We start from the raw sequence: 57,345 nt of genomic DNA on the forward strand, positions 1-57,345 counted from the left end.
GACCGAGGCGAGGCCGCTGGCCGCGAGATAGCCGCCGACCGTCGTCAGGCCGGCGGTCAGGACCATCAGCCCGTGGCGGCCCGGCAGCACCTCGGACATGAGCGCGTACACGATGGGCAGCATGCCGCCCGCCGACATGCCCATGAGCAGGCACATCAGCACGCTCGCCTCGAAGCTCGGCATCGCCCCGCACACGGTGGTCGCCACGAACAGCAGCGCTGCCAGGAGCACGGCCGCGCGCCGCCCGATGCGGTCCGCGAGATGGCCCCAGAGCAGGGACCCGAGGACCGTCCCGGTCAGCCCGCCCATCGGGAGCAGCGCGACCTCGGTCGAGGTCAGGCCGAACTCGGCGCGGGCGCCCGGCATGATGAAGGCGAGCGTGGCCGGTTTCAGCTGGTCCACCACGAGGGCGAAGGAGAGCACGGCGATCAGCCTGCGGCGCAGGGTGGCACGCCGGGCGGGGGAGACGGCGGCAGCGGGGGCGGGCAGGGAATCGGCCGCCGGCCCCACAGCGGCCGGCTCGGCAGGTGTCCCCACGGTGGCAGGCTCGGCCGGTGTCTCCCCGGCGGTCGGCCGCCGGGGCACCAGGCCGAAGCCCGCGAGGACCAGGCCGGCCACGATGGCGGCCATCGCCACCCACATTCCCGCGCCCATGCCCATATGGGCCATGTGGAAGTCCATCTCGGCGGCGTGGACGAACATCCGGAGGTGTTCGACCACGCCGCCCGAGCAGATCACGACACCCGACCAGAAGAGCAGGGGCCGCGGGATCAGCCCCCGGCTCCGGGCGGGCCTCATCGCCGCACCTTCGCGGGACCGGTGGGTGAGGGGCGTCGGGAAACGCCGAATGTGTCGCGCCCCGCAAGGAGCGCGTCCGTGCCGGCTGCCATGTGCGAACCTCCAGGGTCGTAAATCCTGGCGTTCATCTCAGCAGCCGCCCGCCCGGGCGCACTTCTCCAGGCTTGCGCACTCGGCGGTGGCGATGCGGCCAACGCCGTTGTGCTGGGTATGCCGGTGGTGCGGAGGAACAGCGTTACGAGGAGGGATGGTCCCCGGTGAGTACGGAGGTCAATTCAGCCCTGCATTCGTCGCGGACCAGACCCGGCAGAAGGGCGAGCCACAGCCCGGTCATGTCGTCGGCCAGTTCCGTGAGTTCGGCGAGTTCGGCGAGTTCTGTGACGTCGGCGCGTTCCGTGACATCGGTGCGTTCGGCGGGAACGAGAGGGTCCGGCGCGTCGGCGGATGGGGCGGGTTCGTTTCCGCGCCCCGGAATCCGGGGCAGTCCGGTGAATCCGGCGAGAATCAGCCGGGCCGTGCGCCGGACGTCGGTGCCGGGCAGCAGATCGCCCTGCTCCGCCGCCTCGGCCAACAGCCCTTCGACGGCGGCGAGTCCGTCGACGAGGGGGCGTGCCAGGGCCGGTGTCGCGGAGCTGACCTCGGTCATCAGCCGCAGGCCCGCCCGCATGCCCGCATCGCTCCGGTAGGCGTCGATGATCTGCCGGCCCAGCGCCACCAGCCGGGCCATCGCCCGTGGATACGCGGGCCGCAGCAGCTCCAGACGTTCCGGCCAGGGCCCGTAGGCCGCGTCGATGACGGCGGCGGCGAGTGCTTCCTTGGAGGGGAAGTGGAAGTAGAGGGCGCCTTTGCTCACATCGTGGCCGGCGACGACGTCCTCCAGACGGGTTTCGCCGAAGCCGCTTTGCTCGAACGCCTCGGCGGCCGCGCTGAGAAGGACTTCCCGTGTTGCCGCTGATCGCTTTCGCATGCCGTCCGTGATGGTCGTCGGGTGAAGGACACGAGGGGTTCGCGCCGCGGCCGGACGGTACCGGTGCGGGACGGCGGGGGCTGTCAGGTTTCCCATCGGTTCGTTCAAGCAACTCACTCCGGGTTAGCATAGCCCAATGCTCAGGCGTATCTATGAGGGGCAGGATTGCTCTCTCGCCCACGCACTGGAAGTGGTGGGTGAGAGATGGTCGTTGCTCATCGTTCGCAACGTGCTGCTCGGTATCAAGCGGTTCGACGGTCACCTCGGAGATCTGGGCATTGCCCGGAACGTCCTGACCGACCGGCTGAATCGCCTTGTCGAATACGGGATTTTGGAGCGCGTACGGTACCAGGACCGGCCTACGCGGTATGAGTACCACATCACACAGATGGGCCGCGACCTCACCCCTGCCGTGGTGGCGCTTATGCAGTGGGGTGACCGATATCTTTCGGGTGAGGCAGGGCCGCCCCGGCGCATTGAGCACATTGGATGCGAAGGCGACGTGCGGGTGGATCTGGCCTGTGAGCGCTGTGCGCGACCGGTGGCGAACGAGGAGGTCACGGCACGTCCCGTGACCTGACCCCACCCCTGGGGCGGGGTTGCTCCGAAGCGCCGGCGAGTTTCTGACATTTCGTCAAAACGGAGTGGGATCAAGAGAGCCGGCGTCGTGCGCGACGGCTCTCGGAAATGTCCGGAGCGGCGCTCTTGCGCGCGGGTGTTCATCCGTACCCCCGGTGTGCCGGGCCCGCCGGGCGGATTCCCTCCGGCCGTTTCCGGTGGACCATCCGGGCGCTTCGGAAAGAGGTATGTCCATGCGTATGTCCGAACTCAGTGCCGCGTCAGGGATTCCCGCGACGGCGCTCCGGCGCTATGCGCGGGAAGGGCTGCTCGTCCCGAGGGGCGGGGAGGACGGCCGAAGGAGCGGGCGGGGGAGCGGGCGGGGCGAGCAGGGCGGGCTCGGCCGGCTGGTGCTGATCCGGGCGCTGATCGAGGTCGGCGGGCACTCCCTGGGCGAGGTGCGGGAAATCCTCGACGCGATCGATGGCGCGATCGGCGGCACGGTCGACGGCGCAGTCGTCGCCTCGGCGGCCGGTGAGCCGCCCGCCGCCCTGCCGCACCCCGCCGGGGCCGAGGCCGGACCCGAGGCCGGACCCGTACCCGCGCCCGCACTCGACGCCGGACCCGTACCCGAAGCCGTACCCCCGCCCCCTGTCTCCGGTGCGCGGCCCCCGTCCCCCGGCGGTGCCCTGACCGGCGGCCTGACCGGCGGCCTGACCGGCGTCCGGGGCGGCTTCGGCGCCGGTGAACTCGTCGCGGACGCGCTGGACATCGCCCTGCGGCGGCTCGCCCGGCTGGCGACCACGCCCGCCCCGCGCCCTTCCCCCGCCGCCGGGCAGCCCGGTGGCGCGGTGGCACGCCAGTAGCGCACGCGCGGAGATGCCGGTCGTCCGCACCGGGTTCGACCATGGTGCTCCCGGCCACATCCGCGTGGCAGGTACACATCCGGAGGCACCGACCATGCCGACCGTCCTTGGCTCACTGCGCCGACTCCTGATGGCCCCGTCGCCGCTCGACGTGGACTTCGCGGCCCGCGGCTTCCCGGTGCCGCCCTCGCCCGCCACCCGCCGCCTGGAGGCCATCCCCCAGGCGGTCGTCTGCGGCTTCGAGTGGGCCATCGACGACCCCGGCCACCGGGAGACCGAGGCCCGGATCCGCCTGGTCGACGCCGAGTTGCGCGGCTTCGCGTACGAGGGCGCCACCATGGCCCTCACCCTCCGGGACGCCATGGCCCCCACCGGCGGCGGCCGGGCCCGCCGGCTGCTGCTCGGCCCGGCCGGGCCGCATGTCTTCCTCGCCTACATCGGGATCGGCTTCGCCCTGGCCCGCCTGCCCCGGCGGCTGTGGAAGAAGGCCGTCCCCGATCTGACCGGGGCCGCCTACCCGCAGATGAGCTGGCTGGCCGTGGACGGCTACGGCTTCGACCTCGCCTACTTCCACACCGGCCGGTACGTGGACGAGCAGCGCGTGCCCGCCCCGTACGACTGGGAGGGCCACCCCGGCTACTTCGCCCGCGCGGTGGACCAGGGCATCGGCCGCGCGCTCTGGTTCATCCACGGCGCACGGGCCGACCGGGTCGCCGCCGCCGTGGACGGCTTCGACGAGGCCCGCCGGCCGGACCTGTGGAGCGGCGTCGGGCTGGCCGCCACCTTCGCCGGCTCCTTCACCGAAAGCGATCTGGCCCTGCTGCGCCGGGCGGCGGACGGCCACCGGGGCGAGCTGGGCCAGGGCGCCGTCTTCGCCGCCAAGGCCCGTGCGTACGCCGGTACGGTGCCGGAGCACACCCACACGGCCCTCGGCGCCCTCGCCGGGCTGACCCTGGCCGGGGCGGTCGCCCTGGCCGACGACTGCGCCGTGGAGCCGGGCACAGCCCCGGGCGGCGGCGCGGTACGGCCCGGCGATATCGACGGCGTACCCGCCTATGAACAGTGGCGTCTAAACATCCGTGACCGGATCTCCACAACCGCTGGTTGAGCATTATTGAAGTAGCCGCCTCTTCGGTGGTGCTGTGTAGATTCACTGACAGTTCCCCCACGTATGCGAGGCCGAATTCGGCGAGGGGCGGTAGAGCACCATGTCGGCTCTTTTGCGTGCGCTGAGGCGCCGCATTCTCACACCCAGCATTTCCGAGACCAGTCTCGACAAGCGGGGCTTCCACAGGAAAAGCCCGGAAGCCCAGGAGCTTTTGGAGACCGTCGGTCGCAGCTTTCTCGAAGGATATGGCCACGCGGTCGGGACGCGTACCGTCGCGGAGTTGGAGCACTGTCTCGCCGGTGTGCCGGAGCGCTTTCGCGGGTTCGCCTACGAGGGGGCGGCGATGGGCGCCACCGTCCTCGACGCGATCCCCGGCACCGGCGGGCGGCGCCTGGCCGCCCTCCTGTCGGGCCAGGGCCGCCACCACGTCTACATGGCCTATGTCGGCATCGGCTGGGCGCTGGCCCGGCTGCCCCGCCCGCTCTGGCCCGACATCGGCCGTACCGATCCGCTGATCCGGTGGCTGATCCTCGACGGGTACGGCTTCCACCAGGCGTACTTCCACACCGACCGCTATGTGCGCGACCAGCGCCCGAGCACCGGCCTCGGCTGGCCCTGGGGGCCCGCCGGCTATCTACAGAACGCCGTTGACCAGGGCATCGGCCGGGCGGTGTGGTTCGTCGCCGGTACCGACCCGGATCTGGCCGCGACCCTGATCGAGAAGTTCCCCCACCAGCGGCGGCCCGACCTCTTCAGCGGTACGGGGCTGGCCGCGGCCTACGCCTGCGGGGCGCGCGCGGACGAGCTGGAGCAGCTGGCCCACCGCGCCGGACCGTACCGCCCCCAGCTGCTCCAGGGAGTGGCGTTCGCCGCCGAGGCCCGGGAGCTGGCCGGGCTGACCGTGGAGCAGAACCGGCTCGCCGTCAGGACCCTGACGGGCCTGGAGCCGAAGGAGGCGGCGCTCGTGTGCCGGCGGACCAGGCCCCAGGGCCCCGCGACCGGTGACGACTACGAGCGGTGGCGCCGCGCAATAGCCGATGAGATCACCTCACGAGGGGAGCGCCAGAACCCATGAACCTGCGAACCCGAATGCGTAATCAGCTTCCAGGAATCATCGCACTCACTCTCATGGTGAGCGTTTTCTATGCGGTCCGGCTGCCCAGTGTGTCGGAGGCCGAGGCCAATCGGATGGCCGAGGACTATTCCTTCACACCCATGTCGATAGCGCTGCCGGAAGGATTTGACCAGCAGACGATCCGCAAGGTGAACAAGAAATACCGCAACATCGAGGCATGGATTTCCTCGGTCGGTGCCGGTGTCTCGATGAACGACGTGGACGGCGACGGCCTCGCCAACGACCTGTGCGTCACGGACCCGAGGATCGACCAGGTCGTCGTCACCCCGACGCCGGGGAAGGGCTCCGGGCGCTACCGGCCCTTCGCGCTGGATCCCGCGCCGCTGCCGATGAGTTCCACCATGGCACCGATGGGCTGCGCCGCCGGCGACTTCAACGAGGACGGCGCCACCGACCTGCTCGTCTACTACTGGGGCCGCACGCCCGTCGTCTTCCAGGCCCGTCCCGCCGCCGAGGGCCTGGCCCCGGCCTCCTTCACCCCGGTGGAGCTGATCCGGGGCGTGGGCGACACCATCTACACCGGCCCGCAGTGGAACAGCAACGCCGTCACGATCGCCGACTTCGACGGCGACGGCCACGACGACATCCTGATCGGGAACTACTTCCCCGACAGTCCGGTCCTCGACCCGTCCAAGGACGGCGGGGTGGAGATGAACCACTCCCTGTCGCACGCCCAGAACGGCGGCGAGGACATCGTCCTGCGCTGGACCGCGAAGGGCTTCGAGGAGACCGAGAACGCGCTGCCCGAGGACACCCGCAACGGCTGGACCCTCGGCGCGTCCGCCGCCGACCTCGATGGCGACCTGCTGCCCGAGTTGTATCTCGCCCACGACTTCGGCACCTCGCGGCTGCTGCACAACCGCTCCCGCCCCGGGAAGATCAAGTTCATGGCGGTGGACGGCCCGCGCGACCCGATGGTGCCCCGTTCCAAGCAGCTGGGCCGCAGCTCCTTCAAGGGCATGGGCGTCGACTTCGGCGACCTCGACAACGACGGCCTTCACGACATGTTCGTCAGCAACATCACCACCTCCTTCGGCATCCAGGAGTCCAACTTCACCTTCATCAACCAGGCGAAGGACCAGAGCGCCCTGCGCGAGCGGTTCTCCGAGGGCGTCGCCCCGTACGAGGACAGGAGCGTCCCCCTGGGGACGGCCTGGTCCGGCTGGGGCTGGGATGTGAAGACCGGCGACTTCGACAACGACGGCACCCTGGAGATCGCCCAGACCACCGGCTTCGTCAAGGGCAAGACCAACCGCTGGCCCCAGCTCCAGGAGCTGGCCACCGCGAACGACGCCCTCACCTCCAACCCGCTGTGGTGGCCCCATGTGAAGGAGGGCGACGACATCGGCGGCGACCAGACCCTGCGGTTCTTCGCCAAGAGCGGCGGCGGCCGGTACGCCAACCTCGCGAGCCGCCTCGGCATGGACGTGCCGATCCCGACCCGGGGCATCGCCACCGGTGACGCCGACGGCGACGGCCGTCTCGACATGGCCGTGGCCCGCCAGTGGGGCGAGCCCGTCTTCTACAGCAACCGGAGCAAGGCCCCCGGCGACCACCTGGGGCTCACCCTCACCCACCCCTCGGGCTCGCCGGTGATCGACGCCCAGGCCGTGGTGACCCTCCCCGACGGCTCCCGCCGGGTCGGCCGCGTCGACGGCGGCGGCGGCCACTCCGGCAAGCGCAGCCACGAGATCCACCTCGGTCTCGGCGACGACGTGCGCGGACCGCTCCCGGTGGAGCTGCGCTGGCGGGACCGGAACGGTGAGATCCGTCAGGCGGAACTCCGCCTGGACAGCGGCCGGCACACGATCCGGCTGGACGAGGGGGCGACCCGGCTGTCCGGGAAGACGGACGCGGGCAAGGAGCCCCAGCTCGCCCGGACGACGGAGACAGCCGGGACAGCCACGGCGACGACAGCGACGACAGCCACGGCGAAGACAGCCACGACGACGAAGACAGCCACGACCACGACAGCAGCCACGAAGGCAACAGCAGCCACCACGACCCAGGCCGGCCAGGCGAAGGAGAAGTGACGGACATGACCGGACAGGCCACCGCCGTACCGCGCCACGATCCGAAGGTCGTCACGGCGCTGCGCCGGTTCGCGATCTCGATGAGCGTCTTCAACATCCTCGGCTACACGGTCCTCGGCTTCGAACAGCCCTGGACCTGGCCCTTCATCGCGCTCGCCACCGCCTACACCACCGAGATCGGCCTGGAGCTGGTCGCCGCCCGGGTGGAGAACCGGCCCCCGCGCTTCCGTGGCGCCGGACCGCGCGGCCTCATCGAATTCCTCCTCCCCGCCCATATCACCGGCCTCGCGCTGAACATGCTCACCTATGTCAACGACCGGGTGTGGGTGATGGTCTTCGGCGTCATCGTCGCCGTCGGCACCAAGTGGGTCCTGCGCGCCCCGGTCCGGGGCCGGCTCCGCCACTACATGAACCCGTCCAACTTCGGCATCGCCGTGATCCTGCTGCTCTTCCCCTGGGCGAGCATCGCGCCGCCGTACCACTTCACCGAGTACGTCGACGGGCCCATCGACTGGATCATCCCCGTGGCGATCATCGTCCTGGGCACCATGCTGAACGCCAAGCTCACCGGCCGGATGTGGTTGATCGGCGCCTGGGTGATCGGCTTCGCCCTCCAGGCGATCGTCCGCGGACTCCTCTTCGGCACCTCGATCCCCGGCGCGCTCGCCATGATGACCGGCGTCGCCTTCGTCCTCTTCACCAACTACATGATCACCGACCCCGGGACCACCCCCTCCCTGCCCGTCGCCCAGGTCGCCTTCGGCGGCGGCGTGGCCGCGATGTACGGGGTCCTCACCGCCGTGGGCATCGCGTACGGCATCTTCTTCGCCACCGCCGCCGTCTGCCTGATCCGGGGCGGCTACCACTGGTGGCTGCACCTCTCCGACCAGCGCCGCCCCACCACGGCGGAGCCCCCGAAGACGAAGGACCGGCCGTCGCGGCCGGCCCCCGGGCCGCGCGTCGCGACCCCCGGACCGGACAAGAATGCGGTGGCCGCCCGATGAACCGAATCGCCATCGTCGGGATGGCCTGCCGCTATCCCGACGCCGACACCCCCCGCGACCTGTGGGAGAACTCCCTCGCCGGGCGGCGTGCCTTCCGCCGGCTGCCCGACGTCCGGATGAACCTCGCGGACTACTGGGACCCCGACCCGGGCGTCCCCGACCGCTTCTACGCCCGTACCGCCGCCGTCATCGAGGGGTACGAGTTCGACCGGATCGGCCACAAGATCGCCGGCAGTACCTACCGCTCCACCGACCTCACCCACTGGCTCGCCCTCGACACCGCGGGCCGCGCGCTCGCCGACGCGGGCTTCCCCGGCGGCGAGGGACTGCCCAGGGAACGGACCGCCGTCATCGTCGGCAACACCCTCACCGGCGAGTTCACCCGCGCCAACACCATGCGGCTGCGCTGGCCCTACGTCCGCCGGGTGGTCGCCGCCGCGCTGCGGGAGCACTCCTTCGACGACGACCGCCTCGCGGACCTGCTCGCGTCGCTGGAGACCGCGTACAAGAGCCCCTTCCCGCCGGTCAACGAGGACACCCTCGCCGGCGGCCTGTCCAACACCATCGCGGGACGCGTCTGCAACCACTTCGACCTCGGCGGCGGCGGATACACCGTGGACGGCGCCTGCTCCTCCTCGCTGCTCTCCGTCACCCAGGCCGCCCGCTCCCTCCTCGACGGCGACATCGACGTCGCCGTCACCGGCGGCGTCGACCTCTCCATCGACCCGTTCGAGATCGTCGGCTTCGCCAAGACCGGCGCCCTCGCCACCCACGAGATGCGGGTCTACGACCGGCACGCCAACGGCTTCTGGCCCGGCGAGGGCTGCGGCATGGTGGTCCTGATGCGCGAGGGCGACGCGCTCGCGGCGGGACACCGCGTCTACGCCACCATCGCCGGCTGGGGCATCTCCTCCGACGGACAGGGCGGCATCACCCGCCCCGAGGCCCACGGCTACCGGCTGGCCCTGCGCCGCGCGTACGACCGCGCCGGGTTCGGCATCGAGACCGTCGGCCTGTTCGAGGGCCACGGCACCGGCACCGAGGTCGGCGACACCACCGAACTCGGCGCCCTCTCCCAGGCCCGCGCCGACGCCGACCCCCGCGCCCGCCCCGCCGCCATCAGCTCCGTCAAGGCCATCATCGGGCACACCAAGGCCGCCGCCGGGGTCGCCGGACTCATCAAGGCCGCCCTCGCCGTCGACGCCGAGACCCTGCCCCCGGCCGTCGGCTGCCACGACCCGCACCCCCTGCTCGGCGGCGACGCGCCCGCCCTGCGCGTCCTGCGCCGGGCCGAGGCATGGCCGCAGGACACGCCCGTCCGCGCCGGGATCACCGCCATGGGCTTCGGCGGCATCAACACCCATGTCGTCCTCGACCAGCCCGCCGGCCGGACCACGGGCCGCGGCCGCACGGCCGCCCGCCCCGGGCAGGCGCCGGCCCCCGCCGTCCAGGACGCCGAACTCCTCCTCGTCGACGGCGACACCCCCGAGGCCCTGCGCGAACGCCTGGCCCACCTGGCCGGACTCGTACCGAAGATCTCCTACGCCGAACTCGGCGACCTCGCCGCCACCCTCCAGCGGGACCTGCGCGACGCCCCCCACCGCGCGGCGGCCGTCGTCTCCTCGCCCGACGAGGCCGAACGGCGCCTGACCGCCCTCGTCGCCGAACTCGACGCGGGCCGCACCCGGCACCTCGCCGCCGACGGCCGCGCCTTCCTCGGCCGGGCGGGCGGCCCCGCCCGGATCGGCTACCTCTTCCCCGGGCAGGGCTCCGGGCGCGGCACCAGCGGGGGCGCCCTCGCCCGCCGGATGTCCGAGGCCGAGGAGGTCTACACCTCCGCCGCGCTGCCCACCGGCACCGACACGGTCGCCACCGAGGTCGCCCAGCCCCGGATCGTCACCGGCTCGATGGCCGGACTGCGGGCCCTGCAAGCCCTCGGCCTGGACGCCACCGTCGCCGTCGGACACAGCCTCGGCGAGATCTCCGCCCTCGCCTGGGCCGGGGCGCTCGACCAGGACCTCCTGATCGAGGTCGCCCGGATGCGCGGGCGGACGATGTCCGAGTACGGCGTCGCCGGCACCATGGTCTCCCTCGCCGCCACCCCGGAACGGGCCCGCGCCCTCGCCGACGGGCTGCCCGTCGCCGTCGCCGGGCACAACGCCCCCGAGCGGACCGTCCTCGCCGGAACCGTCGACGCCGTCACCGCGCTGGAGGACCGCGCCCGCGCCGCCGGGATCGCCGCGACCCGGCTGGCCGTGTCGCACGCCTTCCACTCGCCGCTGGTGGCACGGGCCGCCCAGGAGGTCGGCGCCTGCCTGGTGGAACTCGACTTCCGGCCCATCGCCCGCCGGGTCGTGTCCACCGTCACCGGCGACGACCTCGCCGCCGGCACCGATATCCCCCGGCTGCTGCGCCGGCAGATCACCGAACCGGTCCTCTTCGCCCCGGCCGTGGCACGGGCCGCCCAGGAGCTGGACCTGCTGATCGAGGTCGGCCCCGGCCGGGTGCTCAGCGGCCTCGCCGCCGCCGTCACCGACGTACCCGCGCTCGCCCTCGACACCGACGACGAGTCCCTGCACGGGCTGCTGCACATCGCCGGTGCCGCGTACGTCCTGGGGGCGCCGCTGGACCACGCCCGGCTCTTCCGGGACCGGCTCGTCCGCCCGCTGGACCTGGCCGGCGACTTCCGCTTCTTCGCCAGCCCCGCCGAGTCCGCGCCGCTCGTGGACGTACGGGCCACGGCGCCGGCCACCGTCACGGCCACCTCGCCGGCGCCGGCCGAGGAGACGCCCCGGGAGGCGGTGCCGGAGAGCGCCGTCGACCTGCTGCGCCGCCTCGTCGCCGAACGCGCCGAGCTGCCCCCGGACACCGTCGGCCCCGGCACCCGGCTCCTGGACGACCTCCACCTCAGCTCCATCACCGTCGGCCAGCTCGTCGGGCAGGCCGCCCAGCTCCTCGGGCTGCCCCCGTCCGCCGCCCCGCTCAACTTCGCCACCGCCACCATCGGCGAACTCGGACAGGCCCTCCAGGAGACCGCCGACACCGGGCACTTCGAGGACCCGGCCGCCGGACCCGCCGTCGCCGGGGCCGCCGCCTGGGCCCGCGCCTTCGCCGTGGACCTGGACGAACTGCCCCGGCCCGCCCGGTCCGCGCCCGAGGACAACGGCCCCTGGGAGGTGTTCGCCCCCGCGGGACACCCGTTCGCGGAAACGATTCGCCAGCGGCTGGAGAACGCCTCCGTCGGCCCCGGGGTCCTGCTCTGCCTGCCGCCCGGCAGCACCGAGGAGGACCTCGGACCCGCCCTGGCGGCCGCCCGGCGGGCCCTCACCGACCCCGCCGCCCGGCGCTTCGCCCTCGTCCAGCACGACAAGGGCGCGACCGCCCTCGCCAAGACGCTGCACCTGGAGGACCCCCGGCTGCGGACCACCGTCGTCCGGCTGCCCGCCGACATCTCTGCCAACATCTCTGCCGACACCTCTGCCGGTATTTCTGCCGACGCCGTGGACCGGATCGCCGCCGAGGTGACCGAAGAGGTGGCCGCCACCAGCCGCTTCAGCGAGGTCCACTTCAGCGGGGCCCACTTCAGCGAGGGCCACGTCGACGGGGCCCACCTCGGCGGGATCCACCACGACGCCACCGGCACCCGCACGGTCCCCACCCTGCGGCCCCTGCCCATCGCCCCGGCCCGTACCGAACAGCCCCTGGGCGCCGGCGACGTCCTCCTGGTCACCGGCGGCGGCAAGGGCATCACCGCCGAGTGCGCCCTCGCCGTGGCCCGCGACAGCGGCGCCGCCCTCGCCGTCCTCGGCCGCTCCGACCCCGCCGCCGACGAGGAACTCGCCGCCAACCTGCGCCGCATGGCCGACAGCGGCGTCACCGTCCGCTACGCGCGCGCCGACGTCACCGACCCCGGTGCCGTCCGCGCCGCCGTGGACCGCCTCACCGCCGGCCTCGGACCCGTCACCGCCGTCCTGCACGGCGCCGGACGCAACGAGCCCGCCGCCCTCGCCGCCCTCGACCGCGACACCGTCCGCCGCACCTTCGCCCCCAAGATCGACGGGCTGCGGACCGTGCTCGACGCCGTCGACCCCGGCGCACTCCGCCTCCTCGTCACCTTCGGCAGCATCATCGGCCGCGCCGGACTGCGCGGCGAGGCCCACTACGCCCTCGCCAACGACTGGCTCGCCGACCTCACCGAGGAGATCGCCCGCGACCACCCCGGCTGCCGCGCCCTCTGCCTGGAGTGGTCCGTCTGGTCCGGCGTCGGCATGGGCGAACGGCTCTCCGTCGTGGAGTCCCTGACCCGCGACGGAGTCACCCCCCTCACCCCCGACCAGGGCGTCGCCCTGCTGCGCCGCCTCCTCGCCGACCCCGACACCCCCACCGTCACCGTCATCAGCGGCCGTACGGAGGGCATCGGCACCGTACGCCGCGACCAGCCGCCGCTGCCCCTGCTGCGGTTCGCCGACAAGCCCCTCGTCCGCTACCACGGCGTCGAACTGGTCACCGAGGCCGAGCTGAGCGCGGGCACCGACCCCTATCTCGCCGACCACCACCTCGACGGCAACCTCCTCTTCCCCGCCGTCATCGGCATGGAGGCGATGGCGCAGGTCGCCGCCGCCTGCACCGGCCGCACCACGGTCCCCGTGATCGAGGACGCCGCCTTCCCCCGGCCCGTCATCGTCCCGCCCGGCGGCAGTACCACCATCCGGATCGCCACCGTCGTCACCGGCCCCGACACCGTGGACGCGGTCATCCACAGCGAGGAGACCGGCTTCGCCGCCGAACACTTCCGGGCCCGCTTCCGCTTCGGCGCCACCCCCGTCCCCCAGGGGGCACCCGAACAGGTCCACCACTCCCTGCCCGCCGTACCGCTCACCCCCCTGGACGACCTCTACGGCGGCATCCTCTTCCAGGGCGGACGCTTCCGAAGGCTGCGCCACTACCATCGGGCCGCCGCCCGGCACGTGGACGCGGTCGTCGCCACCTCCCAGACCGACAGCTGGTTCGCCGGATTCCTCCCCGGGGACCTGCTCCTGGGCGACCCGGGCATGCGCGACGCCCTCATGCACGGCAACCAGGTCTGCGTCCCGCACGCCACCCTGCTGCCCCAGGCCATCGACCGCATCCACCCCTGCGGCGACAAGTCCGCCGCCGGAGAGTTGCGCTACACCGCCACCGAACGCCACCGCGACGGCGACACGTACACGTACGACATCGCCGTCCGCACCGGGGACGGCGAAGTCGTCGAACGCTGGGAGGGCCTGCGCCTGCGCGCGGTCCGCAAGGGCGACGGCCGGGGCCCCTGGCCGGCGGTCCCGCTGCTCGGCCCCTACCTGGAACGCACCGTGGAGGAGCTGACCGGCACCCGGGTCGCCGTCGCCGTCGAACCGGACGGCGACGGTGGCGGCAACGGTGGCGGGGACGGGGACCGCAGGGCCCGGACGGCCGCCGCCGCGCAGCGGGCCCTGGGCCGGCCCGTGACCATCCGCTACCGGCCCGACGGCCGCCCCGAACCGGACACCGCGGGCATGCTCTCCGCCTCCCACTGCGGCGACTTCACCCTCTGCGCCGTGGCCGACCCCGCCGGCACCCCTGCCACCGAGGCCCCGACCGCCACCACGGTCGCCTGCGACGCCGAGACCGTCACCGCCCGCCCCGCCGCCGACTGGGACGCCCTCCTCGGCGACCACGCCCCCCTCGCCCGGCTCATCGCCCGCGAGACCGGGGATACGCCGGACACGGCGGCGACCCGGGTGTGGACCGCCCTCGAATGCCTCCAGAAGGCCGGGCTCACGGCGGCAGCGCCCCTCGCCCTGGCCCCCGGGCCGCGCGACGGGTGGGCCGTCCTCACCTCCGGCGGCCTGCGGATCGCGACCCTCGCCACCTCCGTCGGCACCCCCGCCGTCCCCACCGTCCTGACCATCCTCACCGAGGGGCGCTCCCATGCCTGACTACTTCGAGCACCGGCACACCGTCGGCTTCGAGGAGACCAACATCGTCGGCAACGTCTACTACGTGAACTACCTGCGCTGGCAGGGCCGGTGCCGCGAGATGTTCCTCAAGCTGCGCGCCCCCGACGTCCTCGCCGACATCCGGGCCGACCTCAAGCTCTTCACCCTCAAGGTCGACTGCGAGTTCTTCGCCGAGATCACCGCGTTCGACGAGCTGTCCATCAGGATGCGGCTCGCCGATCTCGCCCAGACCCAGCTGGAGTTCACCTTCGACTACGTCCGGCTCGACCCGGACGGCGACGAGACCCTGATCGCGCGCGGCCGCCAGCGGGTCGCCTGCATGCGCGGCCCCAACACCGCCACCGTCCCCTCGCTGGTCCCCGAGGCCCTGATCACCGCGCTGGCGCCGTACGCCCGGACCACCGTGCCCCATCTGGGGAGGACGGCATGAGCGAGGCCGCCGCGCCGGGGGACGTCACCGACCCCCGGCAGCTGCGCCGGACCTTCGGCGCCTTCGCCACCGGGGTCACCGTCGTCACCGCCGGCGGACCCACCCCGCACGGCATGACCGCCAACTCGTTCACCGCCGTCTCGCTGGACCCGCCGCTGGTCCTCGTCTGCGTCGGCCGGGACGCGGTCATGCACCGGGTCCTGTCGACGGCGGCACACTTCGGCGTGTCGATCCTCGCCGCCGGACAGCAGCCCGTGGCCCGGCACTTCGCCGACCGCTCCCGGCCGCTGGGCGCGGGACAGTTCGAGACGGTCGGCTGGAGCCCGGGGCCCGCCACCGGGGCGCCGCTCATCGACGGCGCCCTGGCCCAGCTGGAGTGCGCGGCCTGGCGGGGGTACGACGGCGGCGACCACACCGTCTTCCTGGGGCGGGTGCTCGCGATGCGCCGCGGCCCCGGGAGCGAGGCGCTGCTCTTCGCCGGGGGCCGGTTCCGGCTGCTGGCCCCGGACCACGAGGAGGTGGCGGCATGAGCGCGGCACCGGCGGCGGGCGGCGACCACCGGCCGGGCGGTACGAGGAGTCCCCGTATGCCGCGGGGCCGTACCCCGCCCGGCCCGCGCCGCCGTGAACTGCCCGGACTCGTACGGAAGCTGGTCACCGACCGGCTCGCCCTGATGACCGAGGCCGCCGCGCTCGGCGACGCCGTCCGCGTGGCGCTGGGCCCCCGTACCCTCTACATCTTCAACGACCCCGAGCACGCCAAGCACGTCCTCGCCGACAACAGCGCCAACTACCACAAGGGCATCGGCCTCACCGAGGCCCGGCGCGCCCTCGGCGACGGGCTGCTGACCAGCGAGGGCGACCTGTGGCGCACCCAGCGCCGCACGGTGCGGCCCGCGTTCCGGCACGGGCGGCTCGCCGCCCAGGCCGAGGTCGTCGCCGACGAGGGGACGAAGCTGGTGGCCCGGCTGCGCGCCCACGCGGGCCGGGGCGCCGTGGACCTCACCGAGGAACTGACCGGGCTCACCCTCGGCGTACTCGGCAGGACCCTGCTGGACACGGACCTGTCCGCGCACGGGTCGGTGGGGCACGCCTTCGAAGCGGTCCAGGACCAGGCGATGTTCGAGATGGTGACGCAGGGCATGGTGCCGCTGTGGGCGCCGCTGCCCCAGCAGCGGCGCTTCCACCGGGCCCGCGCGGAGCTGGAACACGTCGTCGAGCGGCTGGTGGCGGGCCGGGCCCAGGCCGGTGGGAACAACAACGACGACGACGGCGGGGAGGACGTGCTCACCCGGCTGATCGACTCCACCCGGCGGGAGAGCGACCCCCGCGTCGGACGGCAGCGGCTGCGGGACGAGGTGGTGACCCTGCTGCTCGCCGGGCACGAGACCACCGCGAGCACCCTCGGCTGGACCTTCCACCTCCTCGACCGGCACCCGGAGGCCGCCGGACAGGTGCGCGCGGAGGCCGTCGCCGCGCTGGGCGACCGCGCTCCCCGGTACGAGGACCTGCCGCGGCTGCCGTACACCACGATGGTGGTGCAGGAGGCGATGCGGCTCTATCCGCCGGTGTGGATCCTCACCCGCCGGGCGCAGGGCCCCGACGAGGTGGGCGGCTACCACGTGCCGGCCGGGTCGGACGTCCTGGTCTGCCCGTACACGCTCCACCGCCATCCGCGGTTCTGGGCGGACCCCGAGCGCTTCGACCCGGAGCGGTTCGCCCCGGACGCCAAGGGGGACCGGCCGAGGTACGCCTATCTGCCCTTCGGGGCCGGGCCCCGGTTCTGCGTCGGCAGCAACCTCGGGACGATGGAGGCGGTGTTCGTGACGGCGATGGTGATCCGGGAGTTCACCCTGCGTACGCCGCCGGGGCACCGGGTGGTGCCCGAGCCGATGCTCTCCCTGCGGGTCAGGGGCGGACTGCCGGTGGAGGTCCGGACGGCGGCGGGGTGAGCCCGGGTGGGCCCGCCCCCGGCCGGCAGGGGCCCTACGGGGGCACGGGCCCGACAGGGACACGGGCACACGGAACGGGCCGGGAGGCGGGGGGTGGACCCCCCGCCTCCCGGCCCGTTTCAGACCGCGACGGCCGCCAGCGCCGTCATCCGCATGTCCAGCAGCGCCAGCAGCACCGGCGGATCGAGCGCCCGCATCGAGCGCAGCTGGATATGGGCGGGTTTCAGCAGGGTGTCGGCGCTGACCGTGACCGGCCCGTACGAGCCGATGGACGGCGCCGCGTCCTTGCCGATGCCGTCGTGCTCCTCCATCCCGTAGGGAACCGATTGCGTCAGCACATGCCAGGTCCCCTCGGGTACGTCCTCCAGGATGTAGTCACCCGGCCGGTCAAGGACCGTGCACCGTACAGGTTGGCCCTGCGGAATACAGTCGGGAAACAGTCCGATGAAGACAAAACCGGCTCCGCCTTCCAGCGGGGGAAAGACGGTCCCCTGTATCGCCAGTGGCCTGGACCTGTTCGTGGGCCGGCGATGGTCGGTGTGAATCACTTCCGCAAACCCACCCAACTGGCGATAGGTCGTCGGCGCCATGCCGACGGAACTCTTGAAACGTGAACTGAAGGTGCCGACGCTCTGATATCCAACGAGGTTGCTGATATCGGTGATATTCAGTTCGGTGGTCACCAGGAGCCGCTTGGCCTCCTGGAGCCGGAGTGCGGAGAGAAAGCGGCCGGGCGTCGTTCCGGTCATGCCCTTGAATATTCGGGTGAAATGGAACTTGCTGTACATCGCGGTCTCGGCCATGTCGTCAATGGTGAGTTCTTGTCCGAGATTTTCGTGCATGCTGCTGATGACACGTGTGACGGCTCGCTCGACAGTGGTTTCCATGAACCCTCCAGGTGTGGTGGCACGGTCTCCCTGTGTGCTCAACGTGCGCTGGACTGCTCCAGCTCGTCCGCGATCCGCTGCCAGAGGTCGGAGCAGCTGCGGGCCAGTTCGGCGACGGCGTCCGCGCAGTGCGCGGGTACCGAACTGACCCTCGTGTGCCAGTCGCCGTCCAGGACGGCCTGGGTGTGCAGCCAGCGCAGCAGTTCGCGGCCCGACTCGGTGCCGCGCAGTGACGGGTCCCGGGTGAGGGAGCGCAGCACGGCGAGGCGGCCCTGGGCGTCGCCGCGGCAGGGGGAGCCTGCCGCGGGGCGGCGCCGGTGGGCGGCCGGGGTCGGGCGGTGTGCGGGCGAGGCCCGCGTCGGCGGTGCGGTGGTACGGCGTACATCCAGGTCGGGTACGGGGGACTCGCCCCGGAGCACCCGCACGCGGACATCGTGGGCGGTGCCCAGGGAGACGCCGGCGTCCCGGGCGATCTGCCGCAGCGGGGCGTCGGGCCGCGCGGATATCAGCTCCGAGGCGCGGAGCCTGCCCTGCGAGGTGTCCCGGGAGTAGCGCCGCCCGTCGGCCCCGATCCGTGTGTTCACCCGGGGAGTCTCCCCGGGTGAACGCCGGCGTACGCCGGCGACCGTCTTGGCCGACAGCCCCGTACGCGCGGCGATCGCCCGGTCGGAGAGCTGCGGCCGGGCGGTCAGGATGCGCAGCGCGGCGGCCTTGCGGTCGGCCAGGGGGAGCGGCAGACCGTGGGCGATGTTCTCCTCGACGGCCCGGAGGAAGGCTTCCTCCCGGGTGCCCTCGAAGAAGGTGACGGCGATGGACGACCGGCCCCTCAGGGCGGCTGCGCGTACGCGGTGCATTCCGTCGATGATCTGCATGGTCGACCGGTGCACAAGGATCGCGGGCAGATCCGCTTCCGTCTCGGTGAGCCTTTGGATGTGTTTTTCATCGATTCCGTCCAGGCGCGGTGAATCTGCGGGAAGGAGTACGGAGATCGGGACGATCTGAACCCGACTCGATGGCGGGGGAGTCAGGGCCTTCGATTCCCCTGCGGCGGGAGAGCGGGAAGCAGGGGACAGTTGGTTTGCTGGCGGCAAGGGTGGGTCGGCGCTGCGCACGGCGAAACCCCCGTAGGTAAGGCGACATAGGACACATCGACCTGATACCGGCCGAGAGTGTGCATAGTTGCTCTCTGTTCGTGCCGAAGCTGTGAACTCCAAGAAGCGTACCGGCTGGCCGACTTACGGCCAAGGCTCCCACCAGGGCAGTTGGGTGTGCCGGTCCGCAATCTGTGAGTTGCTTGAAAGAACTCACTATCCATAGTTTATGGGCGGCTGAAAATCAATAGTGCAAATCAGGAGGCCCTGTTGTGGAAGGTGTCCCGGACAATGGCAGGACCACGACCCTTGAGGCATACGCCGATACCGTCGTACCCGGTGAAAAGCGATGGCCGGGGGACACGGCGATAGCGGGCGCGGCCCGGGGCGGCGGCTCCGTCGCCGCCGGCGCCCTCACCCTCCTGCGGTGGGACGCGACCGGACTGAGCGAGGGCCTGGACGACCTCGCGGACCTGCTGAACGGGCACGCGCGGACCTACGCCGAGGAACACGGCCTGACCCTGGACGAGGACCGGCCGCCGTTCGTCGCCCTGGACTTCGCCCACCGCACGGCACTCGTCCAGCGCCTCACCGCGCCGGGCCACCCCGAGAAGGAATTCTGGGTGCTCCTGACCCTGTTCAGCAATATGGCCTTCGACTCGGCGGCCCATCTGCACACCGCCGAGGCGATCGCCCAGGGCCACCCCGGACTCGCCGCCATGGGCGTCGAGGCCCCCGGCCCCGACGGCCTGTGGCGGTACGGGGAGCACTCCTACGGCCGCCCCCTGGCCCGGCTCCATCCGGACACCACGGCCTCGGGGAGCCCGGCATGAACGCGACGGAACGGACCGATGTCCTGGTCGTCGGCAGCGGCTTCGGCGGCGCGATCACCGCCTACCACCTGGCGGCGGGCGGCGCGAAGGTCACCGTCCTGGAACGCGGGCCCTGGCTCGACGGCGACGACTTTGAACACGACTACAAACTCGGCTCCTCCTACACCCGGGTCTTCGACTTCACCGTCGGCGACGGCATGAGCGTCCTCGGCGGCAACTGCGTCGGCGGCGGCAGCGTCGTCTACTTCGCCTCCATGCCGCGCGCCCCCCGCTTCGTCTTCGAACGGCACGGAAGCATCGGCCGGCGCATGTGGCCGGCCGCGATCAGCCGGGACACCCTCGACCCCTGGTACGACCGGGTCGCGGAGGCCCTGCCCGTACACCGCCAGGAGTGGAGCGACGTCACCTACGCGGGCGGGCTCTGGGCGGCGGCCTGCCACCACGCCGGGCGCACCGCCAACCCGCTGCCGGTCGCCATCGACACCGACAAGTGCGTCAACTGCAACTGGATGATGGCGGGCTGCCGCTTCGACGCCAAACGCTCCCTCCTCTTCAGCTATCTGCCCGCCGCCCTCGCCCACGGCGCCGAGATCCGGCCGCTGCACGAGGTCCAGTCCATCGCCCGCACCGACGACGGCGGCTACCGCGTCCACTACGACGTCATGGACGACGAGGACTACCGCCTGCGCCGGGAGGGCGGCTCCATCGACGCCCGGATCGTCGTGCTCGCGGCGGGCGCGGGCGCCACCCCGGTCATCCTCCAGCGCAGCGAGGCCGCGCTCGGCACGATGCCGCACGCCGTCGGCCGCTACTTCTCCGGCAACGGCGAACGCCTGAACACCGCCGTCCTCGACGAGGACCGGGTCGCCGAGGTGCTGGGCCTGACCCGGGGCGGCGGGCTGGCGTACGCGGCCAACCACATCGGCCGGGGGCCGACCGTCGCCAACTGGGACCGGCTCGACGGCTCCCTGCCCGAGTACTCCCGCTACTCCCTGGAACAGCTCTACTTCCCGCCCGGCCTCGGCACGATCCTGGCGCAGGCGGCCGGTGTCACCGACGGGCCCACCTGGTTCGGCGTGCACAAGAAGGAGATGCTCAGACGCTGGAACTCCTGGCTGACCATCTTCACCATGAGCGAGGACGACAACGAGGGGGTCTTCGGCCCGCCGCCGCCCACCGGCAACGCCACCCGCATCTCGCAGCAGATGCTCGGCCACGGCGCCCTGCGCTACGTACCCACCGAGAACACCCTGCACGGCTGGGCCGCGTCCGACGCCGAGGTGAAGGACATCCTCGAACGCGACGGCCTCGCCCGGGTCATGCCCTGGACCAACGACGTCGTCGGCGCCTACACCGTCCACCCGCTGGCGTCCTGCCGGATGGGCGACGACCCGGCGACCTCCGCGCTGGACGACCGCAACGAACTCCGCGGCCACCCGGGGATCTTCGTCACCGACGGCTCCGCCGTGCCCGGCGCGCTGACGGTCAACCCGGCGATGACCATCGCGGCGGTCGCCGAACGGTCCGTCCCCGCCATCGTGGCGGCCGCCCGGCGGCGCGGGGTGCGCGTCACCTACGGGGCACCCGCCCCCGACGGGTCGACCAGCGGCCGGCGGGCCGTCCTGCCGCTGCTGTCCCCGTAGGCCCGTGCGGTCCACGGAGCAAACCCAGGCAGGACAGATTCCGATAAATCCGTCGTCGATGTGCCGACGCGAGGTGATCGCGGTGAGACCACTCGTCCGTACGGTCCTGAGGGGTTCCCTGGACCGCATCCACCATGTCGCGGCGGTACGGCCGGCGGCGGCCCGGGGCACCGTGGCCGCCGTCTACGCCCAGGCGGAACGGGACTTCGGCGCGCTCGCGCCCCCCGTCGCGCTCCACTCGCCCCACCCCGGGGTGCTCGCCGCCGCCTGGACGATGCTCCGCGAGACCCTGCTCGTGGAGGGCCGGGTGGGCCGGGCCGCCAAGGAGACCGTCGCCACCGCCGTCTCCGAGGCCAACTCCTGCCCCTACTGCGCCGAGGTGCACGGAGCGGCGGCCGACGCCGGCGGCGGGCGGCCCGCCGGGCGGCTCGCCGACTGGGTACGGGACGGGGGCGCCGCGACCGGTCCGCCGCCGGGCCCGCCGGACCGGGCCCCGGAACTCATCGGGACGGCCGTCACGTTCCACTACCTCAACCGCATGGTCAATGTCTTCCTCGACGGCTCACCCCTGCCCCCGGCACTGCCGCCCGCCGCCCGGGGCACGATGCTGCGGGTGGTCGCGGGGGCCCTGCGCTCCCGGGAGCCGGGCGGCCCCGCGCCGGGCGTCTCCCGGGCACTGCTGCCCGCCGCCCCGCTCCCCGGCGACCTGGCGTGGGCCGCGCCGCGTCCGCACATCGCGGGCGCGTTCGCCCGGGCCGCCGCCGCCATCGGGGCGGCGGGGGAGAGCGCCCTGCCCGGCCCGACCCGTGAGCTGGTGCTCGACCGGCTGGCCGGCTGGGACGGCGCGCCCTTGGGCCCCGGCCGGCCGGACGGCCCGGCGGCCGCCCTGGCCCCGGCCGCGCGCCCGGCCGCCCGGCTGGCCCTGCTGACGGCGCTGGCCTCCTACCGGGTCACCCCGGCGGACATCGCGGCCGTCCGCGCCGACGACCGGACCCTCGTCGGGATCACCGCCTGGGCGAGCCTGGCGGCGGCCCGGAGGGCGGGCGCCCTGCTGGCAGGGGAAGGGTGACCGCACGGCCCCGGGGCCGGACGCTCAGCACACCGCGCTCAGCACACCGGGAGAAGACACCGCGCCACCCGGTGTCCCACGCTGGGACCCGGCGCCGATCCGGCGGCCGCGCGGGGCGTACCCCGGCCCTGACCCTGCCGTGATGCGACGTGATGCCCCGTGCGGCGACGCGCAGCTACGTGATGCGACGTGAAGCGACCAAGACACGAAGGAAGAGGGAGCACATGTCCGACCTCCAGAACGTCCTCAAGGACCTGACGGCAGCCGCCGACGAGACCGACCGCATGGTCGCCGGCCTCACCGACGAGCAGTGGGCGCTCGACACCCCGGCCCCCGGCTGGACGGTCACCCAGCAGATCGCCCATCTGTCGTTCATCTTCCGCCTCGCGGGCACCGCGGCGTCCGACCCGGCCGCCTTCCGGGCGATGACCGAGGCGGCCCAGAAGGACTTCAACGCCGCCGTGAACGCCGCGCTGAACGCGTATCCGCTGGCCACACCCCGCGCGGTCCTCGACCGCTGGCGCACCGAACGCGCCGCGTGCGTCGACGCGCTCGCCGCCGTACCGCCGGAGAGGCCGGTGCCGTGGCTGGTCAACCCGCTGCCGCCGGCCGTGCTCGCCTGCGCCGGGATCATGGAGACCTTCGCCCACGGCCAGGATGTCGCCGACGCACTCGGCCTGCGCAGGGAACCCGCCGACTGGCTGCGCCACCTGGTCGGATTCGCCGTACTGACCCGGGACTTCGGCTATCAGTCACGCGGTCTGACCCCGCCCGCCGAGCCCTTCCGGTTCGAGCTGACCGCCCCGTCGGGCGCGATATGGGCCCACGGCCCCGAGGACGCGGCCGACCGGATCACGGGCCCCGCCCATGACTTCTGCCTGCTCGTCACCCGCCGCCGGCACCGCGACGACCTGGACCTGACCGCGACCGGAGCGGCGGCCGACCACTGGCTGGGCATCGCCCAGGCCTACCGGGGCCCGGCCGGCCCGGGCCGCGCCCCCGGCCAGTTCGCCCACCTCGACAGGGACTGAGGTCTGTCCGCACCGGCCGCCGCCACCGCGCTCCAGCAGCCCGGTGCCGGCGGCCTTCGCCGTGCGGGGGCCCGCGCGCGAGCAGACCCGTACCCCCCGAAGCCAGGGGGTACGGGCCGGAGCGGAACCCCGCGAAGGGGACCGGGTCAGGGCACCCGGACCGGGCTGTTGTGGTACGCGCTGATGAACCACCCGTCCGCCCGCTTGCTGAGGATCCAGGTGGCCCGGATCTCCCGCTCGGGCGCCACCTCCGACTCGCCGGGCAGCAGCACACCGCCCTGGGTGACCAGCACGGCCGTCCCCGAGTCGATGAACCGCACGTCGAGCGGTGCCCCGAACACCGACGTGCCCCGGAACGGGCCGGCGTAGTTGTCCGCCATGAAGCTCCGGATCTCGTCGCGGCCCTTCTTGAACACATCGCCGGGCAGGATCATCGTCCCGTCCTCGGTGAAGATCCCGGCCAGGGCGGACGCGTCGTTGGCGGCCCACGCGGCCATCATGCGCTCGGGTACGCCGCCCACGGCGGCCATGTCGTCGGCGGTGGGTGCGACGGAGAGTCCGGCGGTCATCGTGTCTCCCATTCCATGAAATGTCGCAGGAAAGTCTGTACGGCCATCCTGGTCCGGGGCGACGGTCCGTGGCATCTCGCGAACTGCTGTCCCCGCAGCCCGGTGAGCCCATGTGTCAGCGGACGGGGGCGAGTTCGAGGACGGAGAGATAGGAGAGAGGGCCGACGGGGTGCACGGCGCGCACCGCGAGACCCGCCGCGCCGGCCAGGCGGCCCAGCTCGCCCAGACCGCGTTCGCGGCCCCCGTAGTACGCCAGCATCCGCAGGTCCATCGCGGTGCCCGGCGACTCGCCGTCGGCGCCGACGGCCTCGATGACCAGCACGACACCCCGCTCGCCCGCGGCCTTCGCGCACCGCCGCAGAATGGCGGTGGCGTCCTCGTCGTTCCAGTCGTGGAGGATGGCGGAGAGGACATAGCCGCCCGCGCCCGCCGGCAGCGGCTCGAAGAAGCTGCCCGTCACCACCTCGGTCCGGTCGGCCAGACCGAGGCGGGCGAACGTCTCGCGCGCCGCCGCCGCGGGCCCCGGCAGATCGACCACGGTGCCCCGCAGCGCCGGGTGTGCCGTCAGGATCCGGCCGAGGAGTGCCCCGGTGCCCCCGCCGACGTCCACGACCTGTCCCAGGGCGGCCCAGCCGTACGCGTCCGGTATGTCCCCGCCCTCCCGGTCGACGTGATGGTCCATGAGGGCGTCGAAGGAGGCGGAGAGCGCGGCGTCGGCGGCCAGGTCGTCCCAGAAGGGCAGGCCGTACCGCACGGGGTAGGCGGGCTCACCGGTCCGTACGGTGTGGGCCAGGTCCACGAAGCTGAGATCGCCCCTGCCGATCGCGCCGCCGGTGTCCAGCCACTTGCGCCGGCCCGCCGGGTGGTCCTCCCGCAGTTCCTCCCCGGTCCCGGTCAGGGCGTAGCGGCCCGACGCGTCGCGGGTGAACAGGCCGACGGTGACGAGATGCCGCAGCAGCCGGTCGAGCGCGTCGGCGTGCGTCCCGGTGGCGGCGGCCACCTCCCCGGCGGTGCGCGCCCCGGCCGCGATGTGGTCGGCCACCCGGAGCGTGGCCGCCACCCGCACGGCCATCGGTGTCGCCAGATCGGCCAGCGCCCTGAGCCCGGCGCGACCTCCCGTCCCCTGCGCCATCTGCGCTCTCCCTTCGCCTGCGCCCGAGCGTAGGCGGCGCACGGTCCGCGGGTTTCTCCGTGCGTGCGGGTTTGTCCGTGCGGGGTTCTCCGTGCGTACGGAGGCCGGTGGCGGGGCCCCGTCGGCGGAGGCGTTTTCCGGAAAGGAGGGGGTCCTTATGGCCGAATTCAGCAGTTAGGTTAGGCTAAGCGAAGTCTTGAGTCCATGCAGTCCCGTCGCCCTGCGACGGCGGCTGCCTGCCCCTGCTGGGAGTCGTCCGCCGTGCGTTCCGTCCGTTTTCGCAAGTCCATCGTCGTCACCAGTACGGTCCTGTGCGCCGGGATCGTGCTGAGTGCCTGCGGTAAGTCCGACGAGAAGTCGGAGGAGGGCAAGAGCGAGGGCAGCGTCACCGTCACGACGGCCAAGGGCGAGGTCGAAGTCCCCCGCAAGCCCGCCCGGGTCGCCGCGCTCGACAACACCTCGTTCCTGACGCTCAAGGCGTTCGGGATCAAGCCTGTCGCGGTGCCCAAGCAGCTCCTGCCGAACGAGGGCTTCGACGACTGGAAGAACGACTCGTCCATCAAGGACGTGGGCACCCACCGCGAGCCCAGGTTCGAGGCGCTGAACGCCGCCGAGCCGAACCTGATCGTCGGCGGCTACCGGTTCGCCGACCACCACGACAAGCTGTCCAAGATCGCCAAGACGGTCGATGTCGCCCCGGCCGACGAGGCGAAGGGCGGATACGTCAACTCGCTGAAGGCGCAGACCGAGTCGCTCGGCAGGATCTTCGGCCAGGAGGCCAAGGCCAAGGAGATCGTCGCCGCCCTCGACCAGGCCCAGAAGGCGGCCACGGACGCGACCGGGGGCGAGAGTGTCTTCCTCGCGGTCGCCAGCGCCGGCAAGGTCGACAACGGCGCCAGCCGCATCGGCCGTCTCGCCGAGCCGCTGAACCTGAAGAACGTGCTCGGCGCCGAGGGCGAGGAGAGCACCTCCGTGCACAACAACTCCGGGCTCGCCCCCGAGACCATCGCCAAGCTGAACCCCGACTGGATGATCATGCTGGACCGGGACGCGGCGGTGGGCGCCGAGACCGGCGAGGCCATTGCCGCGAAGACGGTCGTGGACGGCATGGAGGCGTGGGAGAAGACCACGTTCCGCAAGCAGGACCAGGTCATCTACCTGGCGGCCGACTTCTACCTGACCGAGGGCATCCAGGCGTACACGGACGCCTTCGACCAGGTCGCCACCGCGTTCAACAAGGCCGGCTGACCCTCCGGCACCCCAGGCAGGCCGACCCTCTGCCACCCCAGGCAGGCCGACCCTCCCGCGCCACCGCGGCCCCGGTCCCCCGACCGGGGCCGCTCACCCCACTCGCCCCGGAAGCCCCATGCGTCGTCTTCCCCTCGCGCTGGCCGTACTCCTCGTACTGGCCCTGGTCACCGCCTCGCTGTTCGTCGGCGGGTACGACATCGACCTGCGTGCGCTGCTCAACGATCCCGAAGCCCGGAGAATGTTCCTGATCTCCCGGGTGCCGCGCACGCTCGCGCTGGTCCTCGCCGCGGCCGCGATGGCCGTCTCCGGCGTGATCATGCAGATGCTCGTACAGAATCGATTCGTCGAACCGACCACCACCGGCACCAGCGAGTGGGCGGCGCTGGGCGTGCTGCTGCTGACGCTGCTCGCCCCGGGAGCGTCACCGATGGTGAAGATGGGGGCGGCCAGCGCCCTCGCGTTCGCCGGCGCCCTCGTCTTCCTGTTCGTCCTCGGGCGGATCGCGCTCAAGTCGCAGGTCATCGTCCCGATCGTGGGCATCATGCTGGGCGCCCTGGTGAGCGCGGTGACGCTGTACATCGCCTCGTCCACGAACCTGCTCCAGATGCTCGCCACCTGGCGCTCGGGCGGCTTCAGCTCGGTGGTGCGCGGAAACTACGAGCCGCTGTGGGTGGTGGGGGGCATCGTCGTGGGGCTGTATCTGCTCGCCGACCGCTTCACCATCGCCGGGCTCGGCCGGGACACGGCCACCAGCCTGGGACTGCCCTACCGGCGGATCATGTTCGTCGGCCTCGTCATGGTCGCCCTGGCGACGGGCGTCACCACCGTCGTCGTCGGATTCATCCCCTTCCTCGGGCTGATCGTGCCGAACCTCGTCTCGATGGCACGCGGCGACGACATCCGCAGGAACCTGCCGTGGGTGGTGCTCGCGAGCGTGGCCCTGATGATCGCCTGTGATCTCGTCGGGCGGCTCGTCGTCTTCCCGCTGGAGATTCCGTCGACGGTGGTGCTCGGCGCCGTCGGGGCGGTCCTGTTCGTCGCGATGATCCTGCGCCAGCGAGGGAAGGCCCATGTCTGAGACCCACGCACCGACGGTGTCCCCGCCGGCCGCCGCACCCGACGGAGCTACGGCCACCCGCCGCGGATTCCCCGTGGCCGCGCGGCTCGCCGTGGCGGCCGTGCTCGCCGCCGCCTCCGTCCTCTGCTTCCTCTTCCTCTTCGTCGAGGGGTCCTTCGAGTTCGCCATCGAACGACGCCTGACCATGCTGGGGACGATGACGGTGGTCGCGTTCGCCCAGGCGGTGGGGACGGTGGTGTTCCAGACCATCACCCACAACCGGATCCTCACCCCCTCGATCATGGGGTTCGACTCCGTCTACATCCTGATGCAGACGCTCCTGGTGTCCGTCTTCGGCGGCAGTGTGCTCGCCGCCACCGACGGACTGCCGAAGCTGATCGTCCAGACCCTGCTGATGGCCGGCTTCACCATGCTGCTGTTCGGCTGGCTGTTCTCCGGCCGCAAGGGCAGCATCCACGTCCTGCTCCTCGTCGGCGTGGTCCTCGGCCTCGCCTTCCGCAGCCTGTCCGACTTCCTCGAACGACTGCTCTCACCCGCCGAGTACGACGTCCTGTCGGCCCGGCTGTTCGGACGCCTCAGCAGCGCCGAGGCGGAACACCTCCCCGTGGCCGGCGCGGTCTGCCTGATCGTCGGCGTCATCGTCTGGCAGCGCCGCTACCGCCTCGACACCCTCCTCCTCGGCCGGGACGCCGCCACCAACCTGGGCATCGCCCACAAGCGCGAGCTGGCGGTGATGCTGCTCCTGATCGCCCTGCTGATCGCGATGTCGACGGCGCTCGCGGGCCCCATGACCTTCTTCGGCTTCGTCACCGCGATGCTCGCCTACCAGATGACGGGCACCCACCGGCATGTCGCCGTGCTGCCGATGGCGTTCCTCATCGGACTGATCACCCTGGCCGGCGGACAGTTCGTCATGGAACACGTCTTCTACGCCTCCGGCATGCTCACCGTCGTCATCGAGTTCCTCGGCGGGGCGATCTTCCTCGCCCATCTCCTCCGGAAGGGCACCCTGTGATCGAGTTCACCGACATCCGCAAGGCGTACGGCGACGACACCGTCCTCGGCCCCGTCTCCGGGCGGATCCCGGCCGGCGGCGTCACCTCCCTCGTCGGCCCCAACGGCGCCGGCAAGTCCACCCTGCTGACCATCATCGGCCGCCTCGCCGAACCCACCTCCGGCACCGTGACCGTCGACGGCCTCGACGTCCACCGGGCCAAGTCGCAGGACGTGGCACGGACCCTGTCCATCCTCCGCCAGGAGAACCACTTCACCGCCCGGGTCACCGTCCGCGAACTGGTCTCCTTCGGCCGCTTCCCGCACAGCCGCGGCCGCCTCACCCGCGAGGACATCGCCCACGTCGACGACGCCCTGGACTTCCTCCACCTCGGCGACCTCCAGCACCGCTACCTCGACCAGCTCTCCGGCGGCCAGCGCCAGCGCGCCTACGTGGCGATGGTCCTCGCCCAGGACACCCGCTACGTCCTGCTCGACGAGCCCCTCAACAACCTCGACATGAAGCACTCGGTCCGCATGATGACCCAGCTGCGCCGCGCCGCCGACGAACTGGGCAAGACCGTCGTCCTGATCGTCCACGACATCAACTTCGCCGCCACCTACTCCGACCGGATCATCGCCCTCCGCGACGGCCGCATCGCGGCCTCGGACACCGTCGACGCGATGATGCGCGCGGAGGTGCTCAGCGAGGTCTTCGACACCCCCGTCCAGGTCCACGAGGTCGACGGGAAGCGGACGGCGGTGTACTACCGCTGAGACCGGGGCCCCGTGCGGCCGGCCCGGGGCCGGGCCGGCGGTGCCTGCCGTCACGCCCCCGCCGCCCTCACGCCCCCACCAGGCAGACCTCCGCCCCTGTCTCGTCCTCCCTGGGCACCGCCGCGACCAGCGCGTCCAGTGCCGTACGGGCCGCCAGGAGATCCGCCATCGCGCGGTCGATGCGCTCCCGCTCGCTCTCCAGGCCCGGCAGCAGACCGGAGCAGGCGGGAACCAGACGCTCCCCGTCGTCGACCGTGCACGGCAGCAGTCCGGCGATCGTGCGGGTGTTGAGCCCGGCCGCCAGCAGCTGCCGGATCCGGCGGACGGTGTCGGCGTCCTCCTCCTCGTACTCCCGGTAGCCGCCGGAGCCGCGCCGGGGCAGCAGCAGGCCCTGCTCCTCGTAGTAGCGCAGCATCCGGTGGCTCACACCGGTCCGCCGGGCGAACTCCCCGATCCGTGTCCCCATGTGCCGGTCACCACCCGTGTTCGCGTTTGACTCTCACACCGGTGTGAGACTTTAGCCTCCGGTCATGACAGCACAGCAGCCAACCACCGCCCCCCGTATGCCCGTCGCCGTCGTCGGACTCGGCCCCATGGGCATCGTCCTCGCCGAGACCTGCCTCCGCGGCGGCCACCCCCTGACCGTCTGGAACCGCACCGCCGCCAGGGCGGACGACCTGGTCGCGCGGGGCGCCCGCCGGGCCGGGTCCGTGGCCGAGGCCGTCGCCGCCGCCGAGGTGGTGATCGTCTGCCTCAAGGACTACGACGCGATGTACGCCGCCTTCGGCGACACCACCCGCGCCGCCGGCTCCGGACGGCCCGGCCCTCTGGTCGTGAACCTCAACTCCGGTACGCCGCAGGAGGCCCGCGAGGCCGTGGAGTGGGCGGCGTCCCGGGGATTCGGCTACCTCGACGGCGCGATCATGGTGCCGCCGCCGCTCGTCGGCTCCCCGGACGCGGTCTTCCTCTACAGCGGGCCGCGCGAGCACTTCGACACGTACACGCAGGCACTGGAGACCCTCGGCAGCCCCCGGTACCTCGGCCCCGACCCCGGCCTTGCCGTCCTCTACAACACCGCCCTGCTGGAAATGATGTACGCGACGATGAACGGCTGGCTCCACGCCGCCGCGCTCGTCGGCTCCGCCGGGGTAGCGGCGGCCGACTTCGCCGAACTCGCCCATGGCTGGTTCACCCCGGCCGTCCTCTCCCCGGCCTCCTTCCGGGCCGACGCACCCGATCTGGACCGCGCCGAGTACCCCGGCGATCTGGGCACCCTGCACATGAACCTCAACGCCATCGAGCACATCCTCCGCACCAGCCGGGAGGTCGGCGTCCCCGACGACCAGCCCCGCCTGATGAAGGAGATCGCCGAACGCGCGATCGCGGCCGGGTACGGGGAGCAGAACTACTACGCGATCTTCGAGACGTTCCGGACCTGAACCGGTCGAGGAAGCCGCCGTTACGGAGCCGAACCCACCGGCTGCGGGGGCCGTCGGTGGACGATCTCCGCCCGCCGTCCGGTCACCTCGGTGGCCGGACGGGACAGGTACCCCCGGACCGCGGCCCTTCCCTCAGAGCAGTGAGTGGTACATCGTCCAGAGCTCCATGGCCTCCTCCGTGGAGCAGCCCAGCTCCTCGGCCTGCCTGATGACGGCCGGTACCTCGTCCCGCCGTCCGGACTCCGCCAAGGCGTGCGCGAGATTCACGGCGGCCCATGCGTCTCCGGCCGCCATGCCGGCGCGCAGCTCGGCCTGCGCCTCCAGCGGCCTGTGCAGGTCCTCCAAGAGATTGGCCAGGTTGAGGTGGGCGTTGACCTCGCCGTGCTCGATCGCCCTTCGGTACTCGATCTCGGCCTCTTCGGCGCGTCCCTCGGCACTGAGCCAGTTCGCGAAGGGGAAATGGGCGTCACCGTCCGCTGCGACGGCACGTCGGAACATTTCTTCGGCACTCAGCTGCGGATGGCGGTCGCCGAATGTCACCAGATACTGCGCGCAGATGAGGCTGGCGTTCTCCTCATCGTTCTCCATGGCCTGCTGTACGTGGGTCCAGGCGGCCTCGCCGTCCCCCGTCTCGATCTCGGCCTGCGCCAGGAAGGGCAGGATCGCGGTATGGCCCGCCGCCAGGCTCTTGCGGAGCCACGGCAGCGCCTCACCGTACCGCTCCTCCTCCAGGTAGAACCGTCCCAGATTGCCGTAGGCCAGCGTGTCGCCGGACCGGGCGGCCTGAAGGAGGAGCTGTTCGGCGTCCTCGCTCCGGTCGTCGAACAACGACAGGAAGCCGCCGTAGTCGTTCAGGGCACCGGGAATGCCCTCGGCGACGGCGGTTCGATACCAGCTTTCTGCCTCTTTCTCATATTCCTCGTCGCCGCTCACGCCAAGGATGTCGGCGAGCGCGAGAGCGACTCCCTCGCCTCCGGCAGCAGCGCAGGAACGCAGGAGTTCCACCGCCTCTTCCTCCTCGTGCTCGTCCACGAGCATGCCGGCGAGCGCCAGCCCGGCTTTGCCGTCGCCCTTCAGAGCGGCCTTTCGGAGCCGGTTTCTCATCATGTCCCCTATTCCTTACGGTGGTACAAGGCGTGCCTGCCCGGCATCACTGCCCGCTGCCTCGCCCCCTGCTGCCACGGGGTGGCCGCCTGCCAGCGCGCCGATGAGCGATACCGCACGCCGGCCCGTGACCTTGCGCAGGGTGAGCAAGGACCAGGGGCTGACGTCCAGGCCCGCCCACGTCACCCTGCCCCTGCTCGCCACGAGGACCAGCACGCAGCGGACGTCGCCCGACCGGATCCGCGTCGCCAGGTGAGGAACCAGGTAGACCTGCGGGAAGTCCTTCATTTCTTCGTGGAGCGGGCCAGGGAAACCCTGGTAGGACGACCCACGAGCACCGGCGGTCGCCATGAGGGACAGCGCGGTCTCCACGGAGAGGCTGCGCACGTGCCGTTCGGCCACGGGGACGACAGCCCTCCGGGCAAGGCGACGGATCCCGCCGATCCCCGGAGCTGCGCATACGGATCGGCTCATCCCCGTTCGTCCTCCCCGTGTGCGTCGGTGCCGGCAGCGCTGCCATCCGGGGATCAGCTTCCTGCATGGGGCCGTACCCGGTCCCGCCGGGGTGCGTCTCTCGGTGTGCGGGCCGCCGATTCTCGGAGCGGGCCGTGATGCGTCGGTACGCCGCGTTGCCCCACTGTCGGACGCAGGACGGCGCATCGCCCGGACTCGTCGACGCGAGGGACCGGACTGTCCGGCCGTCCGGCGCGCCACCCCCTCCAGCACCCCGCCCGCCCTCACACCCGGGAGCCGCCCCATGGATCACAGCCACGAGAAGTCCGATCCCCGGTCCGTCCCGTACTCCGGTCCCCGGCCCGATCCCTTCCGGGTCGTCGTCGTGCTGTCCGGAGGGATGGACTCCACCACCCTCATGGCGCATTACGCCGCTCTGGGCAGCGATCTGGTCGCCGTCACCGTCGACTACGGCCGGCGCCACCGCCGGGAGATCGAGTCGGCGGCCAGGGTCGCCCGCCACTTCGGGGCCCGCCATCTCGTCGTGGACCTGCACGGTCTGGGGCAGCACTTCAGGGGATCGGCCCTGACGGATCACGGCGTGGAGGTCTTCGACGGCCACGGTGCCGAGGAGTCCATGCGCTCCACCGTCGTGCCCAACCGCAACGCCGTCCTCGCCAACGTCGCCGTGTCGGTCGCGGTCGCCGAGCGGGCCGCGACCGTGGCCCTGGCCATGCACACCGGGGACCGCACCGTCTACCCCGACTGCCGGCCCGCCTTCGTCTCCGCCCTGGCGGACCTGGTCGCCGTGGCCAACGAGGGATTCCCCACCCCGCGTGTCGAAGCACCCTTCCTCACCTGGTCCAAGGCCGACGTCGCCACGCACGGCACCCGCCTGGGCGCACCGCTGGAGATCAGCTGGTCCTGCTACAAGGGGGCCTCCCGCCACTGCGGCACCTGCGGGACCTGCTACGAACGCCGCGAGGCGTTCCGTGACGCCGGCGTCGCCGACCCGACCGACTACGCCGACGCCGTCATCCAGTTCTCCCGGCCCTGAGCGGCCGGGGGACGGCCCCGGCCTGGAGCAGGGGCCAGAGGCCGGGGACACGGAACACGGTGCCGAAATCCGTCCGCCCCTGGATGCCGAGCTTACGGTAGGCGTTCGTCAGATGGATCTCCACCGTGCGCCGGGTGATGTGGAGATCCGTCGCCAGGACCGTGTTGGTCCCGCCCCGCAGCGCGGCCACGAGGACCTGCCGCTCCCGCGTGGTCAGACGGGACGCCGCCCGCAGGGCCACCCGCTCGGGGGACTCACCGTCCAAGGACGCCAGACGGTCGCGTATCCGCAGGGCGAGCGGGGTCGCACCGCACTGTTCCGCGAGCGGGAGCGCCCTGCCGAGGGTGCGGCCCGCCTCCTCCCACCGGGGCCCTCCGGCCGCCAGGGACCCCAGCTCGAACAGGGCCCGGGCCAGCTGAAGACGGGCCCCGCAGCCCTCCAGGAGGGTCACGGCCTCCCGCAGCCGGCCCGCACCCTCCTCGCCGCCCAGCGCCGCGCCGAGTACGTGCAGGGCCTCGCCCCGGTCGCGGTCCGATCCCGCCCGGGCGGTCAGGGCCACCTGCTCCTCGGCCCAGCGACGTGCCAGGGGGAGCCGGCCCAGTTCGCGCATGAGGGCGGACGCCTGGCTCCTCCAGGGCAGGGCACCGGCCGCGATACCGGCCGATTCCACGCGCTTCCCCGCCTCCTCCGCATCGTGCGACGCACCCGCCGGGTCACCGGCCGCGAGGCGCAGCCGGGACCGCGCCAGCAGCACCGGAACGTACTGCGGGCCTGTGGGCAGGGGTCCGGCACCCAGGTGGTCGCGGAGCAGTTCGCGGGCGGCCGGCTCGTCGCCCGTGTCGAGGAGGACATCGGCGAACGCGCCGACCACGCCCAGCCGGACGGGGTTGTGGGGCGCGGTACCGAACCGGGACAGCTCCTCCAGGCACCGGGCGAACCGGTCGGCCGCGTCGGGAAGCTTCCCTTCGGCGAGGGAGATCCTGGCCCGCACGGAGAGCAGCAGGGCCTGCTGGAGGGTGTGGCCCCGGCCGTGTTCGCAGTTCTCGTGCCGCTCCGCGTGATGGGCCGCCAGGTCGTGGCGGCCGTGCCACAGCAGCACGGTGAGCGCGGCCAGCGGGGCGAGGGGGTGGACGCAGACGTCGTCGTCGTGGGTCAGCAGCCGGTCCGCCTCCTCGGCCGGAGCGGCGGGGCCGACACCGACGAGGCACCGGTTGAACAGGGCGAGAGCGGCAGCGGCGGGCCGTAACCGATCCGCCGGGGGGCCCATGGTCAGGAGGCGTTCCGCACGTTCCGCGACGAGGGCCGGGGGCAGGCCCTCCTCGTTCACGAAGGTCCGGTGCAGGGGTGCCCAGGCCGCCGTCCCGCGGGCGGCGTCCACCGGGGCGATCGCCGTCAGAGCCGCCGCCGCCCGGCCCGGGACCGTGGCCGTTCCCCGGCCCCGGTCGTCCGGGGTACGGAGGTAGAGGACGCCGCCGAGCCGGGACAGGAGCCTGGACCGTGCGGAGGTCCCCGCCGCGTCCCGGACCGCCGTGACCGCGCTGTCGACGCCGCCGGACGGGTCGGTCCTCAGCCTCAGCTCGGTCAGCTCGACGAGCACGTGGTCCCGTTCCGCGCCGACGGCTGTCCCCAGCGCCTGTTCCAGGTGCCTGAGGGCATCCTTCTCCCGGTGGTCGGCGACGGCGAGACGCCCCGCCTCCCGGAGGACGGCAGTGGACCAGGGCCGGTCGAACGGGACGGTGGACGCGGCGAGCTGGGCGGCGATGTCCTCCACCGGCGCGTGGGTGCGGTGGAGGTAGGCGGCCGCTTTGAGACGGGTGGCATCGCGCGCCATCCGCGTCATGCCCGCCAGGACGGAGTTCCGCAGGACCGGATGGCGCAGCAGGAGCTTCTCCCCGTCGTCCGCCAGGAAACGCATCCGGAGCAGTTGATCGGCCGCGCGGAGACCGTCGGTCAGACCGAGATCGCACAGATGGGCCAGGAGGTGCGGGCTGGCGGCCCCGCCGGTCACGGCCGCCGCCGTCACCACCTCGGTCGCATGGGGACCGCTGTGGGCGAGTCTCCTCATCAGCCGGCTCATGGTGGCGGGCAGGACGGCGCGGTCGATGGCCTTCGGGTCGAGCGCACCGCGCGAGCGGGTCCCCGGGCCGCGCAGCAGCTCCGTCAGCAGCAGGGGGTTTCCCGCGCAGACCCGGTGGCAGGCGGACGCGACTCCGGGAGCGGGCCCCACCCCGGTCGCCTTCCGCACCAGCAGCGACGTGTCGGAGACGGTGAGGCCCTGAAGGCGGAGGAAGCGGGAATCCATCAACAGCTCGGTGAACGCCGACCCGGCCGCCGCCGGCCGCCAGTCCTGGTAGCACATCACCAGCAGAACGGGCAGGTCGGAGCAGGACCTCAACAGGGCCGTGAGCGCGGAGCACGCTTCGGCGTCCATCAGATCCCCGTCATCGACGGTGATCAGCAGCGGATTCCTCCGGGTGGCCGCCGCCACCGCCTCCCGCATGCCCGGCAGCCCGTCGGCCGGCTGAGCGCCCGGGGAGCATCCGGCCGGGTCGGGGGCTCCCCGGTCCGCCGGGACGGATCCGTCCGCAGCCGACCCCAGCCGGCCGACGCGGGCCGCCAGGGTCTCACCGGCGCACCCCCCGTAGGCGAAGTGCAGGGACGGGCATCCACGTGCCCGGACGCCGGCGGTGAGACGGCGCAGCAGGGAGGTGCGCCCGATCCCCATCTCCCCCGTGACCGCGATCTTCGCGGCGGTGCCGGCCCGGGTCCCTTCGAGGGCCGCCAGCAGCAGCCCCAACTCCGCCTGGCGGCCGACGAACCGCTCCCCGCCGCCGCCGTCAGCGCGGTTCACGGACGGATCCCGTCAGTACCGTCGCCGCGTATCCCCGGGGGACGGGGAGCGGACCACTCCGAACGCGACGGCCGGGCCGTGCCATGCCGCATGCCATGCCGGTTCCTCCTTCATGAGGCGCACTGCGCAACCGGACCTTCCTAGGAGTACGTCGGCCCGGACCACGACGGCATCGCGGCCAGCGGCCGGGCCCCCTTCCCGCCAGCGCGACCCGTGGAGTTCCAGCTAGCTGCAAGGGTCCGGGCAGGCCCTGGGCCGGCACGGTGGGCCTCAACACCGTTGACACGTTGATATGTTGGCGGCGTCCGGGAGGTGCGGAGCCTCATCGGCGGACAGGAGGCCGGCTGCGTGTCGAGCGAGCGGATCGCCCAGGAACGGGCGGCGCTGCGCCGGGTGGCGGCCCTGGTGGCCCGAGCCACCCCGCCGGAACGGGTGTTCGCCACCGTCGCCGCCGAGATCGGGCAGTTGCTCGGCAGCGACCTGGTCGGGGTGAGCCGGTACGACCCGGACGACACCGTGGCCGCCGTCGGCTCCTGGTCCCGGAACGGCGACGGTGTGCCCTTCCCGCTCGGTACCTGGGTACCGCTGGGCGGACGCAACGTGGCGACACTGGTGTACGAGACGGGCCGGCCGGCCCGGATCGACAACGCCGCCGACGCCTCCGGCAGGCCCGCCGACTACGCCAGGAAACGGGGATTCGGCCCGGTGGTCGGCGTACCGATCCATGTCGAGGGCCGGCTGTGGGGCGTGGTGATGGTGATCTCGCTGACCGCGCGGCCGTTCCCGCCGGACACCGAGGACCGGCTCGCCGGGTTCACCGCCCTGGTGGCGACCGCCATCGCGAACACCCAGGCCCGCTGGGAACTGCGGGCCTTCGCCGAGGAACAGGCGGCCCTGCGCCGGGTCGCGACTCTGGTCGCGCGGGCGGCGCCGCCCCAGGAGGTGTTCGCGGCGGTCGCCACCGAGGCCGGACAGCTGCTGGGGGTCGACTTCACCGTCCTCGGCCGGTACGAGCCGACCGGCGCGGCCATCTATGTCGCGGCCTGGACCAGGACCGGCCGCGCCTTCCCGGTCGGCATCCGGGTGGAACCCGGGGGCTTCAATGTGCACACCCTGGTGTTCGAGTCGGGCCGTGCGGCCCGGATCGACGACTACGGAGCCGTGGCGTCGGGCTCGGCCGCCCACATCGGCCGTGACTGGGGGTTCCGCGCCGCGGTGGGGATGCCGATCAGTGTCGAGGGGCGTCTGTGGGGTGCGGTCAGTGTCGCGTCGATGCGTGCGGAGCCGCTGCCGCCGGACACCGAGGAGCGGCTGGCCGCGTTCACCGCGCTGGTCGCGACCGCCATCGCCCAGGCCGAGGCGCAGGCGGCGCTCACCGCGTCGCGGGCCCGGATCGTGGCCGCCGCCGACACCGCCCGGCGGCGCATCGAACGCGACCTCCACGACAGCACCCAGCAACGCCTGGTCTCGCTGGCCCTGCGCCTGCGGACCGCGCAGCTGGCGGTGCCGTCCGACGCCGGTGAACTGAGCCGGCAGCTGGACGAGGTGGTCGGCGGGCTGGCCGACGCCGTCGACGAACTCCGGGAGATCGCCCGGGGCATCCACCCCGCGATGCTCGCCGAAGGGGGACTCCACCCGGCGCTCAAGGCGCTGGCCCGGCGCTCGGCCATCCCGGTCCGCGTCGACATGCCCGTCCGGGAACGCTACCCCGAGCCGGTCGAGATCGCCGCCTACTACTCCGTGTCCGAGGCCCTGACCAATGCCGCCAAGCACGCACACGCCACCGTCGCCGACGTCCACGTGGCCTCCCGGGACGGCCGGCTCCATGTCACCGTCCACGACGACGGCCGGGGTGGTGCCGACCCGCGCCGCGGTTCCGGCCTCATCGGCCTCACCGACCGCGTCGAGGCCCTCGGCGGACAGCTGTCGCTGCGCAGCCCGTCCGGCGCCGGCACCACCGTTCACCTGACACTGCCCCTCACCACCGCGACAGGATCGCCCGCCACCGCCCCCGACGCCCCGTAGCCCACCACGGGCTATCAGCTAGCGGTAATGTGCCAGGAGGTCCGGGCTGCGAGGCTTTCCCCATGGTGCGGTGTCTGATCGTCGACGACAGTCCGGTCTTCCTGGCCGCGGCCGGCGAACTGCTGCGACACCAGGGCATCACCGTCGTCGGTGTCGCCGCCGACAGCCGGGAGGCCCTGCGGCAGGCCGAGCGGGTACGGCCCGACGTGGCGCTGGTCGATCTCGACCTCGGGAGCGAGAGCGGGCTGGAACTGACCGAGCGGCTGCATCTGCGGTCGGTCCCGGCGATCCTGATCTCGACCCACTCCGAGCAGGACTACCGGGAACTGATCACCACCAGCCGGGCCATCGGGTTCCTGTCCAAGGCGTCCCTGTCCGGCCCCGCCGTCGCCCATCTGCTCGCCGCCGCTACTGGGCGTCCAGAAAAGTGATCACCGCGAGCACCCGGCGGTGGTCCTCCACGGCCTCGGGCAGATCCAGCTTGGCCAGCAGACTGCGGACGTGCTTCTCCACGGTGCCCTCGGTGATCCACAGCCGGTGGGCGATCCCCGCGTTGGAACGGCCCTCGGCCATCAGCGCCAGCACCTCCCGCTCCCGGGCGCTCAGCACGTCGAGCGGATCCTGACGGCGCCTGACCGACACCAGCTCCCGCACCAGCGCCGGGTCGACCACCGCGCCGCCCCTGGCGATCCGCTCCACCGTGTCCACGAACTCCGTCACATCGGCCACCCGGCTCTTCAACAGGTATCCGATGCCCTGCCCGCTCGCCAGCAGCTCCATCGCGTGCTCGACCTCGGCATGCGCCGAGAGCACCAGTATCGCGACCCCGGGGAACTCCTGCCGGATCACCCGGGCGGCGGCCAGGCCCTCCGTGGTGTGGTCCGGCGGCATCCGGATGTCCACGATCGCCAGGTCGGGCCGGTGCCGTCGAACCAGGTCGAGCAGGCCCGGGGCGTCTCCGGCCTGCCCCAGGACCAGGTGCCCGGACCGGCCGAGCAGGCTGGCCACCCCCTCGCGCAGCAGGACATCGTCATCGGCCAGCACCACCCTGACTTCTGCCATGGTCGGCATTATCGACCACCCGGGGGACGCGTGGCTGCCCGCGGGGCGATCGGCATCGGTCCGGTGGCGGCCGGCGCCTCATCGCCGCGGGGTGACGAAGGCGCCGTTCACGACGTATCCGTCCAGTCCGTGGAGTTCGCCGTACGCGATCAGGTCGCTGGTGCGGTTGCACGACGGACAGATCGTTCCCTGGCGACCTGACCTGACCTGACCTGACCTGACTCGACCGGCGGGACGACGTCCGTTGCCCAGGGCGGGCCCGGTCACCCCGTACGCCGAAGGGCTCCCGGGCCGGACACGGACCACGGGGGAGTGGCCCTGCGGTCGCCACGGGATCACAGGGCACTCACGGGATGCGCGCGTGCGGTGCGATCGTCGGATGGCGGGGGCGGACCGTGGTGCCGTCGGCGCCTCCCCGGGAGACGCCGACGGCAGGGGAGCGTCAGGCCGGCCGGTGGGCGGGCCGGTAACGCAGCTGGGGCAGTTCGTCCACGGTGACGATTCCCGGCCGCGCCTCGATGACGTCCGGGATGCGGTTGATCAGCGTCGCGCAGGTCGTGTGGGCGGTGTCCAGATCACTGTTCCGCAGATGGAGTGTCGGCTTCCCCGAGGAGTCCGTCAGCTTCCATTCGTTGTAGTCCTTCTGGCCCTCCTCGTAGACCGATCCCTGTGAGCTGACGGAGAGGCTGACGCCCTCCTCCGTGTGCAGGGTGTCGGTGTCGGTGTAGCCCAGCAGCCTTCCCTGCGGCACGGTCGCCGCGAGGGCCGCCGAGTGGGTGTCGTGCCGGGCGACGACCGGTTCGCTGGTGGTCTCCACGGTGCCGCGCGGTGTCAGGCCGATGGCCGCCGCCAGCGCGTGCAGGGAGTAGTGGGTGAAGGTCGGCGGGCGCTCGCCGGCCTCCTGCCAGCGGGCGAACTCCTCGACGGTCGCGTTGACATGCTGATGCTCGGCGACGGCGCGGCCGAAGTCGTCCACGTTCCAGGAGAGCCGGCCGGTCACGCTCCCGAGGTCGTGGGTCGAACCCGCCAGTACGCCGATGAGGTTCACCCAGTAGGCGTCCTGGTGGCCGGTGCCCGTCACCGTCACCCCGTGCTCCTTCGCCAGGGCGTCCAGCTCCCGGGCGCGCGGATTGTCCGTGGCGAACGGGTAGAGCATCTCCTCGGCGAGCGTGATCACGTTGGCCCCGGCCCGGACCGCGGTCGCGAAGATCTCGTACTGGGCGTCGTCCAGATAGGTGCTGACGGTGACGATCACGATGTCCGCACCGGCCTCGCGCAGGGCCTGCTCCGCGTCCCCCCGGGCGGGGAACGCCAGCCCGGTGACACCGGCCAGCCCACCCAGATCCCGGCCGTCCTTGTCGGACCCGGGCCGGACGATTCCCGCGACGATGTCCGCGCCCTGGCCGTGCAGGATTCTGATGAGGTCCAGCCCCATGGCGCCGAGTCCGTGGACGGCGATGCGCGGACTTTCCTTGATCCCGGGCATGGGCTCTCCTCACATTCCAGGCCGCCGCCGGGGCGGCCGCCTCATCCGACGGACCATCATCTCCGGTGGAGCGGGTCCCGCGCGGGCATTCCGGCGGAACGCCCCCGAACGGCGAACCGGCGAACCGGCGGGGCCGTGCTCCGGAGCCGGGTGACCGGTCCGACGCGGCCCGTCAGCCGAGTCCGGCCAGGACCTGTTCCAGGGGCATGGGCAGGTCGCGGACGCGGATGCCGGTCGCGTTGTGGACGGCGTTGGCGACGGCCGCCGCCGTGCCGACGATGCCCAGCTCGCCGATGCCCCGGCTGCCCAGGGGGTTGAACCGGGTGTCGGGGTGGTCGAGGAAGAGCACGTCGACCTCGGGCACGTCGGCGTTGACGGGGATGAGGTAGTTGGCGAGGTCCGCGTTGACGAGATGGCCGGAGGCGTCCAGGTGCAGTCCTTCGTGCAGGGCCGCCGAGACGCCCCAGATCATTCCGCCCATGATCTGGCTGCGCGCGGTCCGGGGATTGACGATGCGGCCCGCGTCCATGACCCCGAGCGCACGGGAGACGCGGATCTCGCCGGTCCAGCGGTTGACCCGCACCTCCACGAACTGCGCGCCGAAGGAGTCGAAGACGTACCGCTCGCTCTCGTCGCCGGGTGCGGCGGTGCCCAGGGCCTCGACGCCCGGGCGCCCCATGGCCTCCAGCAGGTCGCCGAACTCCATCACCCGGCCCGGGCCGCTCACCCTGCCGCTGTCGTACCGCAGCTGTGCCGGGTCGGATCCGTGGAAGGGCGAACCCGGTTCAGTGGCGGCCAGCGACAGCAGCGCCGCCACGGCGTTGTCCGCCGCGGCCATGATCGCGGGCCCGACCGTGACCACGCCGCAGGAGCCCCCGACACTGCCCGACGGGCTGAGCGCGGAGTCGCCGAGACGGGGCTCGATCCGGCGGACGGGCAGTCCCAGCGACTGCGCCGCGACGACGGGAAGGACCGTCCACATCCCGGTGCCCAGGTCGGCGGTGTCGCAGGAGACGAGGGCCGTGCCGTCCGCGCGCAATCCCACCCTGACCGTGGCCGGGTTGCGGAACCCGGGGTACACCGAGGTCGCCATCCCCATTCCCGTGTACCAGTCGCCGTCGAGCCGGGAGCGGGGGCGCGGGTCGCGGCGGCGCCAGCCGAAGCGCTCGGCGCCGACGCGGTAGCACTCGACCAGGTGTTTGCTGGAGAAGGGGAGGCCGGAGTACGGATGCACGGTCGCGTTGTTCCTGATCCGCAGCCGCACCGGATCCATCCGCAGGGCGCTCGCCAGTTCGTCCATCGCCGACTCCAGGGCGAAGGAGCCGCTGGCCTCGCCCGGGGCCCGCATGATGGTGGGATCCGGGGTGTTCAGCGGTACGGCGGACTGACGGACCTCCAGATTGGGGACGGCGTACCAGGCGAGGCCGGTGCGCAGGGCGCTCAGTTCGGCGGGGTCCCGGTCCGCGACCGTGCCCGCCAGCGCCCGGTGCGAGAGCGCGGTGAGGGTGCCGTCGGCAGTGGCGCCGAGGGACACCCGCTGCCGGGTGCCGGGCCGGATCACGGTCCCGGTGAAGGACTGTTCCCTGGTCAGGGCCACTTTCACCGGGCGGCGCAGGGCGCGTGCCGCCGCGGCGGCGAGCTGCACCTCGGCGTTGGGCCGGTACTTGCCGCCGAAGGATCCGCCGACGAACGGGTTGACGGCGTGGATGTCGGCGGCGTCCACACCGAGGGCCTGGGCGAGGGTCTGGACCTGGAGTCCGACCCCCTGGGTCCCGTTGTGCACGGTGAACCGGCCGTCGTCCCAGGTGACCACGGCCGCGTAGGGCTCCATCGCGGTGTGGGCCTGGGGCGCGGTGGTGTAGGTGGCGGAGACCGTGACCCGACTGTCCGCCAGCGCCGCCTCGATGGAGGGGACGCCGTCGGCGAGCCGGGTGACGACCGGGGGGATGCCCATGACGGGCGGGACCGGGCGGGCGTTGCCCTCCTCGTCGGCCAGCGACACGGCGGGCCGCCGTTCCTCGTAGTCGACCTCGACGGTGAACGCGGCGGCCCGCGCCTGCTCGAAGGTCTCGGCGACCACGAGCGCGATGATCTGCCCGTGGTGGGCGACCGCGGTGTCCTGGAGCGGTGCCCGCAGGCCCTCCACCGGATGGATGGCGAAGGCGTTGAACGGGGTGTGGACGGCGAGGACACCGGGCGAGCGCTCGGCGGCGGAGGTGTCCATGGAGCGGATGACGCCGTGGGCGATGGTGCTGGTCACCACGTATCCATGGACCAGGCCCGGGTAGGAGTGGTCCGCGCCGTAGGGGGCGCGTCCGGTCACCTTGAGGGGTCCGTCGACCCGGTTGTGGGGGCGGCCGACGACGGGCTCGGCCATGTCACGGCTCCAGGCTCATCAGGGCCCGGACCAGGGTCCGGCGCAGCAGCGGGATCTTGAAGGCGTTGTGGGTCAGGGGGCGGGCGCCGTCCGTCGCGTCGGCGGCCGCGCGTTCGAAGGTCCGCTGTCCCGGGGGGCGGCCCCGCAGCGCGGCCTCCACGCGGGGCAGCCGCCAGGGCAGGGTGGCGACGCCGCCGACGGCCACCCGGGCGTCCTCGATGCGCCGGCCGCGCACCTGGAGTGCCACGGCGGCGGAGGTCAGCGCGAACTCGTAGGACTGCCGGTCGCGGATCTTCAGATAGGTCGAGTTCCGGGCCCAGGGCAGGGGCGGAACGCTGATCCCGGTGATCAGCTCGCCGGGGCGCAGCGCGTTCTCGATGTGCGGGGTGTCGCCGGGTGGCCGGTAGAAGGAGCCGAGGTCCACCGTCCGGGTTCCGCTCGCGTCCCGCAGCTGCACCGTGGCGCCGAGGGCGACCAGGGCGACGGCCACGTCACTGGCGTGTGTCGCCGCGCAGTGGGCGCTGGTGCCGAGGACGGCGTGGCCGCGGTTGAATCCCCCGACGGCAGCGCATCCGCTGCCGGGGTCCCGCTTGTTGCAGGGTTCGGCGATGTCCCGGAAGTAGGTGCAGCGGGTGCGCTGGAGCAGGTTCCCGCCCATGCTCGCCATGTTCCGCAGCTGCTGGGAGGCGCTCAGCAGCAGTGCCTGGGCGATGACCGGATAGGCGTGCGTGACTTCGGGGTGTTCGGCGACGTCACTCATCCGGGTCAGCGCCCCGATGTGCAGGCCCTCCGCGTCGACGCGGATTCCGCTCAGCGGCAGCCGGTTGATGCCCACGACCCGCGAGGGCCGCATGACCTGGAGTTTCATCAGGTCGACCAGGGTCGTGCCGCCGGCGAGGTAGGCGGACTGCGCACCGGCCGCTTCGAGGGCGCCGGTGACGGTGTCGGGCTCGGTCCAGGCGAAGGCGCGCATCACGGCCTCTTGTCGGTCGCGCCGGCCCGCCGGACGGCTTGCACGATGTGGGGGTAGGCCGCGCAGCGGCAGAGGTTGCCCGACATGAACTCGCGGACGGCGTCGTCGGACCCCACCGGCCCGCGCTCGACGAGGGCCACCGCGGACATGATCTGGCCCGGGGTGCAGAAGCCGCACTGGAAGGCGTCGGTCTCGATGAACGCCCGCTGCACCGGGTGCAGTACCTCGCCGTCCGCGAGCCCTTCCACCGTGGTGATCTCGTGCCCGTCGGCCGCGACGGCGAGCGTCAGGCAGGACAGCGCGGTCCTGCCGTCGATGTGCACCGTGCAGGCCCCGCACTGGCCGCGGTCGCACCCCTTCTTGGTGCCGGTGATCCGCAGCCTCTCGCGCAGGGTGTCCAGGAGCGTGGCCCGGTTGTCGACGTCCACCCGGTGTTCGGCGCCGTTCACCCGCAGGACGACCTCGGTCCCGGGCGGCTCCGGTGGGGGTTTTCCGGGTGCGGGGTCGGCGGCCGCCGGGTCCGGCCGCGACAGCGCTCCGGTGCCGAGGCCCATCGCCGTGGTCCGGCCGAGGAAACCCCGCCTCGACACCCGGGCGGGGCGCGGGGGGCGTTCGGGCTCTGGGGGCATCGTGGATCAGCCTCTCTCCGGGACGGGGGCGACGGACCGCGCCGGCGTCGGCCGGGCGGCGTGCCTGATCACCGACGTACTCAGTGTCACGGTTGTGTCCGTACGGGCTCTCTGTGCGCGGGGCACGCGTTGACGTCCCCGGATGGTGCGGGGGACCAAAAACGTGGCGGCCCCGGCCGTGCCGGCGGGCTCGTCGCCCCTTCCCGGCGATCGGCGGCCTTCGTGCCGGCCGCGGCCCCCGAACGGGTGAACGCGCTCGTACACGACCTTCCCGGGCCGGGAGCGGCGGTGTTCGCCGGGGGCCGCACCGCTTTCTGGAGCGTACGGACGTGGACAGCCGGACCGTGGTGTGCGTACTGACCCACGACGCCAGGTTCGACGTGCCGCTGCCGCGGCTGGCCCTGCGGCTGCCGGTCGCCTACGTGGGCGCGATGGGGTCGCGGCGGACCCACGAGGACAGGAACCGCCGGCTGCGCGAGGCAGGCGTATCGGAGCGGGACCTGGCCCGGCTCCGGCCGGCCGTGCCGCACGGGTGTCAGTCCGCCCGCGGCATGAGCAGGTTCTCCAGGCCGAGGTCGCCGGGGTGCCCGCGGGTGGTGTACCTGAGGGCGCCCCGGCCCCAGTCGTGGTAGCCCCGGATGTACGCGGCCAGTGCCCCGCCGTACCGGGCGAGCACGGCCGGCTCCGCGCCGACGGCCCGGCCGAAGTCCGGCAGACCGGACCGCAGCCGCAGGAAGGACTCGACCGAGTCCCGGACCGTCTCGCGCACCCGCTGGACGGCCTGCGACTCGGCAAGGCCGTCGTGGTGCACGAGAGCGGAGACCAGGTTGGCGTATCCGCCGGCCCGGTCCTTCTCGTACGAGTGGATCTCGTTCATGGCGATGACCGCGTCGCACGCCGCCAGCCGCATCGCCTCCAGGTGGCTGGCGTGCCAGACCGGTGGGGGGACCTCGAAGCGCCCGACGCGTTCGGCCAGCGCGAGGACGGGGCGGCAGCCGATCGTCCTGCGGCGCGCCCGCAGATGCGCGGCCGGGTCCAGGACCACGCCGTGCGCCCTGTCGGCGATCTTGGTGGGCCAGCCCGCCAGGTAGTCCACCCAGTCGTGGACGGTGCGCCTGAGCCACGCCGGCGACATGCCGGTGCCCATCCGTACCCAGCAGCGGGCGAACGCGGTCACGATCGGGGGCGCTCCGGGCGCCGGCGGTCCCCCGCGCAGGACGTCGGTCAGCTGTCCGCAGACCGCGAGCGCGTCGGCCTTGCGTTCGTCGCCGGCGTCGAACTGGTCGTCGAAGAGGAACATCCATCCGAGCAGATCGCAACAGAGGTCCAGGTCTTCGCCGGTGGCGTCCGGGAAGCCGTGGGCCGCGATGTCGGCGACCTGGGAGAACTCGTAGCGTCGCCGTGCCTCTCCGCCGCCGACCAGCCCGGCATCCGTCACCCACCTCAGATGGCGCTCCCTCGCCCGGTCGAGACCGGGGCTGACACGGCTCGGGATGGGCACGGCGAACTCGATCTCCTGCATCACACGACCTCCGGATTCCGCGGTGTACCAGGTGCTGTGGGGGTGTCCCGCGCCGTGGCCGCCTCCGGGCGGCGCCGGGCGCAGCGGCGGATGAGCGGGCGTTCGACGCAGCGATGGACGGGCAGGGAAAGCCCCACCGAGAGCGCGATCACGGCGAGGACGAGCGCGAGGCCCGCCCAGGGTGGAAGCCCGTGGTCCGGGCCCAGGATGTGACGGACGGTCATCAGCAGCGGCCAGTGCAGGAGGTACAGGGCGTAGGACGCCTCGCCCAGGGCGACCGGCCCCGGCCGGCGCAGTCGCACGGAGCGGCCCTCGATGTCGGCCAGGGCCGTCTTCGCGATCACCGCAGCCAGGGCCGGCGCCGCCGCCGAGGCGAGGACGTACTGCGGGGGCAGGAGGGGCAGGGCGGCGAGGAACACACCGAGGCAGGCGAGGACCGGCAGCCGTCCGACCGGGGGCCAGGCGGAGGTCTGGAGCAGACGGGCGGTGACGATGCCGAGGGCGAACTCGGGCAGCCGCACGGGTGGGAAGACGTAGATGAACCACAGGCTGTACTCGTTGATCGGCAGCCAGTCGTACAGGACCGGCCCCGGCACCAGCGTGGCCACCAGGGGAAGCCCCGCGATCACGACGGCGAGCGCCGCCCAGGTGCGCCGCAGCCGGTCGACGGGGATCCTCCGCACGGCGACGACGAGGGCGGGGAAGAGCGCGTAGAAGAACACCTCGCAGGAGACCGACCAGGCCGGGGCGTTGAACGCGGTGTAGACATCGGCGTCCGGCACCCAGCTCTGCACCAGGAACAGGCTCGCCACGGCCGCCCCGGCCCCGTGCGGAGGCGGAACCTCCAGGGGCACGGTCGCCGTCGTGACCGCGAAGAACAGCACGGTCGCGGTCCAGGCGAGCAGATGGCCGGGGACGATGCGCCACCACCGGCGCCGCCAGAACGCGCGCACGCTCCCGCCCGGCGTGTGCGTCCAGGTCAGGACGAAGCCGGAGAGGACGAAGAAGCCGCTCACGGCCCCGGCGGCCAGCGGCTCACCGATGAGGAGCCGTTCCTGGAGAGCGCCGTCGAAGATCCCCGACACATAGCTCACGTGGTACCAGACGACCGCCGAGGCGAAGAGGAAACGCAGGGTGGTCAGGGAGGGCAGACGCCCGGGCGGTGCTGTGCCGGTCATGGCCGCTCTCTCCAGGAGGGGGTGGGGTCGGACGGGCGGTACGGAGCGTTCGACGTGACGGGGGAGGGGCGTACGGCACGGTCCGGGCCGCCGGTGGTGGGCTGCCGCGGCGCCGGTGCGTCCCCGTCAGGGCCCGGGGCCCGTGCCGTGCGTCCGGCGGATCACCGCGTGCGGGGTGCGGACGGTCGGCCCCATGGAGACCGGTTCCGGGGCCGTGGTGTCCGGTGTCCCGATGCGCAGACCGGGAAGCCGGGCGAGGTGGGCGACGGCGATGGCGAGTTCCCGCAGGGCCAGTGACTCCCCCGGGCACCTCCGGGAACCGATGCCGAAGGGCAGATAGGTTCCGGCGGCCGGGGAAGTGCCGATGAAGCGTTCCGGGGCGAAGCGCTGGGGATCGGAGTGGCTGTCACGGGCGTGGTGCGCGTTGTGGATGCAGGGGCATATCTCGACACCGGGGCGGAAGGTGTACCCGGCGGCGCGGAACGGGCTGACGACGAGACGGGTGTTCCCGTTCGGGACGGGGGGCGTGAGCCGGAGCACTTCCAGGCAGTAGGCCCTCAGGTACGGCAGCCCCAGGAGCGCCACGGCGGGTGCCCTCTCGGGCAGGGCCGCGATCTCCGCGCGGATCCCGGCGAAGTGCCACGGCGCGCGTGCGGCCTGGAGCAGTGCCCAGGACAGGGCCGCCGAGGTCGTCTCGTGACCGGACACGAGCAGGGTCACCGCATGGACCCGTACATCGGCGTCGGTCGGTTCACCGCCGTCCGGGTCGTTCAGCAGGCGGGCGAGGACGGACGACGCCGGTGAGCCGCGCCGGGCGGCCGCGATTTCCGCCGCGAGACAGTCGTCCAGATCCCGCCGGGCCCGCGTGAACGCGCGGTCCGCCCGCGCCGCCCGCTCCGCATCCCCCGCGAGCCGGGCCGTGTGCCCGTGGTGCAGGCCCACCATGGCGCGTTCGAGGCTGTCCTCCACCGCTGCGCGGCGGGCTTCCTCGCCTTCGCCGAGGAGCAGCGTGACGATCACCCTGCGGGTGAGGCCGTCGGCGAAGCCGGCCAGGGGCAGCGCCGCTCCGGGGGAGAGCGTCCCCCGGAGGTACCGTTCGACGGCATCCGCCAGGAGCGCGGGGTCCTGGCCGGCCAGCGCCCGGCCGAGCAGCCGGCGGACCCGGCGGTGCGGCCGGCCGTTGAGGAAGGCCACCGACTCCTCGCCGACGAGATGCCGGAAGAGACTCGGCCCCCGCGCCCGCAGATGGCCGCCGTGGGTGACGAAGATGTCCCGCAGCGCCGCCGGGTCCGCCACGTAGACCCGGGGCGGCCGGCCCTCCGTGCGGAGGCAGAAGAGGTCTCCCAGCCGCTCCCTCAGCTCCAGCAGGGAGCCGGGCTGCCGCTGTTCGACATCGCGTCGGCCCTCGGCGTCCAGGAGCAGCCCGGGCGGAAGGCCCCCGTCGGCCGGGTCGCCGCCGGCGCGTGCGCGCGTGTCGTCCATCTCTCACCCCACCCACGGCAGCGGAGTCGAAGGACGGCGCTCCGCCCGCTCCTGGGGCGCCCGCCGGAAGGTGATGAACCACGTTCGGAGAGTCACCGAATTAGTGGAACAGAGTTTCACTAACAATGCAACGGTGTTGTGTTAAGTCGGGCGGCCTGTCGCGTCCCAGTGCCACCCGTCGAGTCGACGTCCCTGAGCGTTAAGGTCCCTGCATGACCACCCCGTCGTTCCAGCGCGCCCGCAGACCGGAGCACAAGGAGCAGCGCCGGCAGGACATCCTGCGGGCCGCCGCCGAGCTGGGACGACGCGAGGGCGTGCGGCCGGTCACGCTCACCGACATCGCCGCCGGGGCCGGGGTCCACAAGTCCGCCGTCCTGCGGTACTTCGCCTCACGGGAGGCCGTCTTCCTGCTGCTGACCGCGGACGGCTGGCAGGACTGGGCCGACGCGGCCGGCGAGGCGCTGCGGGGACCCGGGGATCCCGCCACGGTCGCGGCGGCTCTCGCCGGCACCCTGGCCGACCGCCCCCTCTTCTGCGACCTGCTCGGGCATGCGCAGCTCAACCTCGAACGCGGGGTGACCCAGGAGCAGGTCCGCGACTTCAAGGTCACGACCCTCGACGCCGTCGACCGCGTCGCCCTGGCCCTGACCACCGCCCTGCCGTGGATGGACCGCGGGCAGGCGGTCGACGTGATCGCCGGGACGACCGCGATGGCGGCCCAGCAGTGGCAGACGTCGAACCCCCCGGACACCCTCGCGCGCCTCTACGCCGAGGACCCGCTCTTCGCCCATGTGGCCTCCGAGTTCGCCCCCCGGCTCACCCGGCTGGTGACGCTGCTGCTGACCGGCGCCGCAGCGGCCGCACCGGGCGCGGCGTAGCGGAGCCGCCCGGCACCCGCGCGAGACGGTCACGACCACCGGGCCCCGCCGGTCAGGTCAGCGGATCCCGCAGATGGTCCTCCGGAGCCAGCGCGCCGCCCCGGGCGAACTCGGCGTCGTAGCGGGCCCCGCCCAGCGCGTGCCCGACCCGGGCGGCGATCCGGTCCAGGTCGAAGCGCTCGCCACCCCGCAGGGGCGCCCGGACCGACTCCCTGGCCGCGGTGGCCGCCCCCAGCAGCCGGGCCGCGTGTTCCGGGTGTCCGGCGAGCGACCGCGCACCGGCCAGGCCCTCCAGGGTCAGCGCGATCGCCCGCGGGTTGCCGGTGTCGCGCGCGGCGGCGTGGGCGTCCAGTTGCAGCGCCAGAGCGGCTTCCGCGTCGCCCCGGGCCTCCGCGAGGAAGCCCAGCTCGACCAGGATCAGCGGGGGCCTGGCAGGCTCGTACCCCATCCGGCGGTGGAGGTCGATCACCCGCAGCAGATGGCGTTCGGCCGCGTCGAGATCACCGGACCTGCGGGCGCCGAGAGCGAGGCCGATCTCGGCGAACTGCTCCCCGAAGCCGTCCGACTGCCGGGCGGCGAGCCGTGCGGAGCGCTCATGGAACTCCTGCGCCCGGGGCAGGTCCCCGGTCAGGAGCGCGACCCGGCCCAGACCGGAGAGATGGAAGGACATCTGGGGCCACAACCCCAGGTCCTCCGCCATCCGCAGCCCCTCCCGGTACAGCCGCCCGGCCCGCTGGTAGTCGCCGGTGATCTCGGCCAGCGTCCCGAGCGGCACCGACGCCTGGAGCTGTCCCCACTGGTCGCCCAGCTCCCGGAACAGCTCCAGGCTCTGTTCGCCGTCCCGCCGCAGCGCGCCGAGATCCCCCCGCTGGTTCGCGTGGAAGGTCCGGCTGCCCAGGGCCGCGGCCATGCCCCAGCGGTCACCGAGCGAACGGAACGTCGTCAGCGCCTGCCGGACCAGTTCCTCGCCCGGCGTCACATCGCCGATGCCGTAGAGACTGGACGCGACGAACCACTGCGCCCTGGCCCGCCCGCCCGGGTCGTCCAGCTCCTCGTACGGCCGCAGCGCGGTGCGGTACTCCGCCACCGGGTCGGCGACCCCGCCGAGGACCAGTTTGAAGCCGCCCAGCAGAGCGGTGGCCCGGGCCGTCGCCGCGGGCGTCGCGCCGCCGAGCGACAGCGCCACGGTCAGGGACCGCTTGGCCTCGTTGCTCCGGCCCCGCAGATACCAGTACCAGCTGAGCGCGTTCGTGAGGCGCAGCGCGCGGTCGGCGTCACCGAGCTGCACCGCGTAGTCGAACGCCGTACGGAGATTGGCCGCCTCGGCGTCCAGCCGGCGCAGCCACTGGCGCTGGCCGTGACCCCGCAGATGCGGCTCGGCGCGCTCGGCCAGCGCGGTGTAGTAGTCGCGGTGCCCGCGCCGGATGCCGTCGGACTCGCCGCTGTCGACGAGGCGTTCGACGCAGTAGGCGGTCACCGATTCGAGCAGCTGGTACCGGGGCCCGTCCGGGCCGTCGGTCATGACCACCAGGGACCAGTCCACCAGCCGGGCGACCACGTCGAGCACCTGGGAACGGTCCAGGTCGTCCGCCGCGCAGATCTCCTCGGCGGCGTCGAGGGTGCAGCCGTCGGCATGCACGGCCAGCCGCCGCAGGACCACTCGCTCCTGATCGCCGAGCAGCTCCCAGCTCCAGTCGATCACCGCCCGCAGGGTGCGCTGCCGTGCCGGCGCGCTGCGCGCTCCCACCGCGAGCAGCCGGAACCGGTCGTCCAGCCGCGTGGCCAGCTCGCGCACCCCCAGGACCCGCACCCGGGTGGCCGCCATCTCCAGGGCGAGGGGAATGCCGTCGAGGCGCCGGCAGATGGAGACGACCGCCTCGACGTTGTCCTCGTCGAGGACGAAGTGCGGTGCCGCCGCGGTCGCCCGGGCCACGAACAGCTCCACCGCGCTGTAGTGGCGTACGGACGCGGGGCTGAGTTCCGCGGCGGGTCCCGGGCGCCGCAGCGGCGGCACCTCCTGGAGATGCTCACCGGTGATGCCCAGCGGGACCTGACTGGTGGCCAGGATCGTCAGCGCGGGGGCGGCCTTGAGCAACCGCTCGGCCAGCTCGGCCACCGGCCCCACCACATGCTCGCAGTTGTCGAACACCAGCAGCGCGGACCGCGGCCCCAGCGCCTGGGCGACGCGGTCGGTCAGCGAGGGCGCCCCGCCGGAGCCCGGAGCCGGAGCGGTGTCGTCCCGGACCCGCAGCACCGCGCTCAGCACCTCGTGCACCCCGACCCGTGAGGTCGCGGCGTCCTGCCCCCGGACGTCGCCCCGGACCTCGCCCGCCGGGGACGGGTCGAGCGCGCCGAACTCGGCCAGCTGTACGCCGCCGGGGAACTCCGCGCCGACCTGCGCGGCGGTCGCAAGCGCCAGCTGTGTCTTGCCGACTCCGCCCGAGCCGATGAGCGTCACCAGCCTGTTCGAGCGCAGCAGCGCCCGCAGTTCGCCGATCGCCCCGGCCCTGCCGATCAGGCCCGTGAGGGAGGTCGGTACGTTTGTCGGCGGCGGTGCCGCGGCCGTGTCGGGAGCGGGTACGGCGGTCAGTGCCGCGTCCTGGGTGAGGATCGCCTGGTGCAGCGCCGCCAGTTCGGGACCGGGATCCAGACCCAGGTTCTCGGCCAGGCGTCCGCGCAGGTCGGCGTAGCTGCTGAGCGCGGCACTCTGCCGGCCCGCGAGATAGAGCGCCCGGACATGGGCGGCGCGCAGCCGCTCCCGGAGCGGGTGGAGCGCGACCAGGTCGCCGAGTTCGTCGGCCACCAGGGCGTGTTCACCGAGGCTCAGCCGTGCCTCGGCCTGCTCCTCCAGCGCGGTGAGGCGCTGCTCCTCCAGCCGGTCCCGTGCGGCGCGGGTGAACTCCTCGTCCGCGAAGTCGGCGAAGGCGGGTCCGCGCCAGATCGCCAGCGCGTCCGCCAGCATCGTGGCACGCGCCCGGGGGTCGTCGGCGGTCCGCGCACGTGTCATCAGGTCACGGAACCGGTCCGCGTCCACCGCGCCCTCGCCGGTGCGCAGTTGGTATCCCGGTGAGAGGGACACCACGAGGTCCCGGCTGCCGGGCTCGGCGCTCTCCAGCGCCCGCCGCAGCTGCCACACCTTGTTCTGGAGCAGGCCGACCGGGTTGCTGGGCGGTTTTGTCCCCCACAGGTCGTCGATCAGCCTGTCCGCGGAGACCGGTTGCCCCTGGTGCGCCAGAAGACTGGCCAGCAGCGTGCGGACTTTGAGCTCGGGGACCCGGACCGGCCGTCCGTCTCCCGTCCACACCCCCAACGAACCGAGAACCCCGAAATGCATGTGATCACGCTAACCCGGCGTGGTGGGCGAATGACAGGGCGGTCCCGCTTCGACAGCAGGTCGGCGGTCGGTCGGCGGGCGGTCAGCGGCAGGTCGGTGCCGGTGAGGGCCGTCGCGCCGTGCGGGAGACCGGCGTACGGGCAGAACGCCGGCGCGGGCTTCGGGCCCTGGCCGGCGTTCTGCTTCCCGTTTCCCACCGGTCCGAAGTGCCGGACGGGTGGCGTACGACGGGGACGGAAGGATCCGCCCGCGCAGGTCGTCAGCTCGTCGCGAGCGACTTCTCGTCCTTCTGGTCCTTCCCCTCCTGCTGCTCCGGGGCACCACCGGAGGGGGCCGATCCGTGGCTCTTGCGCAGCAGGGTGAACGCGATGGTCGCGCTGACCGCGGTGATGATGGCGCAGACGATGCCGATGGCGTTCAGCCCGCTGGTGTAGGCCTCCCCTGCCGCGGCCAGCAGGGCGTCGGACGCCCCGCCGGACAGGTCCTGGGCGGCGGTGATGGCGCCTTCCATGCTGGCCTCGGCGGCCTCCGCGGCGGACTGCGGGGTGCCGTCCGGCGCGTCGAACGAGCTGCGGTAGACGGCGGTGCCCAGGCTGCCCAGCGTCGCGATGCCGAGGGCGGTGCCCAGGTCACCGCTGATGGAGGAGAGGGCCGCCGCGGAGCCGCCACGCTCCGGCGGGACGGACCCCACGACCAGGTTGGTGCCGAGGGCGCCGAGGGTGCCGACCCCGATGAAGGTGATCACGAATCCGGTCACGAGCAGCGGCATCCCGCCGGTCGGGCCGACGAAGAAGAGCATCAGATAGCCGGTCATGCCGATGAGCAGGCTCGCGCCGATGACGGTGCTGAGCCCGTGCTGCTTGGCGAAGACCGGAGACACCTGGGCGGCGATGATGGAGGCGATGGCGGCCGGGACCATCCACAGCCCCGCCTCCATCGCGGAGTACCCTTCCACCATCTGGACGAACCCGGTGATGAACAGGTAGCCGCCGCCGGTGCCGAGCATCGCGACCATCAGGATCAGCAGCGCGGCGGTGAAGGCACCGATCTTGAAGAGCTTCAGGTCCAGCAGCGGCGTCTCCAGCCGGCCCTGCCGCCGCACGAACACCGTGCCGACGGCCACGCCGACGACGATCGCGACGAGCGGCAGCACCTCGAAGCCGTAGCGGGCCAGCTCCTTCAGGCCGTAGATGATGGACAGGATGGCCACCAGCGAGAGCACGACGCTGAGCAGGTCGAGCTTGCCGGCGTTGGGGTCCTTGTACTCCGGCAGCAGCAGGGGGGCGACGATCAGCAGGATCACCATGACGGGCACGCCGAGCAGGAAGACCGAGCCCCACCAGAAGTACTCCAGCATCAGCCCGCCGACGACCGGGCCGAGCGCGGTGCCTCCCATGAAGCAGCTGGCCCACACGGCGATGGCGCGGCCGCGCTGGTACGGGTCCTGGAACATGTTGCTGATGAGGGCGAGAGTGGACGGCATCAGGGTCGCGGCGGCGATGCCGAGCAGGGCGCGGGTGACGATCAGGCCCTCGGCGCTGGTGGAGTACGCGGCCGCCAGCGAGGTGGCGCCGACAGCGGCCGCACCGATCAGCAGGAGCTTGCGGCGGCCGATCCGGTCGCCCAGCGTGCCCATGGTGATGAGGAAGCCGGCGATGAGGAAGCCGTAGATGTCCATGATCCACAGCGTCTGGGTGCCGGTCGGGTTCAACCCCTCGGCGAGGTGGGGCAGGGCCAGGTACAGCACGCTCTGGTCGAGGGAGATCAGCAGGGTGGGCAGGGCCAGCACTGCGAGTCCCAGCCATTCCCGTTTCCCGGCCTTCTGGGGCGGGGCCTCGGGGGGATGCGATGACATGGGTTTCCTTTCCTGGGCCCGGTAGGGCGTGATGGTGGGTGGGCTCGGCCGGGGTGCCGCGTCAGCCCGGATACGGCCGCCGGCGGCGGGCGTCCCGCAGGACATGACCCCACCAGGCGAGCTGGTCGAGCATGGCCTTGGCGGCGGCGGAGCGGCCTTCGAAGTCCTTCGGCCGCCCCTCGTCGTCCATGTGCTCGCGGCAGTGGGGGAACGCGACCGAATCCCGCACGGTGATCGCGTGCAGTCCGGGGAAGATCTCGCGCAGATGGGCGACGGAGCGCAGACCGCCGGCGATGCCGCCGTACGAGACAAAGCCGACCGGCTTGGCCTTCCACTCGTCGACGTACCAGTCGATGGCGTTCTTCAGCGAGGCCGGGAAGCTGTGGTTGTACTCCGGTGTGACGATCACGAACGCGTCGGCCCTGGCCAGCCAGGGGGAGAGGTCGGTCACGGCCTGCGGCAGCGGACCGTCGAGACGCTCGGGCAGCACGTCGGGGAGCCAGACCTGGGCCAGATCGATCACGTCGATGTCGAAGTCGTCGCGCTTGGCGGCCTCGGCCGCGATCCAATCGGCGAGAACGGGGCCGAAGCGGCCGGTACGGGTGCTGCCAATGATCACGGCCACGTTCAGTCTGCGTTCCGGCATCACGAGTCCCCTTTCGCGCTCGGTTCGTGCACCTCATACGGTGCGTCACACCTCTCGCGGTTCTCTCTCGGTCCGCTCTCAACGGGCTCTCGCCACCGGGAGCGACGATCTGCCGGAACGTCAATGACCAGGTGGGGAAGGGGAGTTGGTCAGGTCGCGCACGCCGGGCCAAGGGCAGGAAAAAGGGGTGCGGGCCCCGGGATCGTTGGTCGATCCCGGGGCCCGCACCCCGGCGGAACGTGTGTCAGCCCTGCTTGCCCAGCAGCGCGTACAGGCCGGAGAAGCCCTGGTCGCCGTGGCCATCGGCGACCCGGCGGTCCATCAGCTTCTTGACCTCGCGCATCCGCACGGCTTCCACGCCGACGGACTCCCGGTGGCTGATCATGTCGTCCATCAGCGCGGACTGGACATTGAGCGAACCCAGGTCCGGCGGGAACTCACCGGTCGCGGCCGCCTTGCCGATCGAGGCCACCAGGGGCGGGAAGGCGCCCACGGAGCCGGCGATGCGCTCGGCGAAGGCCGCCACGTCGACCCCCTCCTTCTCGACCAGCTTGAGGGTGTGGAGGAAGCCGATGAGCAGCTCGTAGACCACCGCGACCTGGCCCATGAACTCCACGGCGGCGAAGCCGGCGTCCTCGCCGTGGTAGGCGATGCTGCCCAGCACCTGGAGCGTCGGCTCATGGGCCTCGTACGCGCTGGACGAGCCGCTGAACGGGAACATGATGTTCGGCGTCCCCACGTACGGCGGATCGCCCATGATCTTGCCGTCGAGGTACTCGGCACCGCGCTCGCGCGCCCAGCTCTCGTTCGCGCGCGCCTGGGCCGGCGAGCAACTGGTCACGTTGACCAGCACCTTGTCCGCGACCGCGGTGTCGAGGGAGCCCAGCACCTCCTCGACGGCCGTGCTGTCGAGCAGACAGACCACGACGAGCGGGCTCGCGGCCACGGCCTCGGCGGCCGTCGCGGCCACCGAGGCGCCGGCCTCGGCCAGCGGCACGCTCTTGCTCGCGGTCCGATTCCAGACGGTCACGGCGAATCCGCGGTCGACGAACGTCCTGGCAATCGCCGACCCCATTTCACCGAGACCAAGTACGGTAACCGGGCTGCCCGCTCCGTTGGGACCGTCGATTGTCGTTTTCGTCATGATGTTCCTTTCCGTGTCGCACGAGATATCCACAGCGGTTGCAGATTACCCGGTCGCGACCACCGGTAGGTCGATATCTGGTCGACCGCGCGAAAATTGCCGATGGACTTGGTTTCCGTACCGCCGGCGACGGGTACTTAATTCATCCCGCTCTGTACCAATGGTGAGTGGTTGGGGGTATGTGGTCCAGCATGGGCGGACTTAGTTTGTCAGGTTCCCGAACCTGACAAAGTCGGTTCCCAATCACGCGGGGAAGGTGCCCGGGTCGGGGAGGCTCACAAGCGACCCGGCGATGACGGCGGGGCCGCACTATCGCTGATCTGCTCAAACAGCCCGCAGCCAGGCAGTTGCGGCTGAATCACCATCGATCGGTGCTCCGCTCGGCCGCTGACCGGACGCCGCGGTCAACGGCCCCGGTCCGCCTTCGGCGCATAACCACCCGCTCCCGAGTAATTTGTAGGGGATCATGTCAGAGCACAGCAGAAGGAAATTTATCTCCTCCGTGGGGGCGGGCTCGGCCGTCGCCGTGGGTGCCGCCTCCGGCCTCGGTGCCTCCACCCTCGGCGCCGGTACCGCCACCGCCGCCACGCACGCCAAGGGCGGTAAGGTCGGCAAGGAAATCCTCTTTGCCGGTCCCGAAGACCAGCAGTACGGAGACGTGACGTCCGGGT

General features: G+C 72.6%; 45 protein-coding genes and 1 pseudogene (2 of these 46 running past the window's edge). 25 read left to right on the forward strand and 21 right to left on the reverse strand.

Features of this window, described 5'->3' with window-relative positions; genetic code table 11:
- Both SYYSPA8_RS31145 and SYYSPA8_RS31150 read right to left on the reverse strand, forming a co-directional pair.
- A protein-coding gene (locus tag SYYSPA8_RS31145) for an MFS transporter (protein WP_323450757.1) crosses the window boundary here: on the reverse strand, positions 1–798 show its beginning. 888 nt of this gene lie to the left of the window's left edge; 798 of the gene's 1,686 nt are visible here — the first part of the coding sequence; the start codon lies at positions 796–798; its stop codon lies off the left edge, out of view.
- 235 nt (positions 799–1,033) lie between these two features.
- Positions 1,034–1,765: a helix-turn-helix domain-containing protein gene (locus SYYSPA8_RS31150; RefSeq protein WP_323450758.1), complete on the reverse strand. Its 732-nt coding sequence runs from the start codon at positions 1,763–1,765 to the stop codon at positions 1,034–1,036.
- A gap of 136 nt (positions 1,766–1,901) precedes the next feature.
- On the opposite strand from SYYSPA8_RS31150, the gene SYYSPA8_RS31155 reads away from it, so the two are divergent.
- The 10 genes from SYYSPA8_RS31155 to SYYSPA8_RS31200 all read left to right on the forward strand — a co-directional run bounded on the left by SYYSPA8_RS31155 (position 1,902) and on the right by SYYSPA8_RS31200 (position 16,825).
- Positions 1,902–2,345, forward strand: coding sequence for a winged helix-turn-helix transcriptional regulator (locus tag SYYSPA8_RS31155; RefSeq protein WP_323450759.1), 444 nt, complete (start codon positions 1,902–1,904; stop codon positions 2,343–2,345).
- A 238-nt stretch (positions 2,346–2,583) separates the two neighbouring features.
- The gene (locus tag SYYSPA8_RS31160) at positions 2,584–3,189 is read left to right on the forward strand and encodes a MerR family transcriptional regulator (protein WP_323450760.1); all 606 of its coding nucleotides are present in this window, start codon (positions 2,584–2,586) and stop codon (positions 3,187–3,189) included.
- Between the two features lie 94 nt (positions 3,190–3,283).
- A complete protein-coding gene (locus tag SYYSPA8_RS31165; RefSeq protein WP_323450761.1) occupies positions 3,284–4,297 on the forward strand; it encodes a DUF1702 family protein in 1,014 nt (337 codons plus the stop codon).
- A 100-nt stretch (positions 4,298–4,397) separates the two neighbouring features.
- Positions 4,398–5,372, forward strand: a complete 975-nt coding sequence (locus SYYSPA8_RS31170) for a DUF1702 family protein (RefSeq protein WP_323450762.1) — start codon at positions 4,398–4,400, stop codon at positions 5,370–5,372.
- A gap of 53 nt (positions 5,373–5,425) precedes the next feature.
- On the forward strand, positions 5,426–7,465 hold the full coding sequence (locus SYYSPA8_RS31175) for an FG-GAP repeat domain-containing protein (protein ID WP_323450763.1): 2,040 nt from the start codon (positions 5,426–5,428) through the stop codon (positions 7,463–7,465).
- Positions 7,466–7,470: 5 nt separating this feature from the next.
- Positions 7,471–8,469: an enediyne biosynthesis protein gene (locus SYYSPA8_RS31180; protein ID WP_323450764.1), complete on the forward strand. Its 999-nt coding sequence runs from the start codon at positions 7,471–7,473 to the stop codon at positions 8,467–8,469.
- Positions 8,466–14,423, forward strand: a complete 5,958-nt coding sequence (locus SYYSPA8_RS31185) for a type I polyketide synthase (RefSeq protein ID WP_323450765.1) — start codon at positions 8,466–8,468, stop codon at positions 14,421–14,423. The genes SYYSPA8_RS31180 and SYYSPA8_RS31185 overlap by 4 nt, the downstream gene beginning before the upstream one ends.
- Entirely contained in the window at positions 14,416–14,874 is a 459-nt protein-coding gene (locus tag SYYSPA8_RS31190) for an acyl-CoA thioesterase (RefSeq protein WP_323450766.1), read from the forward strand. The genes SYYSPA8_RS31185 and SYYSPA8_RS31190 overlap by 8 nt, the downstream gene beginning before the upstream one ends.
- Positions 14,871–15,404, forward strand: a complete 534-nt coding sequence (locus tag SYYSPA8_RS31195; protein WP_323450767.1) for a flavin reductase family protein — start codon at positions 14,871–14,873, stop codon at positions 15,402–15,404. Before SYYSPA8_RS31190 ends, SYYSPA8_RS31195 begins: the two co-directional genes overlap by 4 nt.
- Positions 15,405–15,460: 56 nt before the next feature.
- Positions 15,461–16,825, forward strand: coding sequence for a cytochrome P450 (locus tag SYYSPA8_RS31200; RefSeq protein WP_323450876.1), 1,365 nt, complete (start codon positions 15,461–15,463; stop codon positions 16,823–16,825).
- A 119-nt stretch (positions 16,826–16,944) separates the two neighbouring features.
- On the opposite strand, the gene SYYSPA8_RS31205 is transcribed toward SYYSPA8_RS31200, so the two are convergent.
- Together SYYSPA8_RS31205 and SYYSPA8_RS31210 are read right to left on the reverse strand one after the other, a co-directional pair.
- The gene (locus SYYSPA8_RS31205) at positions 16,945–17,712 is read right to left on the reverse strand and encodes an AraC family transcriptional regulator (protein ID WP_323450768.1); all 768 of its coding nucleotides are present in this window, start codon (positions 17,710–17,712) and stop codon (positions 16,945–16,947) included.
- Positions 17,713–17,750: 38 nt separating this feature from the next.
- Positions 17,751–18,584: a ParB/RepB/Spo0J family partition protein gene (locus SYYSPA8_RS31210; RefSeq protein WP_323450769.1), complete on the reverse strand. Its 834-nt coding sequence runs from the start codon at positions 18,582–18,584 to the stop codon at positions 17,751–17,753.
- Between the two features lie 491 nt (positions 18,585–19,075).
- Here SYYSPA8_RS31210 and SYYSPA8_RS31215 point away from each other — a divergent pair, with 491 nt between their 5' ends.
- The 4 genes from SYYSPA8_RS31215 to SYYSPA8_RS31230 all read left to right on the forward strand — a co-directional run bounded on the left by SYYSPA8_RS31215 (position 19,076) and on the right by SYYSPA8_RS31230 (position 23,379).
- Positions 19,076–19,636 (forward strand): DUF5987 family protein, encoded by a 561-nt coding sequence (locus SYYSPA8_RS31215; protein ID WP_323450770.1) that lies wholly within the window; start codon positions 19,076–19,078, stop codon positions 19,634–19,636.
- Positions 19,633–21,279, forward strand: coding sequence for a GMC family oxidoreductase (locus SYYSPA8_RS31220; protein WP_323450771.1), 1,647 nt, complete (start codon positions 19,633–19,635; stop codon positions 21,277–21,279). Before SYYSPA8_RS31215 ends, SYYSPA8_RS31220 begins: the two co-directional genes overlap by 4 nt.
- An 82-nt stretch (positions 21,280–21,361) precedes the next feature.
- Complete coding sequence (locus SYYSPA8_RS31225; protein WP_323450772.1) at positions 21,362–22,348, forward strand: carboxymuconolactone decarboxylase family protein; 987 nt, start codon at positions 21,362–21,364, stop codon at positions 22,346–22,348.
- A 224-nt stretch (positions 22,349–22,572) separates the two neighbouring features.
- Positions 22,573–23,379, forward strand: coding sequence for a TIGR03084 family metal-binding protein (locus tag SYYSPA8_RS31230; RefSeq protein ID WP_323450773.1), 807 nt, complete (start codon positions 22,573–22,575; stop codon positions 23,377–23,379).
- 146 nt (positions 23,380–23,525) lie between these two features.
- On the opposite strand, the gene SYYSPA8_RS31235 is transcribed toward SYYSPA8_RS31230, so the two are convergent.
- On the reverse strand, positions 23,526–23,960 hold the full coding sequence (locus SYYSPA8_RS31235; protein ID WP_323450774.1) for an SgcJ/EcaC family oxidoreductase: 435 nt from the start codon (positions 23,958–23,960) through the stop codon (positions 23,526–23,528).
- Between the two features lie 103 nt (positions 23,961–24,063).
- Entirely contained in the window at positions 24,064–25,080 is a 1,017-nt protein-coding gene (locus SYYSPA8_RS31240; RefSeq protein ID WP_323450775.1) for a methyltransferase, read from the reverse strand.
- Positions 25,081–25,341: 261 nt separating this feature from the next.
- On the opposite strand from SYYSPA8_RS31240, the gene SYYSPA8_RS31245 reads away from it, so the two are divergent.
- From SYYSPA8_RS31245 to SYYSPA8_RS31260, 4 genes are all read left to right on the forward strand, one after another.
- Entirely contained in the window at positions 25,342–26,328 is a 987-nt protein-coding gene (locus tag SYYSPA8_RS31245) for a siderophore ABC transporter substrate-binding protein (RefSeq protein ID WP_323450776.1), read from the forward strand.
- A gap of 118 nt (positions 26,329–26,446) precedes the next feature.
- Entirely contained in the window at positions 26,447–27,409 is a 963-nt protein-coding gene (locus SYYSPA8_RS31250; protein ID WP_323450777.1) for an ABC transporter permease, read from the forward strand.
- A complete protein-coding gene (locus SYYSPA8_RS31255) occupies positions 27,402–28,424 on the forward strand; it encodes an iron chelate uptake ABC transporter family permease subunit (protein WP_323450778.1) in 1,023 nt (340 codons plus the stop codon). The genes SYYSPA8_RS31250 and SYYSPA8_RS31255 overlap by 8 nt, the downstream gene beginning before the upstream one ends.
- The gene (locus tag SYYSPA8_RS31260) at positions 28,421–29,179 is read left to right on the forward strand and encodes an iron ABC transporter ATP-binding protein (RefSeq protein WP_323450779.1); all 759 of its coding nucleotides are present in this window, start codon (positions 28,421–28,423) and stop codon (positions 29,177–29,179) included. Before SYYSPA8_RS31255 ends, SYYSPA8_RS31260 begins: the two co-directional genes overlap by 4 nt.
- Positions 29,180–29,246: 67 nt before the next feature.
- Here SYYSPA8_RS31260 and SYYSPA8_RS31265 read toward each other — a convergent pair whose 3' ends face one another.
- Complete coding sequence (locus SYYSPA8_RS31265; RefSeq protein ID WP_323450780.1) at positions 29,247–29,645, reverse strand: MerR family transcriptional regulator; 399 nt, start codon at positions 29,643–29,645, stop codon at positions 29,247–29,249.
- Positions 29,646–29,709: 64 nt separating this feature from the next.
- On the opposite strand from SYYSPA8_RS31265, the gene SYYSPA8_RS31270 reads away from it, so the two are divergent.
- A complete protein-coding gene (locus SYYSPA8_RS31270) occupies positions 29,710–30,618 on the forward strand; it encodes an NAD(P)-dependent oxidoreductase (protein WP_323450781.1) in 909 nt (302 codons plus the stop codon).
- A 132-nt stretch (positions 30,619–30,750) separates the two neighbouring features.
- On the opposite strand, the gene SYYSPA8_RS31275 is transcribed toward SYYSPA8_RS31270, so the two are convergent.
- Positions 30,751–31,725 carry a tetratricopeptide repeat protein gene (locus tag SYYSPA8_RS31275; protein ID WP_323450782.1) on the reverse strand — a complete coding sequence of 325 codons (975 nt, stop codon included), beginning with the start codon at positions 31,723–31,725 and terminating at the stop codon, positions 30,751–30,753.
- A 754-nt stretch (positions 31,726–32,479) separates the two neighbouring features.
- On the opposite strand from SYYSPA8_RS31275, the gene queC reads away from it, so the two are divergent.
- Entirely contained in the window at positions 32,480–33,232 is a 753-nt protein-coding gene (gene queC / locus SYYSPA8_RS31280; protein ID WP_323450783.1) for a 7-cyano-7-deazaguanine synthase QueC, read from the forward strand.
- Here queC and SYYSPA8_RS31285 read toward each other — a convergent pair.
- Positions 33,210–36,083 carry an AAA family ATPase gene (locus tag SYYSPA8_RS31285; protein ID WP_323450784.1) on the reverse strand — a complete coding sequence of 958 codons (2,874 nt, stop codon included), beginning with the start codon at positions 36,081–36,083 and terminating at the stop codon, positions 33,210–33,212. The two genes, queC and SYYSPA8_RS31285, sit on opposite strands and share 23 nt — an antisense overlap.
- 348 nt (positions 36,084–36,431) lie before the next feature.
- Between SYYSPA8_RS31285 and SYYSPA8_RS31290 the strand changes: the two genes are divergently transcribed.
- Both SYYSPA8_RS31290 and SYYSPA8_RS31295 read left to right on the forward strand, forming a co-directional pair.
- Complete coding sequence (locus SYYSPA8_RS31290; protein ID WP_323450785.1) at positions 36,432–38,108, forward strand: GAF domain-containing sensor histidine kinase; 1,677 nt, start codon at positions 36,432–36,434, stop codon at positions 38,106–38,108.
- Between the two features lie 62 nt (positions 38,109–38,170).
- The gene (locus tag SYYSPA8_RS31295) at positions 38,171–38,539 is read left to right on the forward strand and encodes a response regulator (protein ID WP_323450786.1); all 369 of its coding nucleotides are present in this window, start codon (positions 38,171–38,173) and stop codon (positions 38,537–38,539) included.
- On the opposite strand, the gene SYYSPA8_RS31300 is transcribed toward SYYSPA8_RS31295, so the two are convergent.
- The 5 genes from SYYSPA8_RS31300 to SYYSPA8_RS31320 all read right to left on the reverse strand — a co-directional run bounded on the left by SYYSPA8_RS31300 (position 38,517) and on the right by SYYSPA8_RS31320 (position 44,635).
- Complete coding sequence (locus SYYSPA8_RS31300) at positions 38,517–39,170, reverse strand: response regulator transcription factor (RefSeq protein WP_323450787.1); 654 nt, start codon at positions 39,168–39,170, stop codon at positions 38,517–38,519. The genes SYYSPA8_RS31295 and SYYSPA8_RS31300 overlap by 23 nt on opposite strands.
- 442 nt (positions 39,171–39,612) lie before the next feature.
- Positions 39,613–40,656 (reverse strand): dihydrodipicolinate reductase, encoded by a 1,044-nt coding sequence (locus SYYSPA8_RS31305; RefSeq protein ID WP_323450788.1) that lies wholly within the window; start codon positions 40,654–40,656, stop codon positions 39,613–39,615.
- A gap of 172 nt (positions 40,657–40,828) precedes the next feature.
- Positions 40,829–43,033, reverse strand: coding sequence for a xanthine dehydrogenase family protein molybdopterin-binding subunit (locus tag SYYSPA8_RS31310; RefSeq protein ID WP_323450789.1), 2,205 nt, complete (start codon positions 43,031–43,033; stop codon positions 40,829–40,831).
- A gap of 1 nt (position 43,034) precedes the next feature.
- Positions 43,035–44,006 (reverse strand): FAD binding domain-containing protein, encoded by a 972-nt coding sequence (locus tag SYYSPA8_RS31315; protein ID WP_323450790.1) that lies wholly within the window; start codon positions 44,004–44,006, stop codon positions 43,035–43,037.
- Positions 44,006–44,635 (reverse strand): (2Fe-2S)-binding protein, encoded by a 630-nt coding sequence (locus SYYSPA8_RS31320; protein WP_323450791.1) that lies wholly within the window; start codon positions 44,633–44,635, stop codon positions 44,006–44,008. The genes SYYSPA8_RS31315 and SYYSPA8_RS31320 overlap by 1 nt, the downstream gene beginning before the upstream one ends.
- Before the next feature lie 302 nt (positions 44,636–44,937).
- Between SYYSPA8_RS31320 and SYYSPA8_RS31325 the strand changes: the two are divergent.
- A pseudogene (locus SYYSPA8_RS31325) lies at positions 44,938–45,159 on the forward strand (XdhC family protein); the annotation flags it as partial.
- An 11-nt stretch (positions 45,160–45,170) separates the two neighbouring features.
- Here the strand turns inward: SYYSPA8_RS31325 and SYYSPA8_RS31330 are convergent.
- The 3 genes from SYYSPA8_RS31330 to SYYSPA8_RS31340 form a co-directional block, all read right to left on the reverse strand.
- Complete coding sequence (locus SYYSPA8_RS31330) at positions 45,171–46,157, reverse strand: terpene synthase family protein (RefSeq protein ID WP_323450792.1); 987 nt, start codon at positions 46,155–46,157, stop codon at positions 45,171–45,173.
- Positions 46,157–47,335 (reverse strand): acyltransferase family protein, encoded by a 1,179-nt coding sequence (locus tag SYYSPA8_RS31335; RefSeq protein WP_323450793.1) that lies wholly within the window; start codon positions 47,333–47,335, stop codon positions 46,157–46,159. Before SYYSPA8_RS31335 ends, SYYSPA8_RS31330 begins: the two co-directional genes overlap by 1 nt.
- Positions 47,336–47,461: 126 nt before the next feature.
- A complete protein-coding gene (locus SYYSPA8_RS31340; RefSeq protein ID WP_323450794.1) occupies positions 47,462–48,817 on the reverse strand; it encodes a cytochrome P450 in 1,356 nt (451 codons plus the stop codon).
- A 212-nt stretch (positions 48,818–49,029) separates the two neighbouring features.
- On the opposite strand from SYYSPA8_RS31340, the gene SYYSPA8_RS31345 reads away from it, so the two are divergent.
- Positions 49,030–49,695, forward strand: a complete 666-nt coding sequence (locus SYYSPA8_RS31345) for a TetR/AcrR family transcriptional regulator (protein ID WP_323450795.1) — start codon at positions 49,030–49,032, stop codon at positions 49,693–49,695.
- Between the two features lie 52 nt (positions 49,696–49,747).
- Here SYYSPA8_RS31345 and SYYSPA8_RS31350 read toward each other — a convergent pair whose 3' ends face one another.
- From SYYSPA8_RS31350 to SYYSPA8_RS31365, 4 genes are all read right to left on the reverse strand, one after another.
- Positions 49,748–53,029: a BTAD domain-containing putative transcriptional regulator gene (locus tag SYYSPA8_RS31350; RefSeq protein WP_323450796.1), complete on the reverse strand. Its 3,282-nt coding sequence runs from the start codon at positions 53,027–53,029 to the stop codon at positions 49,748–49,750.
- Between the two features lie 259 nt (positions 53,030–53,288).
- Positions 53,289–54,884: an MFS transporter gene (locus tag SYYSPA8_RS31355; RefSeq protein WP_323450797.1), complete on the reverse strand. Its 1,596-nt coding sequence runs from the start codon at positions 54,882–54,884 to the stop codon at positions 53,289–53,291.
- A gap of 61 nt (positions 54,885–54,945) precedes the next feature.
- On the reverse strand, positions 54,946–55,530 hold the full coding sequence (locus tag SYYSPA8_RS31360; RefSeq protein ID WP_323450798.1) for an NADPH-dependent FMN reductase: 585 nt from the start codon (positions 55,528–55,530) through the stop codon (positions 54,946–54,948).
- A gap of 244 nt (positions 55,531–55,774) precedes the next feature.
- Complete coding sequence (locus tag SYYSPA8_RS31365; protein ID WP_323450799.1) at positions 55,775–56,674, reverse strand: NAD(P)-dependent oxidoreductase; 900 nt, start codon at positions 56,672–56,674, stop codon at positions 55,775–55,777.
- 466 nt (positions 56,675–57,140) lie between these two features.
- Between SYYSPA8_RS31365 and SYYSPA8_RS31370 the strand changes: the two genes are divergently transcribed.
- Positions 57,141–57,345: the 5' end (the start) of an FAD-binding oxidoreductase gene (locus SYYSPA8_RS31370; RefSeq protein ID WP_323450800.1), read on the forward strand. Its footprint extends 1,454 nt past the window's final position; only the first 205 of its 1,659 coding nucleotides appear in the window; its start codon is at positions 57,141–57,143; its stop codon lies beyond the right edge, outside the window.

The sequence above is a fragment of the Streptomyces yaizuensis genome (assembly GCF_034961445.1).
GTDB classification, from domain to species: Bacteria; Actinomycetota; Actinomycetes; order Streptomycetales; family Streptomycetaceae; genus Streptomyces; species Streptomyces yaizuensis.

Excerpts from the sequence above, each read along its gene's own strand:
- SYYSPA8_RS31150 (WP_323450758.1), bottom strand. The coding sequence starts at position 1,765 with ATGCGAAAGCGATCAGCGGCAACACGGGAAGTCCTTCTCAGCGCGGCC.
- SYYSPA8_RS31155 (WP_323450759.1), top strand. The coding sequence starts at position 1,902 with ATGCTCAGGCGTATCTATGAGGGGCAGGATTGCTCTCTCGCCCACGCA.
- SYYSPA8_RS31160 (WP_323450760.1), top strand. The coding sequence starts at position 2,584 with ATGTCCGAACTCAGTGCCGCGTCAGGGATTCCCGCGACGGCGCTCCGG.
- SYYSPA8_RS31165 (WP_323450761.1), top strand. The coding sequence starts at position 3,284 with ATGCCGACCGTCCTTGGCTCACTGCGCCGACTCCTGATGGCCCCGTCG.
- SYYSPA8_RS31170 (WP_323450762.1), top strand. The coding sequence starts at position 4,398 with ATGTCGGCTCTTTTGCGTGCGCTGAGGCGCCGCATTCTCACACCCAGC.
- SYYSPA8_RS31175 (WP_323450763.1), top strand. The coding sequence starts at position 5,426 with ATGGTGAGCGTTTTCTATGCGGTCCGGCTGCCCAGTGTGTCGGAGGCC.
- SYYSPA8_RS31180 (WP_323450764.1), top strand. The coding sequence starts at position 7,471 with ATGACCGGACAGGCCACCGCCGTACCGCGCCACGATCCGAAGGTCGTC.
- SYYSPA8_RS31185 (WP_323450765.1), top strand. The coding sequence starts at position 8,466 with ATGAACCGAATCGCCATCGTCGGGATGGCCTGCCGCTATCCCGACGCC.
- SYYSPA8_RS31190 (WP_323450766.1), top strand. The coding sequence starts at position 14,416 with ATGCCTGACTACTTCGAGCACCGGCACACCGTCGGCTTCGAGGAGACC.
- SYYSPA8_RS31195 (WP_323450767.1), top strand. The coding sequence starts at position 14,871 with ATGAGCGAGGCCGCCGCGCCGGGGGACGTCACCGACCCCCGGCAGCTG.
- SYYSPA8_RS31200 (WP_323450876.1), top strand. The coding sequence starts at position 15,461 with ATGCCGCGGGGCCGTACCCCGCCCGGCCCGCGCCGCCGTGAACTGCCC.
- SYYSPA8_RS31205 (WP_323450768.1), bottom strand. The coding sequence starts at position 17,712 with ATGGAAACCACTGTCGAGCGAGCCGTCACACGTGTCATCAGCAGCATG.
- SYYSPA8_RS31210 (WP_323450769.1), bottom strand. The coding sequence starts at position 18,584 with ATGCAGATCATCGACGGAATGCACCGCGTACGCGCAGCCGCCCTGAGG.
- SYYSPA8_RS31220 (WP_323450771.1), top strand. The coding sequence starts at position 19,633 with ATGAACGCGACGGAACGGACCGATGTCCTGGTCGTCGGCAGCGGCTTC.
- SYYSPA8_RS31230 (WP_323450773.1), top strand. The coding sequence starts at position 22,573 with ATGTCCGACCTCCAGAACGTCCTCAAGGACCTGACGGCAGCCGCCGAC.
- SYYSPA8_RS31235 (WP_323450774.1), bottom strand. The coding sequence starts at position 23,960 with ATGGGAGACACGATGACCGCCGGACTCTCCGTCGCACCCACCGCCGAC.
- SYYSPA8_RS31240 (WP_323450775.1), bottom strand. The coding sequence starts at position 25,080 with ATGGCGCAGGGGACGGGAGGTCGCGCCGGGCTCAGGGCGCTGGCCGAT.
- SYYSPA8_RS31250 (WP_323450777.1), top strand. The coding sequence starts at position 26,447 with ATGCGTCGTCTTCCCCTCGCGCTGGCCGTACTCCTCGTACTGGCCCTG.
- SYYSPA8_RS31255 (WP_323450778.1), top strand. The coding sequence starts at position 27,402 with ATGTCTGAGACCCACGCACCGACGGTGTCCCCGCCGGCCGCCGCACCC.
- SYYSPA8_RS31265 (WP_323450780.1), bottom strand. The coding sequence starts at position 29,645 with ATGGGGACACGGATCGGGGAGTTCGCCCGGCGGACCGGTGTGAGCCAC.
- SYYSPA8_RS31270 (WP_323450781.1), top strand. The coding sequence starts at position 29,710 with ATGACAGCACAGCAGCCAACCACCGCCCCCCGTATGCCCGTCGCCGTC.
- SYYSPA8_RS31275 (WP_323450782.1), bottom strand. The coding sequence starts at position 31,725 with ATGATGAGAAACCGGCTCCGAAAGGCCGCTCTGAAGGGCGACGGCAAA.
- queC (WP_323450783.1), top strand. The coding sequence starts at position 32,480 with ATGGATCACAGCCACGAGAAGTCCGATCCCCGGTCCGTCCCGTACTCC.
- SYYSPA8_RS31295 (WP_323450786.1), top strand. The coding sequence starts at position 38,171 with ATGGTGCGGTGTCTGATCGTCGACGACAGTCCGGTCTTCCTGGCCGCG.
- SYYSPA8_RS31300 (WP_323450787.1), bottom strand. The coding sequence starts at position 39,170 with ATGGCAGAAGTCAGGGTGGTGCTGGCCGATGACGATGTCCTGCTGCGC.
- SYYSPA8_RS31305 (WP_323450788.1), bottom strand. The coding sequence starts at position 40,656 with ATGCCCGGGATCAAGGAAAGTCCGCGCATCGCCGTCCACGGACTCGGC.
- SYYSPA8_RS31310 (WP_323450789.1), bottom strand. The coding sequence starts at position 43,033 with ATGGCCGAGCCCGTCGTCGGCCGCCCCCACAACCGGGTCGACGGACCC.
- SYYSPA8_RS31315 (WP_323450790.1), bottom strand. The coding sequence starts at position 44,006 with ATGCGCGCCTTCGCCTGGACCGAGCCCGACACCGTCACCGGCGCCCTC.
- SYYSPA8_RS31320 (WP_323450791.1), bottom strand. The coding sequence starts at position 44,635 with ATGCCCCCAGAGCCCGAACGCCCCCCGCGCCCCGCCCGGGTGTCGAGG.
- SYYSPA8_RS31330 (WP_323450792.1), bottom strand. The coding sequence starts at position 46,157 with ATGCAGGAGATCGAGTTCGCCGTGCCCATCCCGAGCCGTGTCAGCCCC.
- SYYSPA8_RS31335 (WP_323450793.1), bottom strand. The coding sequence starts at position 47,335 with ATGACCGGCACAGCACCGCCCGGGCGTCTGCCCTCCCTGACCACCCTG.
- SYYSPA8_RS31340 (WP_323450794.1), bottom strand. The coding sequence starts at position 48,817 with ATGGACGACACGCGCGCACGCGCCGGCGGCGACCCGGCCGACGGGGGC.
- SYYSPA8_RS31345 (WP_323450795.1), top strand. The coding sequence starts at position 49,030 with ATGACCACCCCGTCGTTCCAGCGCGCCCGCAGACCGGAGCACAAGGAG.
- SYYSPA8_RS31350 (WP_323450796.1), bottom strand. The coding sequence starts at position 53,029 with ATGCATTTCGGGGTTCTCGGTTCGTTGGGGGTGTGGACGGGAGACGGA.
- SYYSPA8_RS31355 (WP_323450797.1), bottom strand. The coding sequence starts at position 54,884 with ATGTCATCGCATCCCCCCGAGGCCCCGCCCCAGAAGGCCGGGAAACGG.
- SYYSPA8_RS31360 (WP_323450798.1), bottom strand. The coding sequence starts at position 55,530 with ATGCCGGAACGCAGACTGAACGTGGCCGTGATCATTGGCAGCACCCGT.
- SYYSPA8_RS31365 (WP_323450799.1), bottom strand. The coding sequence starts at position 56,674 with ATGACGAAAACGACAATCGACGGTCCCAACGGAGCGGGCAGCCCGGTT.